This is a genomic window from Streptococcus sp. CF8_St5-11 (assembly GCF_024295625.1).
Classification (GTDB): Bacteria; Bacillota; Bacilli; order Lactobacillales; family Streptococcaceae; genus Streptococcus.
This window is the reverse complement of the sequence record NZ_JANCOJ010000007.1, coordinates 1-50336: the sequence shown is the minus strand read 5'-3', so window position 1 is coordinate 50336 and position 50336 is coordinate 1. Positions and strand designations below refer to the sequence as shown.

The window sequence follows — 50336 nt, the reverse complement described above, 5'->3', positions numbered from 1 at the left end:
TTACCATTTGTAATAGTAGCAGTTGCCTGAACAGTTACTCCTTTTGCAGTACCAACAAAGTCTTTTTCAGGTGTGAAGGTCACCGCTCCTGTAGTAGGATCGATTGTATAGCTACCTTCTCCTGCTACTGTTACAGTTGTTTCATCAGTTGGTTGACCAGTTGCTGGATCCACCAATTTCTTGCTAGTGATTTCAGCAGTCTTGTCGTTACTCAAATCAAAGGTTGGTGTTTGGGTTTGTGGAACGTTTTGGATGTCCTCAGAAACCTTGTCTGTTGGAGTCACTGTGATTGGAGTAACCGTTGGTGTGTACTTAGCTGTTGCTGTCTTAAGGTATTCATCACGGACGGTTCCGTCTTTATCTTTTCCGACAGGAGCTGTTACAGATACGGTAACACCTTGAGCTGTACCTGTGAATCCTGGTTCTGGAACAAAGGTTACTTTACCAGTAGCATCATCAATGCTGTAAGTTCCTTCACCTGCTACTGTTACAGAGGTTGCATTGGTTACTTGACCAGTCGCTGGGTCCACCAATTTAGCAGGGTATTCCAAGCTTGGAGTGACAGAGATCTTTTCGCCATTAGCATTCGTTGTAGTTGTGTTAAAGGTTGGTGTACCAGTTTGAGTCGCACCTTGGACATCTGTTGAAGTCTTATCTACCCCTTCAATTTCCGTTGGTGTAACAGTTGGGATATAAAGACCATCCATAGTATTCAAAACAGTATCTACATTGGCTTCGTCAGCTGGGAATTTTGTTGACCAACCCGTATCGTAGCCATTGCTGTCTGTACGACGGATAGAGATTCCATCAGCTGTTCCAAGGAAGTGATCTTCTGGGATGAATTCCACATCTACATCTTTACCGTTGGCTGTAATCTTATATTTACCTTGACCTGGCACGACATAGTAACCTTCCGCATCCAAAGTAGCTTTATTACCATTAGAATCAACAATGTAAGGTTCAACTGTTTCATCAATTTTTGCTGACTCAGTTAAGCTATAGCCTTGCAAACCACGAGCGGTAAAGGCTACAGTAGCGGTTTGTTTTGCACCTTGAGGGCCAGTTGTTTCTTTAAACTCCCCTTTTGGTGGGTGGGTGATTTGAGTCTTAAAGTCTTCAACCTCACCAGAGAAAGCCATACCCGTTGGGCTTTCAATCTCCTTATCATTCTTTGCGATACGGATCCGAACACCCAATTCATTGACACTAGGATCAATATAGGTTTTACTCTTTGTAAAGCTTAACGTAGCCGTCCCATCTTGAGTAATGGTTGTTAAATCAGAACGTTCATCTTCATCGAAGGTTCCGTTTTGGTTGAAATCTATCCAACCATAGATGTTAGCTTTTGCTGCTCCACCCGTATGAGCTTCCACTGAAATGGTGTAATTACCTGGACGTGTCCGGTCCATCTTGATCAGCTCATTAGTTTTTCCTTTGAGATCATTTGGAAGTAATTGGTCGATGCCTTCATCCGCAGTGGTCGCCTTGTCATCACCCGTCCAATCAAGGGTATTGTTTTCATCCATATCAGGACTCAAGTGACCGAGATAAGGTTGGTTCACTTTCTTACCAGTAATTCCATCTACAGTTGCAATCGAATGAATAGCTTTACCGTATGATTCAGGCGCATCTCCTTCATCAAGTGGGAAGAATCCTAGCATAGCAGACTGTTTACCACCTGAAGCGATGTAAAGACCGATTTCAGAAGCTCCCTTTGTCATAACAAGAGGAACATCAACATCATTTGCAGAAATATTTGGACCGAAGACACCTGTACCGAGACCTCCAGTTGTTAAATCAGCACTTCCAAAATACTTCCAAGCGACCTCTTTTTTGTCTGGTCCAACTTGAGTTGTTCTACGAAGTTGGTCAAGATTAGTTCTAGCGAAATTCATACCGTTTACATTGGTGGAAGGGTTTGAACCAAATAATTTGTCTGTATCTTCTGGAATGTAGGTTACATTATATCTTCTAGTCGATTTTTTCCATTCCCCTATATGTTTCCATCCTTCACCATTGGTGGTAAACAGAACCAATTCACCAGGGTTAGCTGACTCACCATCTGCCATGACAATGGCAGGTTTTACGGTTTTGCCACGGAAGGTCGCAGAAACTTCAAACTGGATCCCAATGTTCCCACCGGTTAATTCTGAACTAATAGTAGTTTTCTTAGTTGTACCAGTATCAATCCCCTCATTTTTAATTTCAGTCCAACGGTTTTGAGGCTCAGCAATAACCTTAGCTTCTTCACCGGCATTAAATTCCGCCAAGGTAAACGGATTTAAATTTCCATTCACATAACCATTTCTAGCATTGGGGTCATAGGTCGCTTTTTCAGCTTCTGTTGCTCCTCGTTCTTCAAGGCGTTTTTTGTATATTTCTGTCGCTTGGAAGGGTTTCAAAGACTTGACTTTGATGGTAACCACATAGCCCGGCATAATTTCCTTGGTGTAGGTCGCGCCGACTTGGAGAGCAAGTTCACCTTTTGATGTTGTAGTAGTCCCTGTCCAGTTGGCTGTATCGCCAAAGTCCAACCAAGAGATTTGGCTGGCTATGTCTTTAGCATCGATATTTGTTGTAAGGCCTGGTTTTTCAACTTTTGGTGTTGAAGTTGCATCTTCAACGTCATCCCCGATTAAGCTTGGATCATTGGCATCACCCAGGGCACGACGATTACGTTTTTTACCAGAAGTTTGGGCTGTCTCTTCCGTTGCTACTGTATTGTTTGCTGTTACACCTTGTCCAGCTGAAAGAGTTGCTTCTTCTTTTTTATCTGTACTTGTTGCAGTTACTTCTGCTGCCTTGTTTGTTGGCGTAGTTGCTTCTAATTTTGGTGTTGCAGCGGTTGATGTTCCCGGTGCAGTTGAGGTAGCAGATGTTGCTGAAGCTGCTGTACTTGTGCTACTTGCTTCACTAGTTGAAGCAGGTGCTGTTGATGTTGCTGCTGCAGTAACAGCCGGGCTTGCTTCATATGTTGTCGCAGCTGTGCTAGTTGTTTCAGCTGTTGATGTTGCTGAAGTTGCTGTAGCTGTTGACGCTTCAGGCGCTTCTGACGCTGTTGCAACTGCTGCTACACTTTCACTTGTCGTATCTGTCTTTTCTTCTGCGGCTGCACTTGCGGCTGTACCAACCATGACAAGTGTTCCCAATAGTACAGAGCAAACACCCACATTCAATTTACGAATTGAGAATCTGCTAATACGATCATTAAATAAGTCTTTCCCCATCTAATGGACCTCCATATTTATCTATAAATTAACATTCTTTTTAAAATTGTTTAGTTTTTACAAACCTTATCTATTTTAACAAAAACCGAACGATTTTCAAAACATATTGACTCAAAAATGAGTAAAAATTTTTAGCTAAAATTGTTTTAATTCTAAAAGGATTTTACCAATTGATCAAGGTATCAAAAAACCTTGATTTATTACTAAATGGCAAGATCGAACTTCAATTGTGGCTTCACTGGATCATAATCGACCAGTTCAAAATCTTCTGGTTTGATGTCAAAGAAATTGGTTCCATCTGGTACATTCAAAACCAAGTGTGGCCGACAATCTGAAGGCTCCCGACGGAGTAACTCTTCAGCCTGTTCAAATTGATTATCATAAATGTGAAGATTATTAATGAAGTAAAAGAACTTTCCGACCTTCCAGCCAAAGTGCTTGGCAATCATCATCTGTAGCGCTACATACTGCATGGCGTTGATATGGTGGGCCACCAACATATCATTAGAACGCTGGGTTAAGGTCGCATCTAGATAGATTTCTCCATCCACGCGACGCACGTCAAACATGGTTTGAAAAGCACATGGCAGAAGACCTTCTGTCTCTTCAAAGGCATCATAATCCCAAAGCGAGATAATATTGCGGCGATTCCAAGGATTGGCTTCTAATTGCTTGAGAATTTTATTGGTAATGTCATGCTTTTTGACCACCGCACCATAGCGCTGACCGATAGTCTGACTATCCCCCACTTCCCAGTCGTTCCAATAATGGACATTGTACTTTTCTTCTAAGACATCTAAACGATTGGACTGGTCTTGGTAAATCCAGAGCATCTCTTTGATAGCTGATTTAATCGCGATGGGACGAAGGGTCGTAATGGGAAACTCGCCTTTTGCAAGATCAAACTCCATAAAGGCACCCGTGATGTATTTGGAGTTGGCCGTTCTACCATCCTTGTATTTAGGTCGGGCCTGTTCAGACCAAACACCTTCTTCCATGATTTTCCGAATATACTCTTTAAAAATGGTATCTGCTTTTGTCATATCTCCTCCTTTAATCTACTATTGCTTTCATTATATCACAGGATAAAGAAAAAAGGAGAGGCAAATCTCCTTTTAATCTTATTGTAATACTAGAGATGCGGCACCGATGACACCCGCATCATTTCCCAAAGTAGCAAGCGCCAATTGAGTAGATTCACGTACTTGTGGGAATGAGTTTTCTTCAAAGACCTTGCGCACACCATCCAAGAGGAAGTCTCCAGCAGCAGATACCCCACCACCGATAACGATCTTAGACGGGTTCAAGGTTGAACCAATATTGGCTGCAGCAAGTCCAAGGTAACGTGAGAAGTTCTTATAAACGATCAAAGCAAGAGCGTCACCCTCTTTTGCTAGATCAAAGACCGTTTTAGCTGTCACTTCTTCACCATTGTCGATCAAGACTTTCAATTGAGAGTCCCCTTCGTACTCATCTGCATAACGACGAGTCAAGTTGACGATCCCTGTTGCTGATGCAACCGTTTCAAGACAGCCTTTTTTACCACAGGTACATTGGATTGGATCATCAAAGTCAACCGTGATGTGACCAAGTTCCCCAGCAGCTCCACGCACACCGTGCAAGAGACGACCTTCAGCGACGATACCACCGCCAACACCTGTACCAAGTGTCATGAAGACAACATCTGGTTGGTTTTCACCAGCCCCTTTCCAACGTTCACCCAAAGCAGCAACGTTGGCATCGTTATCAATGAAGAATGGAATATGAAGGGCACTTTCGATCTTCTCTTTAACTGGTTGGAGGGTCTTCCAGTTCAAGTTGTAGGCCCCGATTACTGCACCTTTTTCACGGTCAACAACACCAGGCGATCCCATTCCGATTCCTTGGAATTCAGAAGCATCAAGCCCAAGCATTTCCAAACGATGAGCGATCGATTCGATCATATCCTCTACAATATGACTTCCTTCATCCAAAATATTTGTTTTAATAGACCATTTTTCTTGAACTTCACCATCTAAAGTGAGGATAGCAAACTTGATGGAAGTTCCTCCAAGGTCAATACCGATAATTTTTTTAGACATCTGTAACTCCTTTCAAACTTGTAAACACTTACAGTTCTATTATATCAGACTTTCAGTTAAATGCAAAGGTTTGCACGTAACTTTTCTTAACTTTTTAACAAGAGGCTAAAGGATTGAAGTCCTAGAAGCAGGAAAATCAAACCAATAATATTCAGGAGAATGGCACTGATTGATAATGGACTGACAATTAAGAACAAGCCGATAAAGAGCTGTACCAAGGCAAAGAAAATATAGCGCTTGGAAAGCTCTTCAATCTTCTTGGAATAGAAGTTAGCTTTTCGGAAATTTAAAACGGAGCGATAGATCAGCCAAATCCCTAAGGTGACTGGGAAGACAATCGGTAAGGTCTTGTAGCCATATAGTAGCAAGTAAACCGCGAACACCAAGGCAACCATACTGTGAAAGAGCTGTTGCTGCTTGATAATACCTGACTGACGCAATCGGTAATAGCGTGAGAAGCGTGAAAAAGAGATTAAAAAGAAACCACAGGAGATCAACCAGCTAAAAGAGCCGATGTGCTCAATGGGATTGATAAACAAGACAATACCAATAATGGTAAACATAGTAGCTGAAATTCCAAGAGATATGCGATTCAATTGATTCATAGGGCCTCCTTATTCATCTAATTCACTTAGGTAATCATAACGATCATACTTTTCAAGTAGACGCTCGTTTTCCTGATCTAGTTCTTTTTGAAGGGCTGACAACTTGCCAAAGTCAGAGCCGTTGTCATTCATCTCCACTTCAATCTCTGCAATTCGATTTTCAATCGCTTCGATATCTGCCTCAATACTTGCCCACTCTTGCTTCTCCATGTAGCTCATGCGCTTCTTCTCTTCTTTTGGCTTGACAGGTTTCTCTTTTTCAATCTTTTGACTAGCCGATACCTGGGCTGCTTCAAAGGCTTTTTCATCTAAATAATCCGTATAATTGCCAAAGAACTCACGAATGCCCCCATTTTCAAAAGCCAGGATTTTACTCGCGACCTTATCTAGGAAATAACGGTCGTGACTAACGGTAATAACGGGACCTCCAAAGTTTTTAAGGAAGTTTTCCAAAACCGTCAAGGTTGCGATATCTAAATCGTTGGTTGGCTCATCGAGGAGAAGCACATTGGGTTTTTCAATCAAGAGTTTCAAGAGAAAGAGGCGCTTCTTCTCACCACCGGAGAGTTTTTCGATCAAGGTTCCATGCATAGAGCGTGGGAAGAGAAATTGCTCCAAGAGATCAGCGATCGAAGTTGTTCCAACAGTCGTCTTGACTTCCTCAGCCACTTCTTGCAAGAAATTAATCACGCGCTTACTCTCATCCAAGCCATCGATCTGTTGAGAGAAATAAGCCACCCTCACGGTTTCACCAATGATAACCTGCCCTGACTGAGGCTGGAGTCGCTCAGCGATCAAATTGAGCAGGGTCGATTTCCCGACGCCATTATCCCCGACAATCCCGATGCGATCCTTGTTTTGCACCAAGAGGTTAAAGTCCTGTAAAATCGGCTTGTTTTCAAAAGCAAAACTCACATCTTTAAACTCAATGACTTTCTTTCCAATCCGGCTGGTCTCAAAGTTCATCGCCAAATCCGTCTGGTTGCTTTGACCAGACAAGTCTTGCTTAAGATCATGGAAACGATTGATCCGAGCCTGTTGCTTGGTCGCACGCGCCTGGGGTTGTCTTCGCATCCAGGTCAACTCCTGCTTATAGAGTTGCTGCTTCTTATGAAGAAGGGCTGCATCACGCTCATCTTGCTCAGCCTTTAAGCGGACATAATCCTGGTAATTGCCTTGATACTCAATCAAACTACCTCGATCCAACTCAAAGATCCGTGTTGAAATATTATCCAAGAAATAACGATCGTGGGTAATGAAGAGCACGGTTTTCTTAGAATTCTTCAAGAAATTGGTCAGCCATTCGATGGTATCAATATCTAGGTGGTTGGTCGGCTCATCTAACAAGAGCAGGTCGTGGTGAGACAGCAAAACTTGTGCCAGCTGTACCCGTCGACGCAAGCCTCCAGATAGATCCCCAACTTTTGCATTCAAGTCTTCAATCCCAAGTTTCGAAAGGACTGTCTTGACCTGACTTTCGATTTCCCAAGCATTGAGTGAATCCATCTCCGCCATCACCTTTTCCAGACGTGCTTGGTTCTCTTCTCGGTAATCCGCCATCAAGAATTCATAATCACGAATCAGCTGCATTTCACGCAAATCACTGGACAATACTGTATCCAGAACTGTCTTATGATCATCAAAGTCTGGCTCCTGCGTCAAGTAACCAATCGTATAATCACTCTTGGCAGAAAAAGGACTCACATCTCCATCAAATCCAGAGCGACCAGACAACACATCTAACAGAGTAGTTTTTCCAGTCCCATTGACCCCGATCAATCCGATCCGATCCAAGTCGTGAATAATAAAGGAAATCTCACGAAAGACGGTCTTATCTCCGACAGATTTGGTTAATTTATCGACAATAAAATCGCTCATTTTTCCTCCTCTTTTACTTGCTGGATATAGGCAATGATGGCTTCTTTTTCATTGGCCAGTTCCCCATCGACGATGGCATATTCAATTTTTGTCAAAATGTCTCCTAAGGCTGGACCTGGTTGAAAGCCGTAGTCTTTGATCAGCATACCACCATTGACCACCACTTCGTGCTTATCATGAATAGTCAAGCTATCATAGACACGCTCAATGGCTAGGTAATCGACGCTTAATTCAGAAGCCTCACGTAATTCTTCCGCTAGTAGCAACAAACGCTTGTCATACTTGTAACATGCACGCTTGTCTAGACTTCCTTTTTCTCTAAGCTTAAGAATCTCCACGATCTGCTCCACCGTCTTGGCAAAGTCTCTTGAGGTCTTCCATTTCTTAAAGAATTTTTGAATGTCTTGGATGTCTAGTGCTAAAACCAGAGCAGCCCAAGCTTGCTCAGAAGTTGAAAAGGTAAATTCAATTTCTATGTCAAACAAACGCTCAAGTGCTTCTTTACGATCCTTCATTTCTGGTAGATAGTGATAGGCTTTGCTTGAAAGCATGGCCTCCAAGCCTTGTCTCCAATATGGAGAAAGTAAGAGCTTATCAAACTCGATGAAAGTGCGCTCAACAGAGATTTTCTCTAGCAAAGGAGCACACTCCTTCATAGCATCAAAGGTTGCTGCTTCTAATTCAAAGCCAAGACTGGCTTGAAAACGAAAGCCTCGCATGATGCGGAGCGCATCTTCATGAAAGCGTTCATGAGGAAGTCCAACCGCCCGAAGAACCTTGTTTTCTAAATCTGCTAACCCTTGAAAGAGATCGACAATTTCTCCCTTTTCATTTAAAGCGAAAGCATTGACGGTGAAATCGCGGCGCTTGAGATCTTCTTCTAGTGAGCGGACAAAAGAGACCGAGCTCGGACGGCGATAATCGACATAGACATCCTCCGTCCGGAAGGTCGTAATTTCATATTCTTGACCATTTTCAAGAACCAAGACGGTCCCGTGTTCGATACCGATATCTACTGTTCGATCAAAAATCGCCTTGGTTTCCTCTGGATAGGAGGAGGAAGCGATATCGACATCGTGAATCGGACGATCCAAGAGAGCATCTCGGACAGATCCTCCCACAAAATAGGCCTCAAAACCAGCTGCTTTAATCTTCTCTAATATTGGTAAAGCCTCCTGAAACTCAGAAGGCATCTTTTTTAATCTCATAGTAAGTGTTCCAAACCATAGACAAGCTCATGACGCTTGACAACTTCTTTAATCCCTAGATTTACTCCTGTCATGAAGGAAACACGATCATAGGAATCATGACGGAGAGTCAAGCCTTCGCCTTGGCTACCAAAAATCACCTCTTGGTGAGCCACTAGGCCAGGCAATCGAACCGAATGGATGCGCATCCCTTCAAAATCTGCCCCTCTTGCTCCAGGCATCAACTCTTCTTCATCTGCTGCACCTTGCTGGATTTTCTCGCGCTTCTCAGAGATCAGCTCAGCTGTCTTAATCGCTGTTCCACTCGGTGCATCTTTCTTCTTATCGTGGTGCAGTTCGATGATTTCCACATTTGGGAAATACTTGGCCGCTTGCGCTGCAAATTGCATCAAGAGCACAGCTCCAATAGCAAAGTTCGGAGCAATCAAGCCACCCAAATCCTTTTCACGAGAAAGCTCTGTCAATTCTTGGATCTGCTCAGGAGTGAATCCAGTCGTTCCCACAACAGGCGCAAAGCCATTTTCAATTGCAAAGCGAGTATTCTCGTAAGCAACCTTTGGCATGGTAAAGTCCACCCAAACATCTGCTTCAAGACCCACGATATCTTCTTTGCGGTTAAAGACAGGGACCCCTGCAACCTCTGTCTCATCAGTAAATGGATCGATCAAGCCAGCTAGTTCTAGCTCAGGATCTTCAGAAACCATCTGGTAGGCTGCTTGTCCCATTTTCCCCTTGAAACCTGCAATAATGACTTTAATTGACATAGAATTCTCCTTAAACGATAGGGATATACCCAACTGCTAAGCTATGGTCGCCTAAGTGCGTCCCAATCACGCCTCCAAAAGTGGCAAAAGGAATTTCTCCTTCCACTCCTTCAGCCACCAACATCTGACGAAGCGCTTCGGCTTTTTCAGGTACATTAGCATGGATGATAAAGACTTGGTAATGCCCTCCGGTGAGTCCTTCATCAACGATTTCCACCAAGCGTTTCATGGCTTTCTTTTCCGTACGGACTTTTTCAAAAACTTCGATGACACCTTGGTCATTAAAGTGAAGGATCGGCTTGATACTCAAGAGATTGCCAATGATGGCAGCGCCATTTGACAGACGTCCCCCCTTGACCAAGTGATTCAAATCATCGACCATAATATAGGCAGTGGTCCCATCAATCTGGTGTTGGACATTGGCCACAACCTCATCAAACAAACGACCTTCACCAGCCCATTTCAAGCAATCTTCTACCATCATTCCTAATGGAGCGCTAGTGATTTTTGAGTCAGGAAATTCGACGGTTAAGCCTTCAAATTCGTCCTTCAAATATTGGATATTTTGGTAGAATCCAGAGATGCCTGATGACAAGAAGAGACCAAGAGCATGCGTATAACCTTTAGCTGTCAAACCAGATAAGAGCTCTTCTAACGCTGCCACACTCGGTTGGCTAGTCTTTGGTAATTCCTTAGACGCAGCCATCTTTTGGTAGAACTCGTCGTGTGTCAGATTCTTCCCTTCCACATAGGATTCTCCATCGATATAGATCGGGATCTCTAAAATAAATAAGTCGTCGTGATGGAGCACGTCTTGCGGTAAATAGGCAGACGAATCCGTGATCACTGCTAATTTCATTGATTAAAACTCCAAATTAATACCCGGTAAATCGAGGGCAATTTCTGTGACTTCATAAGTCAAACGGTTGAGCATATTCAAGCAAGGGCGAGCCAATTCTTCCACTTCATCTTTGCTGAATTCGCTTGGTTCATTGACATAACGACCAAACAAGTGGTTAATTTGAGTGATGGTTCCACTGATCACAAAGCCGTCAAATACAATCATGTAGCTCAAAATCACAATCAAAGACGTTGTGTTTTGTTGTTGATCACGATTGATTAATTGAAAGTTTACATCTACTTTTGTTTCGGGAATGCCATTTTCTTTTTCCCACTCAAAATTACGAGCGTCATAGTGGTATTGGCTGACAAATTCTTTTTCACGTTGAATATCCATTTTTATTCTCCTAAAAATATGCGATAGGCTTATTATATCATAATTCAGCTCAAGATACCAACGCCGAATGAAGTGATTTTTTCGTTGGTACAAGAAGAAAATGCCAGGGAAGCCCGACCATTCTTTAGACAGAGGATAACGAATTCTGATTAATTATTAGCTTGTTTGGCTTATTATCCTTTTGTCATGCTCGAAAAAACAAGATAAAGGCTTTTGAATGACGTTTAGTCATAATAATACCAACCGCCATCCCTATAAATTCTTACTGGTTGCATCTCATAAATTCCAAATTCCTTTGGTGTGCTGTTAGCATTATCTAAAGAAAAACCAACCATGAATTTCGTTTGATCATTCTGATTCACCTTTCCTCTAAGAGTTAACATATAGCCGCCGCCTTGAGGTGTCCCATTGCCTACCTGACCAACTTCCATACTCTCCCAATCAAACTGGACACTATCAACTTTCGGGCTCATCGATTTTACAAAATCAGTCATATCTTTTTCATGTTTCTTTAAGTAAGCCAATTGTTTCTCTCTAGCACTAAGTTGCTTACTTGGTTGAGTGTCATTTGAAAAGATGTTTTGTTTTTGACTAGCGATAATCACACCTCCTGCTAATACAGAGGCAATAGCTAAAAGAATGACCAGTTTCCCTTTTTTCATGCTTCATTCTCCTTTATAAGGAAAAGTTATAATAATTGTATCGAAATATGAATAGATTGCAACAACATCACTAGATGATATTGATGTCAGAAAAGAAAATAACTAGTTTTGCTCCACTAACACCCTACGTTGCTTGTTCAGTTCATTATCCTTCTGGGCATCATAATAAGCTTCAAATTCTTCTTTATTATTTACCTGATGGACCTGACCATCTTTACTTAATTCTGCTGGAATTGTGATATCTTCATAGAGATTCGTATTAGCAGGAACAAAGAGTTGGTACAAGTCAATAAACTGTTGGACATTGCCGTAGACTCTATCATCTTCAAGTTTTGAGTCTAATAGGATATAAAATTGAGAGTCTTTTTCTGACAATAATTGATACACTTTTGGAGAATAACTTTCGATAATACTACCTTTTAAATACTTTTTGTTGAACATGATTTGATTTTGATGTTTCCAATCGTAATACGAAATTGTATTTAATTTACTATTCATAGCTGACAACCGATCTCCTAATTCACCAAGATCTACACTAGCTAGCTCAGTATTCTGGACTTCTTTATGGTCTTCCCACTCTATATTTTTAGTATCCAAGTTTAGCCAAACTTGTTTTCGATACGAAAGATCATGGCCAGTTTCATATGTAGAGATAGGTAAGTAAGATTTACCGTTCATTTCAGTGATAGCTCCAATAGCTGTTGGGACATAATTGGAATTGTATTTTGCAAACAACTTATAAAGATCTACCTTTGATTCTTCTAACTTCTTATTTGCTACTTTATAAATTGATAACGTGTAATAATTTTCTGAGTTATTTTGTGATGATATCTTTTTAGGCTTATAGGAATCAAGCTTCACATTTTCTCTAACAATGTAATTCCCATTTGATGCTCCATGAATTTTATTAAAATAGTTTCTGATAACTTTAGAACCATATTTTAATACCAAATCATCTTCATCTTTTGTCTGGCTCTTCCAATGAACTGCAACACCTCGACCGTCCTTTAAAAATTTATAAGAATCAATTTTCCATTTCCTGTATATAAAAATAATTTTTGGTAATTCTCCCGTTCTTGTTTGGCTTTTTCTTGTTTCTGGTGGTGTTGATAGGTAAAAAGTCCAAAAACAGCGACTGCAATTGCTAGAACTAACGAAGCAGCAATGATTAATTTCTTTTTCATTTATCTTTTTCCCATTTCTATTATAAATCTAATAAATTGCTAAAAATTTTCAAAAGGCTACTCGTCAAAAAGTTTTCCTTCTACACGAAGTGGACTACCGCTACCAATTCCTTCGATTAAATCTTTCTCGCCATTTTTACCGTCTTTTAAATAGACCAAAACACTCCAACTTGAATTTTGGATATGATTAAATTCTCCATAGACCATAACAATTTCGCCACCTCCTTGTGGCGTACCATTTCCTATCTCATCCCATTGCGTTTCATCCCAAGCAATCTGGACAGATTCAACTTTAGGACTTAACGATTTTACAAAATCTTCGATTTCTTTCCCGTGCTTCTTTACATCTTCTAACTGTTGTTCCTTACGACCGGATTTCTTTGTTGTATGGCTATTAGTAGAAAACAAGTTTGGATATTGAGAACTGATGATTGCTAGTCCTGATAAGGCAATTACTGTTATTCCCAAAATGAGAACTTTCTTCATTTTTCTCATTATTCCTCCAAGAAAAATTGCTTTCTACTATCATATCGAAATCTATAGAGATAAGCAACTTCATCACTAGTTGGTGTTTTTGCGCAGTAAAAAAGGTTGGGCATTCCCAACCTTTTAATCATATTTAGTTTTTAGGTTTGCGAAGCAATCCGAACAAGATACCACTTACGACTGCACCGATCAATACGAACACGATGTATAGAAGTGGATTTGATGTAAGGGCGATAACGAAGATTCCTCCGTGAGGAGCCATGAGTTTCAAGCCAGCAAGACCAACAAGGGCACCTGTCAAAGCTGAACCTGCGATGAAGCTTGGGATGGCACGAGCTGGGTCAGCTGCACCGAATGGAATGGCACCTTCTGTGATGAAGGAGAGTCCCATAATAATGTTTGTCAAACCTGAGTTGCGTTCTTCTTCAGTAAATTTGTCTTTGAACAAGACAGTTGCTACAAAGACTGCCAATGGAGGAACCATACCAGCTGCCATAACGGCCGCCATAACAGTTGAACCACCACTAGTAAGGGCTGAAGCTGTCAATGTACTTGTACCGAATACATAAGCTGCTTTGTTGACTGGCCCACCCATATCGACAGCCATCATACCACCAACAAGAAGACCAAGAAGGACTGCTGAGCTACCTGACAAGCTAGTCAAGAAGTTATTCAAAGATGTATTGATCGCTGACATTGGGATGTTGATGAGGAACATCAAGAATCCTGTCAAACCAACACCAAGTAATGGCAAGAGAAGGATCGAGCGGATACCTTCGAGTGAACGTGGAAGGCCTGCAAGGGCTTTTCGTAGGAAGAGAACGACTCCACCCGCAAGGAAACCACCTACCAAAGCTCCAAGGAAACCAGATGATACGGCGGCTGGCAATTCACCTTTAGCAGCACCGAAAGCGATGTTACCAAATGCTGTACCTGAGCTAGCAATGGAACCAGCAACGAAACCTGCTACAAAACCAGGTTTTTCAGCAATGGAGAATCCGATGTACCCTGCAAGTACAGGAAGCATGAAGCCAAAGGCTGCACCACCGATTGTTTTAAATTGAGCTGCTAATTCATGGTATGAACCAAGTTGAGACAATTGATCTTGAGGCACCCCAAGAATTTGGTCGATCAAGAAGGCAAGGGCGATCAAGATCCCACCACCGATAACGAATGGAAGCATTTGAGAAACCCCACTCATCAAGTGTTTGTAGAAGGCTCCACCTAAGCTCAATTTTTCTTGGCTAGCGCTTGCTTCTGCCGCATTTTCTGCGTGGAAGACATCTGCTTTGCCGTCCAAGATGGTTTGGATCAATTCTTCTGTTTGACGGATACCAGCTGCAACAGGTTTAGAGATCAATTTTTTGCCGTCAAAACGAGCTGTTTCAACTGCTTTATCCGCTGCAATGATTACTCCTTCAGCTTTGGCGATTTCTTCAGCTGTCAAGCGGTTGCCGACACCGGATGCACCGTTTGTTTCAACGCGGACCGTAACACCCATTTCTTCACCTTTTTTGATGAGGGCTTCTTCTGCCATGTAAGTGTGGGCGATACCAGTTGTACATGCTGTAACAGCAACGATGAGAGGTTTGTCAGATGAAGCTGCTTCTTTGACTGCTTCTGCTTTTTTCGCTTCTTCTGCTGCAGCTACTTGCTCTTCCGCATCAAAGGCTGCGATCACTTGCTCAGGTGTGCTTGCTTGGCGAAGTTTGTCCGCAAATCCTGGTTTCATCAAGTACTTAGACAATTCAGCAAGGGCTGCCAAGTGAGTGTCATTTGCTCCTTCTGGAGCTGCGATCATGAAGAACAAGTCAGTTGGTTGGCCATCAAGTGATGCATAGTCCACACCCTTGTTTGATTTTGCAAACAAGACCGTTGCTTCTTTGACTGCTTCATTTTTGCTGTGCGGCATGGCAATTCCGTCACCCAAACCAGTTGAAGTTTGTGCTTCACGGTTCATAATCCCAGTCTTGAAGGTTTCAAAATCTGTCACCACACCATTGTCAACGAGCGATTGGATCATCTCATTGATCACGCCTTCTTTATCTGTTGCTTGAAGGTCAAACAACATCACGTTTTTATTTAAAACGTCTTGAATTTTCATAGTTTTTCTACCTCTACTTTTTCATAAGTTTCTTTAATATAGTCCGCTGTCGCCAAATCATCTGAGAAGGTGGTCGCTGTGCCACAAGCCACTCCCCATTTGAAGGCTTCGATGACGTCTCCTGTCGTTGCGAGCTTCCCAGTGAAGCCTGCTACCATGGAATCACCAGCCCCGACTGAATTCTTCACTTGCCCTTTGATTGGTTTTGCGAAGTAAGTACCGCTTGGACTGACAAGGAGAGCACCATCACCTGCCATGGAAATAATGACGTTTTGTGCTCCTTTGGCCAAGATTTCTTTGGCATAGCGTTCGATTTCTGGCAATTCCGTCAAGGTAACGCCAAAAATATCTCCCAACTCATGGTTGTTTGGTTTGACCAATTGCGGATTAAACTCCAAGGAATCAATCAAAGTTTGCCCTTCAAAGTCGCAAACGACTTGTGCACCTGTCGCACGAGTTGCTGCGATCAATTCTTTGTAAACAGCATTTCCAAGTGAAGATGGGGCAGATCCTGCAAAGACTACCACATCATCTGCTGTTAAGCTTGATAGGATGCTGAGTAATTCTTGCAACTGCGCTTCTGTCACTTCTGGACCGTTCCCGTTGATCTCTGTTTCTTGATCAGCTTTGATCTTGACATTGATCCGGGTATCCTGATCCACTGTCACAAAGTTGGTTGAAATGGCTTCGCTAGTCAGTACGTCTTCGATGAAGCGTCCTGTGAAACCACCGATAAATCCAGTCGCTGTGTTCTCAATATCGAGCCGCTTCAAGACACGACTGACATTGATTCCCTTACCACCGGCGAATTTATCTTCCGAAGCCATCCGATTGACCGCCCCGGTCTCTACATGATCGAGACGGACAATGTAGTCAATGGCTGGATTCAGTGTTACTGTATAAATCAAACCTCTATAACCTCCGTTTTTTCTTTTAAAACCTTTAATCGTTGCGGTTCACATTGATTGGTGATAATCATGGCTCGCTTGATCGGAGCCACTTTGACAAAGGATGTCACTCCAATTTTTGAATCATCCGCTAGGATATAGGTTTTTTTTGCATTTTCGATAATCGCACGCTTGACAGATCCTTCTTCCAGGTCTGGAGTGCTGTAAAATTCATCATCGATTCCATTCATTCCAAGAAAGGCCTTGTCAAAATTCAACTGACCGATTTGATTGAGCGCGATCCCTCCGATACTAGCATCTGTAGAAGATTTTACCTTCCCACCGATGATGACCGTCGGAACATTTCGCTCGACCAACTTGGTCGCATGGTGAATCGAATTGGTCACCACAGTTACCGTTGGATTGACAATTTCTTGTACCAAGAGTTCATTAGTCGTCCCAGCATCGATAAAGATCACATCATGATCTTTGATCAACTCCGCTGCTTTTACCGCAATTTTTGACTTAACTTGAATGTTTTTGATAGATTTTTCTTTATTACTTTCTTCCTCTTGAAGAAAATGCAGGCTTTCCGCACCGCCGTGAACCCGGCGGAGTTTGCTTTCAGCTTCTAGCTCATCCAAGTCTCGACGAACGGTTGATTCAGACGTTCCCAGCTCTTGCACAAGGGTTTCTAAGGAAACAAACTTTTCCTTTAATACCTTTTCGAGGATAAATTGTTTTCGTTCAGACTTGAGCATTACTCCTCCTTTTGCAATCGATTACAAAAACCATTATACTCTTTCTTCAAAAAATGTCAACAATTTTTTATCATTTTCTGTCACTTTCTTTCAAAAATTTCAAAAGTGTATAAAAAAAGCAGGAAAGAACTCATTTTGTTAAAAGAGTTCTTGTCCCACCCTCATAAATTTCCTTTAAAGATTTTAAGCAATAAAGTGTCTATGCATCCACTCTATTCTCAGTATGTCTTAATCATTATTTGAAGATTGTTTCTTTTTCTTGAAACCAAACAATCCGGCAAGTAGCCCAACGACTACACCTGTTGTTGCTGCTACATATTTGGAAGAATCTGCACTTGCCACAGCTTGGCTGTTGTCTTTTTTGGGTTTGATTTCTTCTACTTTGGCTTCTTGTTTTGGAGCTGGAGTAGCTTTTGGTGCTTGCACTTGCGGACTATTGGTACTTGTTGGAAGAACTGTTGGTCTATCCGAAAAAGTGGTTGGATTGCTTGAACGGATATCCATTGGCATATCTGCTGCTTCTAAAATAGCTGGATCCATTCGTGACGCAAGATCTTCATATTGAGAATTCAACAGTTCCACGACACTTTGATAAGATTGAAGAGTTGTGAATTCGGCTTCTAATTTTTCTTTTTTATTTTCTAAATTAGCCACCGCAGCTGATAAAACTGATTGGGCTTTGACCAATAATTCTGGAGCATTTTTAAAGTCAGAAAGACGTTTTTCTGCAGCAACCAGGCGCTCTTGCGCTGCCTTCAAGCCCTCATGCGCTTCTTGAACGACTTGGGCTTTCTCTTCTTCTTCCGCTTTTAAACGATCTAATTTCTCACGCGCAGCTGCTAACAAATCTTTGGCTTTTTGAAGAGCTGCTTCTTTTGGTTGGATCGCTGCTTCAATCCGACCTCGAGATACATCAAGAGTCGCTTTTGCTTTTTCAACTGCATGATCCTTGCTAACGAGAAGAATCTTGTAATTTTGGATGGTCTTTTGCACATTAGCCATCTCTACTTCTGCATTTGAATTGGCATGGCGGGCATCTTCTAATTTGCCTTGCAAGATAATGATTTGGGACTCTTGATTGGCCTTGTCCAGCTTGAGGTTAGCGACTTCATCAGATTTTGCTTTCACATCTGATCTTGTCGTTGTAGCACCAGCTCCCTGACGCAATTGGTAAGCAAGTGCATTGGTTGACACTGCTGAGGTAACTGGACTGTGTAAGAAAGCTGCTTCTGACATGGCATTACTTGGGTCATAAGCCACTGATAAAGCCGTTGCTTTGTTGTCCACCATTTGGAGGTAATGACCAACCTTGGCAAATGCCTCAGCCCCAATCTTCATATAGATGTCATTGGCATCGATTTGTGTTTCGTCTGTCGGTAGACCGTATTGAGCTGCTACTTCTTGGTAAGCCGCTTTTTCATTGTACCAAAAGTCTACTGCACCAGCAGGTGAGAAACCATAAGCAATATTTTCATTTGGCAAATACTTAAACATATGCCAGTTAGCCTTTTTGAAGTATTCTAACTGAACTTGACTGGCAGGAAGGGAATAAGGATCCAGCTCCAATTCAAGCAAGCCTGCATTGCGACGATAGCTATTAATGGCATCTGCGATTTCAAGGGCTCGAAGATTAGCCTGCAAGGATCCAGACTCTCCAACTGTTAAGCCGTCTTCTTCACGACCACGCTTGTAGAGGGCTAAAGCACTTGCTGCAGCTTCATTGCCATTGTCAGCCAAGTGTTGCAAATAACCTTCATAAGTCGCTTGTCTTAACTGAACCGGGCTATTGGCCGCTGCTTGTTCTAAGGCTGCCAATTCTGCTTCCTTGGTTGCGATGACCGCTTTCAAGTCTGTGAGTCGCGTTTGGGCGAGTTGAATATCACTCTCAATTTGAGCGACTGTGTCAGACCCATTCTGCTGACTCGCTTGCAAGGTCGCGAGATAACTCTGAGATTCTCGAATACTTTGCTCGACTTGGCTTTGCTCCAATAAGGCCTGGTTTAGCACATTCTCATCATTTGAAATCGGTGCTTTGGCTTGGTTCAATTCATTTTGTGCTACATCGACCAAAGATTCCTGAGCTGTGACCTGATTTTCCTGTTGACGAACAGCCTCTACAACTTGATCATGTGCAGCTTCCGCCTCTCGAACCTTATTTTCTTCGATGGTCACATAGGCTTGAGCCACCTTGACGTCATTTTCTGCATTCTGAACTTGTGCATTTGAAGTCGTTGCGATCAGGTTTTCAGCATCCGTCACATCTGCTTTCTTTTCTTCCAGTTCTTGTCCAGCAGCCTTGACTTCCGTTTGAGCATCGATCACTTTTTGCTCTTGGTAGCGGACATCTTTCACCACTTGCCCTTTTTGAGCTGTGATTTGCTTCAACTCATCAACTGTAATTGGTTTTTCGACTACTTCCGTGCTGTTGGTTTCTGGATTTTCATTTTGCTTCACCTCTTCGGCATTTGCTTTGTGATGAAACATCCCAGATAGGACCGTTGTCGCAGCCACCCCCGTCGTGAAAACCGATTTTCCTAATTTCTTTCCCATTAAACTCACCCCCAAAACTGAATCATTTTCTTGAAGTTTCTCTACCCCTTAGCATACCACATTTTGTTACCAATAACTAGTAGGTTTAAAAAGTTTTTTTCATAAATTTTTGAGGCAAAAGAAAAACAGCTAACGCTGTTAGTCTTCTTGTTTAATTTGTTCCAACATTTTCTCTTCTTCTGCTGTCAACTCATAGTTTTCTAGCAAGTCTGGACGACGTTCTAAGGTCTTTTTCAAACTCTGATAGAGACGCCACTGACGGATATTTTCATGATGGCCACTCATGAGAACATCTGGAACCGTCATCCCTCTGTATTCATAAGGCCGTGTGTATTGAGGATATTCTAGTAGACCTGAGGAGAAACTGTCATCCTGGTGACTGGACTCTTTTCCAATCACCTCCGGAATCAAGCGCACCGTCGCATCAATCATGGTCATGGCCGCTAGCTCGCCACCCGTCAGGACATAATCGCCAAGAGAAATCTCATCTGTCACCAAGGTCTTGATCCGCTCGTCGTAGCCCTCATAGTGACCACAGATAAAAATCAATTCTTCTTCCTGAGCCAACTCTTCTGCGTAAGATTGGTCAAAGGTCCGACCGGCAGGATCCAGCAGGATCACGCGCGGATTCTTTTTCTCAATGGCATCAAAGGCATCAAAAATCGGTTGAGCTCGTAGAAGCATGCCTTGCCCGCCCCCATAGGGTTCATCATCCACATGGCGCGCCTTTTCCGCATTTTCACGGAAATTATGGTAGTTGATCTCGAGAAGTCCCTTTTCACGTGCCTTTCCGACAATCGAGTGCTCCAAAGGCGAAAACATCTCTGGAAAGAGGGTTAAAATATCAATCTTCATCATCTAACCCTTCTAAGATGTCTACATCCACCCGATTTCCTGGGATATCGATATTGAGCACCACTGGTGGGATATAAGGCAAGAGAAGGTCTCGTTTGCCTTTGCGTTTGACCACCCAGACATCATTGGCACCTGGTTGCAGGATCTCCTTGATCTGACCGATCAGTTGGTCATTTTCGTAAACATCAAGGCCGATGATCTCATGGTAATAAAACTCGCCATCCTCCAAATCCGTCAAGTCTTCTTCAGCAACCTTGAGGCTAAAGCCTTTGAATTTCTCGATGGCATTGATATGGTACATATCCTTAAACTTGATGATGTCGAAGTTCTTGTGCTTGCGGTGACTGGCAATGGTCACCGTTTGGACAAAACGATCCTTTTCATCAAAGAGAGCTAACTCTGCTCCTTTTTTAAAACGCTCTTCCGCAAAGTCTGTCACAGACAAGACCCGCATCTCTCCTTGTAAGCCTTGGGTATTGACAATTTTCCCAACATTAAAGTAATTCATGATTTCACTACATTCCTCTTTTAATTAATTTATCTTTACAGTTCTCTAATAAGAGTTACAATTTTTTCCGATTCTGACCAGTGTAGATAGTGGTGGTTTCCACCTAGAATGAGTTTTGTATTAGAATTCCAATATTCTGAATCTCTGTACTCTTTTTCTCTATACGCCTGACAAAATACGAAAACAGGAATATTATCTGGTAAGGACAAACTATCAAAATCTTCAGCGGTAATATTTACAGATATCTGAAATCCAGGAACTTGCTTTTCCAATTCTAAGCCCTTTTCTTCCATCAATTCCCAAATCAGTCTTTCAGTTTCAGGTTCAAATGTTGCTTGAGTTAGCCCCTTAAAATAATTTTCCGGACCACATTCTTCGATCATCCTCATTTGCTCTTCCATTTCTGGATAAGGATTTTTTTAAAATCAGCAAACATTATATTTTTTGTTGTCGGTTCAATTGCTATCAAAGCTTGACACTTAATTGGTTTACTCATTAACTTTAAAGCCAAAACACCACTTAAACTATGAACACAAAGTATATAATTGGAAATTTCCAATCCCTTCAGGATTTCGTATACCGCTTCAACAAGATTATCCAAATTAAGTCCTGTTTGACTATGAATCGGACTCCTACCTGTATTCGGAAAATCAATCGTTAAGTAACCTATTGAGGAAGGAAGTTTTTCAAGTATTGGTAGGAAATTTTCATAACTTGGTATCAAACCAGCACCATTTAAACAAACTAGTATTTTATTTCCCTTTTTATAAGTAACAGATAGACAACCAATCTTTGTAGATACTTCAAATCGGTTCATATCAAAATAACTCCTTCTGAACAACCATTCACTTAACATTCTTAGGTTTTATTTTATCACGTTCAAGGGATTTTCTCAAATGCTCTTTTCTGCTAGAAACTGCTCCAAATCTTGTTCATGCTGATACTTGATGGCTGCCTTCTTGTCTTTTTCAAAAATGGTCTTCGTTAGGTCGATATGGTTAATAGCTGCAATTGCCACTGTGTAGTGAATGATATCTGCCAACTCCTTTGCCAATTCCTCGTTTGAATCTTGGACCCCCTCTTTTCTACCTGAACGTCCATTTAAAACCTCAGCGACTTCTCCAACTTCTTCTACTAGTTTGATAAAAAGTCCTTCTTCTGTTCTAGATTGTTGATAATGATCAAGTAAGTATTCCTCTAGTTGTCTGACTGTTAAATCTCTCATTCCTTCTCCTTGCAAAAAAAAGCGAGACCTTGTCCCGCCTTTTTATTTTTCGTCAATAACGATTCTTACTTTTTTATCTTCAGTTGGGACAGAGTAGACAATCGTTCTTATCGCAGAAATGGTGCGACCTTTTCGACCGATTACACGACCAACATCGCTAGGATCAAGGTCAAGGTGGTACTCCAAGAATTCCGGAGTATCTTCGATCTTGATGGTTAAGGCATCCGGTTGTGAAATCAAGGGTTTCACAATTGCAATAATAAGATTTTCAATCGTATCCATACATCAACCTACTTTATGATTATTTTGAGAATTTAGAATCGTGGAATTTCTTCAAAACACCTTCTTTTGAAAGGATGTTACGAACTGTATCTGAAGGTTGAGCTCCATCAGCCAACCATGCAAGAACGCGGTCTTCTTTCAAAGTTACTTGGTTTTCTTCAACAAGTGGATTGTAAGTTCCAACTGTTTCGATGAAACGACCATCACGTGGTGAACGTGAATCTGCTACGTTGATACGGTAGTAAGGTTTTTTCTTAGAACCCATACGAGTCAAACGAATTTTAACTGCCATTTTTATAAGTCTCTTTTCTATATTTTAATTTTCGGTGAAATAGACAAGCTATTTAGCACATGATCTATTATAACACATTTTATAGACCTGTCAAGAAAAAAACTTGACAGTATTTAAAAATTTTTATTTTATCAGTAAATCGGCGATTTCTTGATAGTTGCTAACGGTATAAGTCGGCACTACTTGGCTGGTATTTGCCTTGTGATCAGGATTATACCATACGGTATCAATCCCCGCAGCATTTCCTCCTGCGATATCTGCTGTCAAAGAATCTCCGATCATAAGGGTCTCTTCCTTGCTGAACCCTGGAATCAGTTGGCCAACTTTGTCAAAAAAAGCAGGTTCTGGTTTCTGAGTATGAAGCTGTTCAGAGATAAAGACCTCTTTGAAATAAGAAGCAATTGTAGAATGAGCTAAGCGTCCTTCTTGAATGGCAGTCACTCCGTTCGTTGCACCATAGAGCTGGTAACCTGCTTTTTCAAGTCGAGCCAGTAAGTCCTCCGCACCGTGGAAAGACTGCCCCTGAAGACTGATGTAATCTTGGTAGCGAAGAGCCATCTCAGCCCCATCAACCGTGATCCCAAAGTGGGCAAACCCAATCGCAAACCGACTATCCACGAGCTCTTGCTTGGTTAATTTCTTTTGTTCCAAATCCTTCCAGAGCCCTTGGTTCATGGGTTTGTAGTAATCCTTAAAGGCCTGTACATCTTGAAAATTCATGTCTTCTAACATCTGCGTCAAGGCTGTTTCTTCAGCAGATTCAAAGTCCAACAAGGTATGGTCCAAATCAAAAAGTAAAAATCTATATGCCATTACAAACGATCCTTCAATTTTTCTACAAATAAATAAGCCGCTGGGCAAGTGAGGGTATTCTTGATGGTTAGATGGTTGATCTGATAAATCTTCTTGCGATCGGTGTGAGGGAATTCCCGACAAGCTTTTGGACGAACATCATAAATGGAACAGAGATTGTCCCCACCAAGAAAGGGGCAAGGCATAGATTTAAAAACCTTGTCCCCATCTTCGTCAACTTGAAGAAATTCTGCCTCAAAAGCAGGAAGTTTCATCTTGAAATATTTGGCGATCCGCGTGATATCGGCTTCCTTAAAATCGGGCCCTAAGGTCTTGCAGCAATTAGCACAAGCCGTACAATCGATTTCTTGGAAAACTTCATCGTGGATTTCTTGCGCTATTTTATCTAAATTCTTAGGTGGCTTCTTCTTGAGATTCGCCAATACCTTGCGGTGCTCCTTTTGCTTTTGGAGAGCTAACTGATGGTATTTTTCAATATCAATTTCCTGTGTCATCCTCTATTTCCTCTTCTAAACAATAGAAGCATTATACCACAAAGACCGTGAAAAAGGGAGTGGGACAGAACTTCGACTAATAAGGAGAGTTCGTTTTCCCACCCCCACACAGTTGATTAGGCTATCTTTGGAGCTTAAAAAGCGAACAAAGATACCAATCAACCACTGCGTCATACTGTTATTCTTATCAAATATCGAAGACTGGATAGTTTAAGCCAACCTTCCTCTTGATTAATCGGTCACGGCACCTGTTCCATCTAGGCTCCAAGTGTTTTCAATGTATGGGATAAAGGTTTTCAAGGTTTCTGCATCCCCTTCAAAAGAAATGGTATAAACTTTTTCACCCTTCTGGAAGATCCAGGTAATCAGGTATTGACCAGATTTCATGACAATTTGAAGCTGGTAGGCGTCCAGACCTGCGACTTTAGTCCGCGCTCCCGTCATCTTCCCAACATCCTGATTATCTTGCCACATTACGGCCAGTTTCTTGGCTAGAAATTCAGCATTAAACTCGATATCCGCAGGAACTTTGGCCTTTTCCCGCGTAAAGCTGTTCAAGGTGACAATATTATAGCCACTGCCATCTGTATATTGGACAGCTTCTGTCCCATCGATATCCGTGAACTTGAACCATTTACTTGGAATATCGATGTATCCATAATCTGCATTACCAATTCGCTTGGTTTCTTGACTGGAAGTGTTTTTCTTTGTAGAAGAAGTATCCTTTGACGAAGAGCTGCTTGTATGCTTTTCGACTTTGCTGCTACTTTCTTTTGTAGAAGAAGCTGCTGTGTCCTTTTGAGTGGTGTGACTACAAGCCATTAATGTGCAGGCAGAAAGAATCGATAGTGATGCGACCAATAATTTACATTTCATGCTCAACCTCCTTGAGAACGTTTTCTTTCCTCTAGTCTACCATGAAAGTGGGTATTTTAAAATAGGATAAGTGTCACATCTGATGGAACCTTTCTAATTCAATCTATTTCTTTCGAACCTAAAACAAAAGTGCCCTTTTGAGGCACTTTAAACGTTATTCTTCATCCATTGACAAAACAGATAAGAAGGCTTCCTGTGGTACTTCTACGGATCCAATGGCCTTCATCCGTTTCTTACCAGCTTTTTGTTTTTCAAGAAGCTTGCGTTTCCGTGAGACGTCCCCACCATAACACTTGGCCAAGACGTTCTTACGAAGGGCCTTGATATCTGTACGGGCCACGATCTTATGACCGATCGCCGCTTGGATAGGCACTTCAAACTGTTGACGAGGGATAATCTTCTTGAGTTTCTCAACAATCAACTTACCACGTTCATAGGCAAAGTCCTTGTGAACGATAAAGCTGAGGGCATCGACGGTATCGCCATTGAGAAGGATATCCATTTTAACCAATTTAGAAGGACGGTATTCAGACAACTCGTAATCAAAGCTTGCATAGCCACGAGTAGAGGATTTCAATTTATCAAAGAAATCAAAGACAATTTCCGCTAGTGGGATTTGATAGATGACATTCACCCGATTTTCATCGATGTAGTCCATGGTCACAAAGTCCCCACGTTTGCGTTGGGCCAATTCCATCACAGCACCGACAAACTCTTGTGGCACCATGATTTGTGCTTTGACATACGGTTCTTCGATCGAAGCGATCTTGGTTGGATCTGGAAACTCAGAAGGGTTTGAGACATCCAGTGCTTCTCCATCTGTCAAATTGACCTTGTAGATTACAGACGGCGCTGTCATGATCAAGTCAATATTGAACTCGCGCTCCAAGCGTTCCTGAATAACGTCCATATGAAGGAGACCCAAGAAACCACAACGGAAACCAAAACCAAGGGCCTGAGACGTTTCGGGTTCAAATTGAAGACTGGCGTCATTCAATTGCAATTTTTCCAAAGCTTCACGAAGATCATTGTATTTGTTGGATTCAATCGGGTAAAGACCGGCAAAGACCATTGGATTCATTTGCTTGTATCCATGTAGGGGCTCACTTGCCGGATTAGTCGCTAGGGTCACCGTATCCCCGACACGGGTATCCGCAACGGTCTTGATAGAGGCCGCAATATAGCCAACGTCTCCAGTCGCAAGGAAATCACGTCCAACTGCTTTAGGAGTAAAGATCCCAACTTCTGTGACATCAAAGGTCTTGCCATTGCTCATGAGCTGGATCTTATCGCCTGGTTTGACCATTCCATTAACCACTCGGACCTGAAGGATTACTCCACGATAGGCATCATAAACGGAGTCAAAGATCAAGGCTTGAAGAGGAGCTTCAACATCACCCGTCGGTGCTGGAACTTTCTCAACGATCTGCTCCAAAATTTCTTCAATCCCGATACCAGCCTTGGCAGAGGCTAGGACTGCCTCGCTAGCATCTAGACCGATGACATCTTCTACTTCTGTGCGCACCCGTTCTGGATCTGCAGCTGGCAAGTCAATCTTATTGATAACTGGCAGGATTTCCAAATCATTGTCCAGCGCTAAGTAGACATTGGCTAGGGTCTGGGCTTCAATCCCTTGAGCGGCATCCACTACGAGAATGGCACCTTCACAGGCAGCAAGCGACCGCGAAACCTCATAGGTAAAGTCCACGTGTCCTGGTGTGTCAATCAAGTGGAAGATATAGGTTTCCCCATCTTTAGCCGTGTAGTTCAATTCGATGGCATTAAGCTTGATGGTAATCCCACGTTCCCGCTCTAGGTCCATGCTATCTAGGAGTTGGGCTTGCATCTCCCGACTAGACACGGTTTCGGTTTTTTCTAAAATTCGATCGGCCAAGGTTGACTTTCCATGGTCAATATGGGCGATGATCGAGAAGTTCCGAATCTTCTCTTGTCGTTTTTTTAATTCTTCAAAATTTGGCATAATCATCTTCCTAGTAAATTTAATCGTACTCTTCATTATAACAAAAAAGATAGGCCTTTGCCTATCTTAATTCATTATTTTCAAAAATCGCTTCTGCGTTTTATTTCCCTCATAGCCAATGCGTTCGTAAAAGAGATGAGCTTCTTTTCGATGAGAGGCAGAATTTAAACGGATAAAAGCAGAATGCTTGCTTTTAGCAAGATCTTCTACTCGCTCCATCAATTGGCGACCGATCCCACGTCCTTGAGCAGATGGAAAAACCGCTAGCCCCAAAATATTTAGACCAGCATCACTATAGAGACTTTCATAAACTTCTGCTTCCACATAACCAAGAATATGGCCTGTTTGGTCCTCTTCATAAACAAAGCAAAAATGACCCGAATCTGGCAGATTGAATTTTTCAATCTGAGCTGCCACTTTCTCCAGGGTCGAATCATACCCCAATGCTTGGTGACATAAATCTCTAATTTGACCTGCATCTTTGACTTGAACAGTACGAATCATACCTCCACCTCCATGAACTCTTTGGTTTTATCTTAGACCTTTTTCCTCAAAAAGTAAAGGAATACCAAATAAAATTAAAAAAGAAAATCCGATTTAGATCAAATTCATCTTTTTTCGCATTTCTCAGGGATTTCTATTTACTTTTTCGATTTAATTCATTATAATAGTAAGGGTAAATACAAGGAGGTGAGTACGTTGGCCAGAGGTCGTGGAAAGGCAAGCCCTCAAGACAAAGAGGCATTACGGATTATATCGGAAAAAATCAGAGAATTACTGAAAGAACAAGGAAAAAAACAGATCGAATTATCTCGTATTACTGGAATCCCTGCAAGTACGCTGACTGGATATGTAAAAGGAACTTCTCTTCCCGTTCCTGATAATTTAGAGAAGATTGCAGCCTTTTTCCAGGTAGCAGTTGCTGATATTGACCCTCGATTGCGCAATGATTTTGTGGTCATTGATTCAGAGATTGAACGATTGTATAAACAGCTCGATGAAGGAAATCAAGAAAATCTTCTTTCTTATGGAAAGAGTCTCTTGACCCATCAGAAAGAAAGACAGAAAATTGAAAAGCAATACCACTCGTATTCTGTCTATGATTCTTTTGCAGCTTACCAACATCAGAAGCAAGCTGATATCGTCTGGTTTGATCAAAAGATTCCTTACGATTTGGCTTTTTGGATTCATACAGATTCCCTCGAGCCTAAGTACGAAAAAGGGGCCGTTGTGTTAATCAAGCAAACCTATTATGATCAAGCAGGGGCAATTTATGCCATTGATTTTGACGGGCAAACGTTGATCAAACGTGTCTTTCGTGAGGCCAACGGTATTCGACTGGTTTCCCTCAATAAGAAATATAGTGATCAGATCATTCCACTAGATGAGGAACCTGGAGTGATTGGAAAAGTGATTGATGGCTTTGTTCCTCTTGATTTGGAGGAAATCAAATGATTCAATTAATCGCGATTGACTTGGACGGAACTCTCTTGCATGAGGATAAGACTCTCTCTAAAGGCAATATTGAAGCTCTTCACCGAGCCCATGAAGCCGGCTATGACATTGTGATCTGTACGGGGCGCCCCTTAGCGGGTGTACGGCCCATTTTTGAAGAGATTGGACTTCCTGATGGCAACTACTATATGATTATCAATAACGGGTGTACAACCTTGTCTACTCAGAATTGGGAAATCATTGGCAAGGAAGAATTAAGCCTTGAGGACATGCACCGGTTGCATGTTTTAACGAAAGATTCAGGCGTCCAGCTGACCTTATTCGACATGGATCACTACCTAGTGGTCGCACCTGAAGCCAGTGAACTAGTCAAGATGGATGCCGGCATAGTAAATAGTAAACCGACACCTATCTCAGAAGAGGATCTACCCAACCTTGTTCCTATTTTTCAAGCTATGTATGTAGGAGATCCTTCTGCTATTGATGTCTTTCAAGCTCAGCACGAGACTGCATTAGAAGCTGATTTTAACACCGTACGGTCACAGGATATCTTGTTTGAAATCCTTCCTAAAGGTGCGAGCAAGGCATCTGCTCTTCAAGCATTAAGCAAAACATTAGGCTACAGCAGAAACCAGGTTATGGCTCTTGGAGATGCCAATAATGACCTTGAGATGCTACGTTTCGCTGGCTATAGCGTCGCTATGGGAAATGGCAATGCTGCTGTCAAGGAAATAGCTGACTTCATCACCTTGACTAATGATGAGGATGGTGTGGCCCATGCTATTCACAAATTAATTGAAACTGAAAAAGGAGAATGATTATGAAATACGCAAATCTGTTGGACCGTTTTATTACCTATGTAAAGGTCAACACACGTTCAGACGAAAACTCTACAACCACTCCAAGTACCCAATCACAAGTTGATTTTGCAACCAACGTCTTGATTCCTGAGATGAAACGCGTGGGTCTTCAAAACGTCTACTATTTGCCAAACGGCTATGCCATTGGGACACTTCCAGCTAATGATCCAAGCTTTACACGCAAGATTGGATTTATCTCTCACATGGACACCGCTGACTTCAATGCTGAAAATGTCAATCCACAAATCGTTGAGAATTACGATGGGGGTGTCATTGCTCTAGGGGGTTCTGGTTTCACACTGGATCCAGCTGATTTTGCTCATTTGAACAACTACAAGGGACAAACCTTGATCACGACGGACGGTACTACTCTTCTGGGAGCAGATGATAAATCTGGTATCGCTGAAATTATGACGGCTATCGAATACCTGACAGCGCATCCTGAAATCAAACACGGGGAGATCCGTGTCGGCTTTGGTCCAGATGAAGAAATCGGCGTCGGAGCAGATCAATTTGATGCAGAAGATTTTGATGTAGACTTTGCTTATACGGTTGATGGCGGTCCTCTTGGGGAGCTTCAATACGAAACCTTCTCAGCAGCTGGAGCTGAAATTACCTTCAAAGGACGCAATGTCCACCCAGGTACAGCCAAAGGTCAAATGATCAATGCCCTTCAATTGGCCATTGATTTCCATAACAAACTACCTGAAGGAGCACGTCCTGAATTAACCGAAGGCTATGAAGGCTTCTACCACTTGATGAACATTGAAGGTACTGTTGAGGAAGCAAGTGCCAGTTACATCATTCGGGACTTTGAAACCGAAAGCTTTGAGAAACGCAAAGACCTCATGACATCTATTGCGGATCAGATGAATGCGGAGCTCGGTAGCGAACGCATTCTCCTCACCCTCAAAGATCAGTACTACAACATGAAGCAAGTGATTGAAAAAGATATGACGCCGATTACCCTTGCTAAAGAAGTCATGGAAGATCTTGGCATCACTCCAATCATTGAACCGATCCGCGGTGGTACTGATGGGTCTAAAATTTCCTTTATGGGAATTCCGACACCAAACATCTTTGCCGGTGGCGAAAATATGCACGGTCGCTTTGAATACGTTAGCCTCCAAACCATGGAACGCGCTGTTGATACCATTATCGGTATTGTGACCAAAAAATAAGAAACAAAAAGGATTCGGATAGATTGTCCGGATCCTTTATTGTATGTTAGAAAGCTTGACAATATCTTTTACCTGATCAATGGACTGAATTAGGTTAAGGCTTGTCTCATTGATAGGAAGATAATAGACTTTATCTGCCAAAGATTCTGTAAAAGGACAATTGGTGACTAAGATCACCTGTTGTCCTTTTTCTTTTAACTCTTGTCCCTTCTTTCGTACCTTTTGGTAAAAACTCGGGTCCCGAATTTCTAGATCATCCACCAAGACACAAGCAGCATCCAAACCGAATGACTCATTGGTCCCATTTTGAGTCAGATAATAGGCCGCCCCTTCTTTGACCTCATATAAGCCAGCTGATGGCTCAACCGGAAGAAATGCTGGACTTGTTGCAACTTCTGCTGCTTTTTCCATCGCTACAAGGTTGGCAAGGACCTGCAAATAAATCGGTGCTAATTTACTTAAATCCAAGAGTTCCTCAAACTCAAAACCACGTTTCAGAGCCTCTAAGATATAGAAGAGCCGATGGGGCATATGACGAGCTATTTTTTGGATTAACTCATCATCGCTCATTTCTTCAGGAAAGACAGTCAGCAGTTTTTTATCTTTAATGGTTTCTAAGGCCTGTTGGTAAGCTTCATCGATCCTCTTTCCAAATCCATAAACTGCCCCATAAGAGTGAATTTGGGTATTGAGACGAGCATTCTGTGCAGCATCTGAAAAGATCGGAATCTTAAAGAAAATATAGTCTAGACTGGGTTCATAGACAGCCTTTAGATCCTGTAATAAGGGGTGAGGCAAATGCTCGAGCGAGCGCCCCAATTGCAGCTGCACGCCTTGCTCAAACAAAGAATAGCCCAAGCCCATAGAGGCCATCGAGATACTATCTGAAGCAAATGGATTAACCTCTAAGATATAAAAAGCATAGCTGGTCGGATCCAAGGCAAACTTAATGGAGATGGCTCCTGTCAGCTTCAGATAGCGACTGATGTGGATCGCTGCTTCTCGAAGATTTTGAAACTCCCGGTCAGTCAGGGTGACAGCTGGCATAAATTGATAAGAGTCACTAGAGTGGATCCCGACAGGATCAATGCTTTCAATAGAGGCCGCCAGGTAGTGATTGTCTTCGCGATCGCGCATGACGACAAAATCCAATTCCTTAAAGCCATAGGTCGAAAATTCTAGCAAACACTGCTGACTTGGAGAGACCGAAAGTCCCGTTTCCACTGCTTCGCACAAGTCATCCAGGTTATGAGCAATCTTTCGCCCCTGCCCTTGCTTGCTCGCTACCGGCCAGATCATAATGGGAAATTGAATGCCTTCAGAAAACTCAATGGCTTCTCGAACAGAACCAACCAGTGCGGAAGCAGGTACCTGATAGCCCAACTCTTGAAAGAGGCGTCGTTGATCCGCCTGCTGATAAAAGGTCCGGTAGCGTTGGAGGCTCGGTCCGATAATCCTAATCGATGCGTCTTTGAAAAATCCAGTTTCTTCCAATCGAAATAAGAGGTTCAAAATCTGTTTATCCGCAAAAGCTAGGAGCAAGCGGGATCGAGTATAAGAAAGAAGAGTCGTTCTAAGAGCATCCAGCTTAAGCTTACAGACTTCAACCTGATCTGCAGCTTCTTGGGTAATAGCATTTTCTTCGCCCAGATAAAGGACAAGAGCATTTCCATCCTTGGCATTGAGTTTTTGTGCTTCATTTACCGCAGCCAAGAGGCTAATATCCTGATAAGAATCTCCACATAAGAGAAGCAATTTCTGGTTTTCTTTCATCATTCCTTCTCCCTCCTACTTTCGTGAATTTTGGCATCAATCAATTCTAAAAATTCATCGTAAAAATAGAGATTTTCCCTTGGCCCTGGACTCGCATCCACTTGGAATTGAACCCCTAAAATCGGTTGGTAACGATGACGAAAGGCTTCGATACTATGGTCATTGACGTTTTCATGCGTGACCAATAAATCATGGGGTAGGCTATCGCGTGCGATACTATACAAGTGATTTTGACTAGTTATCTCGATTTTCCCTGTCGCAATTTCACGGACGGGAATATTTAAACCGAAATGCCCAACTTCCATGGGAGCTAGCTCCGCTCCATAAGCTTGAGCCAATACCTGTCCTCCCAAGCCCATGCCCCAGATCGGAATTTGACCATTGATTTTTTGGATCAAGCGACAGAGTTTTTTTACCTGATGGGGATCGCCAGGCCCACTGGATAAAATAACGCCATCGGGCTGCTGTTCCATCAGTTCATCATAAGAGATATCATAGGGATAGACCGTGACGTTACAGTCCCTTTGACTCAGTTGGCGTAAGACAGAGTGCTTGACCCCTAGATCAATCAAGGCAATACTCTTTCCAAAACCTGGTACAGCATAGGCTGTTTTGGTCGAGACTTGACGCACTTGGTCTTTGGGAAGGACCGTTGCTCGCAACTGGTCCAAGATATGCTCGATCGAATCCCCCTTGTTAATGACAGTCGCCTTCATCCGTCCATACTTACGGACAATTTTTGCCACCTGTCTCGTATCAATCCCTACAATACCAGGGATTTTTTTTCGCTTCAAGAATTCATCCAAGGTCATCTGCTGCCGCCAATTACTTGGCATCTCCACCAAATGCTGAACGACTACTGCTAAACAAGTGGGCGTAATCGACTCAGAATCATCCCGGTTGATCCCTGTTGTGCCAATAACTGGAAAGGTAAAGGAGAGGATCTGGCCACTAAAAGCCTGATCCGTGATCAATTCTTGATAACCTGTCATGGCTGTCGTAAAGACCAATTCACCAGTCACATATAGGTCTGCACCAAAGGCTTCTCCTTCAAATACAGTCCCATCCTCTAGGACCAATAATCGTTTCATCGAACCCCTCCCTTCTTTTATTCTAATCCAATTTTATCATAGTTCCTCAAAAAAAGGAAAGTCAGATTCCATGTAGCTCTCTACTCTGTCCTCTTTCTTTCCTTTCAATGAATTGTCAGTTATCTTATTTTGCACCGCGACCTTTAAGGACGGCTTCAATGATGGCCATGCGGACAAAGACACCATTGGTCATTTGCTCCACGATGCGTGATTTAGGAGCTTCTACCAAGTGGTCAGCAATCTCCACATCACGGTTTACTGGAGCTGGGTGCATCAAGATGGCTGTTTCTTTCATACGATCATAGCGTTCTTGTGTCAAGCCATGAAGACGGTGGTAGTTTTCTTTAGAGAAGAGTGATTCGTAATCATGACGTTCGTGTTGCACACGCAAGAACATCATCACATCTACTTCTTCAATGACTTCATCGATAGTGACGAAGGTTCCATAGTCTTCAAATTCCGCACTTCTCCATTCGTCTGGACCTGCAAAGTAGAGGGTTGCTCCCAAACGTTTCAAGATTTGCATATTTGATTTTGCCACACGTGAGTGATCCAAGTCCCCAGCGATACAAACTTTCAAACCATCAAAGTGACCGAATTCTTGGTAGATGGTCATCAAATCAAGCAAGCTTTGGCTTGGGTGTTGACCTGAACCGTCCCCACCATTGACGATAGAGGCTGTGATTGTTGGGCTTTCAACCAATTCTTTGTAGTAGTCCACTTCAGGGTGACGGATGACACAGACATCTACACCAAGAGCTGACATGGTCAAGATGGTATCGTAAAGTGTTTCCCCTTTGTTCACAGAGCTTGTCTTCACATCAAAGTCAAGGAGATCACATCCCAATTTCAACTCTGCCACTTCAAAGGCTTTGTGGGTACGAGTTGAAGGTTCAAAGAAAAGGTTTGAGATGATGTGTTGGTCTTCGTAGGCTGCTTTAGCTCCGTTTTTGAACTCAATCCCACGTTTGATCAATGCCATTACTTCTTCATTGGTAAGAGTTTCCATTGAGACAAGGTTTTTAAGAGCGATTTGATTTTCAGACATGTTGATTCTCCTTTTATAATGTGAATGCAAATAGTTTACAATTTGTTTAAGCTTCTTTGATGAGGACGCGGTCTTGACCGTCTAGCTCCACCATCTCGACAATGATTTCCTCTGACTTACTTGTCGGGATATTTTTCCCAACAAAGTCTGGACGAATCGGCAACTCCCGATGCCCACGGTCTACTAGAACCGCAAGACTCACTCGAGCAGGACGACCGTGACTGACCAGATTATCAATGGCAGCGCGTATCGTGCGACCTGTATAGAGAACATCATCGATCAAGATAACTTCTCTATGAGCGATATCAACTGGTAAGACCGTTGTATCTTCTGTCGCCTTCATATCATCTCGGAAAGGCTTGGTATCTAGTTCTGCTACAGGGACATCGATTTGTTCCAGCTGAGAGAGGCGTTCTTGGATCCGGCGAGCGATGTAAACACCACGCGTCTTGATCCCCACCAGCACAATCTGGCTCAAATCTTTGTTTCGTTCAATGATTTCGTAGGTGATACGGGTAATGGCCCGTTTCATCGTCAAATCATCAACGACTTCTTTGGTTTTCATTCAGTCCTCCTTAGTTGTAAAAGAAAAACCTCCTTTTTCAAGGAGGTTCAGCAAATGAATGGTCTAAGAGGATAGAGTCTCGCCCTATGGTCCTAGCCATTGTTTTTCACAGTCTCCTTGCCTGCCTCACGGGACAGGATTAAAGGATTTATTTAATTGAGATAACTATATCACAGTTTCAAACGACATGCAAGAAAAAACTCAACATTTTTCAAAAAAATTTAAAAACAAGACTTTTCGTCCGAATAAAGTTCGGCTTTTACTCAGAAATAGCCGATTTTCGCTTGATATTTTTGATCCCATAGAGCACATAGCCAGCTAAAAGGTAGGCGATAAAGATGATCACCACCCATTTGCCCACAAAGGCCCAGCCGTATTTATTGACATTGATAAAGAAATAGGCAAAGGGACTATCTTTTGCTCCTGGAATCGGCCACTTCAAGACCAATCCATTGAGAAGGGCAAAGAGCATGTAAGCCAGGGGAATCGAGGTCCAAAAGAAGGGATCGAGCTTTCGGTATTGCTTGGCTTTATCAATCACTAGGGTATCAAAGAAGAACATCAAAGGAACGATGTAATGACAGAGGAAATTTTCCAAACGATAAAACTTCTCAGGAGTCGCCAGAGGCGCCAACATAAAGTGGTAGATGACACAGGTGATCATAATGGACATGGTAACGGCGCCTTTCATACGAAGGTAGTCCTGAGTCTGCGTTGAACGACCTCGAACCATGCGCCAAACCATGTCTCCCATAAAGAACATGACCAACATGTTAGATAAAATGGTGTAATAGAGCATCATGCCAAAGCCACCATGCTTGGTCAGTTGCAGATAAACGCCGATTACACTTAAGATAAACAATAGAAAACGATAGCTAAATAATAGTTTGAATTTCATAGTATTCTCCTGAAAGAAAAGGGCTAGGCCCTTCAGATTAATCAGGAACTTTCCTTAAGTGAAGACGGACGTCAGCGAACTTCTTCGAAGTTCCATGACTTAGTTTTGAACCCAAAGTTTCAAAACTCCCGAGTACTTGAAACAATATTGTTTCAAGTACTTTCCTCACAGCGGAAAGTTCCTTATAAACTTAAACAACTCTATTAATTTGTATACTTTATATAGAACTATTTCTTCTTTTCTTTAGATCTTCTTCACAAATTCTGATTTGAGTTTCATTGCACCAAAGCCATCAATCTTACAATCGATGTTGTGGTCTCCTTCCACGATACGGATGTTTTTCACGCGCGTTCCTTGTTTCAAATCCTTTGGTGCACCCTTCACTTTTAAATCTTTGATCAGGGTCACCGTATCGCCATCAGCCAATTTGTTTCCGTTGGCATCAATCGCTACGACACCTTCTTCTTCTTCGACCTCAGCTGGGTTCCATTCATAGGCACACTCTGGGCACACTAAGAGCGCTCCATCTTCATAAACATATTCCGAATTACATTTTGGACAGTTTGGTAAGTTATTCATTTTTATCTCCTTATTCAAATTAACTTTCATAGTATACCATGAAAGCGAAAATTTGACAAATCCTGCTCGACTGTAGCATTTTCAAGAAAAAAGGAGGCGACTTGGCCTCCCTACATGGATGATATTTTCAATCTTCCTGCAATTCTTGAATATCTCGAATCACGCGCACGCCTGCTTGATTCTTCTCGCGCAGTTCAGCTTCAGAGTATGGGAAGGTATTGATCAAGATACTCTCTATCCCAATACTTTGGGCAACAGCGACATCTGTCGTAAAGTCATTCCCCACCATGACCGTTTTCTCAGGGTTCAACTGGTGTTCTTTCATCACTTCCAAGAGAAACTCTGGCTGAGGTTTGCGAATACCTGCATCAGATGACAAGTAAATGTCATGGAAAAGCTCTCTCAAACCAACCAAATCAATCTCCGGATTGGTAAAATCTGATTGGGCATTGGATAAGAGAAAGATTCGGCAACCTGCAGCTTTCATATCCTCTAATACTTCTTTCGTATGAGGATAAAGCTCCAAACGCTTGCGAGAAAGGACACGGAAAGTCCGCGCAATCAAACGTCCCCACTCTTTGAGGTGGGAAACACTATTTCCACTTGGATGACTTTCTAAATACAATTGCACAAAGATGACCGTTAGATCAATCTCTGGGTAGGCAACTTGTTTTTCCTTAGCCAAGTCTTCTTCGGCTTGTTGCACCAACTCTCTATAACGTAGGCGAAGACCTTCTCCTGTATAGCTTGCCCCATAGGATTGGTAGATCTGAGCCATGGTATCCCATAAAATGGGACTCGACTCATCGGTTTCGATATCGACCAAGGTTCCATAAAAATCAAAAATATAGTTTTTAAATGCGTACTTGTGCGGATTCATCTCTCACTCCCGTAACAAACATCGTAAAGGTTGCCTTGCAGACATTGGCCCCATCTTGATTGGTAATATCAACATCCACAACTCGAGTCGTCCGTCCACTGTGGACACATTCGCCATGGATGGTCAGGACATCACCCAGACGCCCTGCTTTCAAGTAATTGATTGAGGATTGCAAGGTCACCCCATCGACCCCCTGAGAAATCACGACCAAACCACTGATCTGGTCACACAGGGTAAAGAGATAGCCTCCATGCGCATTTCCATAATAATTGAGAGATGATTCAACGACCTTGGTTGACACCACTACATGGCCATCTCTCATCTTTTCGATTTCGTAATTTTCAAATGCAGCAATTGCATCAAAGTGAAAATCTTTCATATACTTGCCACCTTTTCTAGCATCTTTTCAACTCCTCTATCATACTACAATTAAGGTATAGATACAAGCGAAGGAGCAATTCCTTAGAAACAGAAAAGGAGACTCCAACTAAGTAAGAAGACGATACTAGGAACAATGTATTTTCGTGGGTGCTTCCAACATTCCCTCTTTAAATTCCATTTTCTTAAAGGGAAATAGATTTCAATCAGTAAGTGCAAAAAAGCTTCCACTACTGCTAGAATCATGACTCCTAGTAAAAATAGAATCCCCAAGTCAGGCATGACTACCATTTTTAATAAAAGAGCAACAAATAGATTCACAGATAGGAAATAAGTCAACAATACACGGTAATACATCAAGTAAAAAAACCGACTCTTAGGAAGAGACTTAACATGATCGATCAAATCTTTATCCGCGGAAATGAGGGTGGTTAATGGCGTATTGACAGAAGCCATCGTTAAAAGAATGATGATTTTTAAAGGAGCATCATAATCCTGTATCAGAATGAGAAGGAGGAAGATGAGGGTAAAGACAAAATTGATGGAAAAATAGCGCTCTTGAAACAAGGAAAGCCAAAAATAATTGCCACTTCTTCTCTTTGCGACGAGCAACTGATCATTTTTTGAAATCGCGATCAAGTCCTCATTTTTAAAAATAAAGACAGCAATGAAGGCTGAAAGTAAGATCATATAGGACACTTGTTGGACCCATAAAGAAGATACTGTGAGAACAGTCGTTACAGAAATGAGTACTCCTCCTAGAAAACTAGGCCTGGTATTGAACTGGATAAAGACATAAAACACACTCAATACCACCAGTAAAGAAAGGAGGACGAGCTTAAAGGATTGTAGCAGGTCTAACCTGACTCCCAAAAAGAGGATCAATAACAGCACGCGCTCTAACAAATTGAGAAGAAAGGTTACCGTCAGAAAAGAACCTTTGAAACGATTGAGAGACAAAGGAAGCTGGTAATAGGCCTGGACCCTGTCCATCGAAAAGTAGGAATACAACAATTGAAAGGTTGATAGAGCAGTGACAATAGCCGTACTGATCAATAAGACTTGAAAGCTCGTAGAAAATTTGCCCCCAACAACATGGTAATAAAGAGCAAAAGCTAAGGAAGTCAAGAACAAGAAGAGCCGATTTTTGGATACCAAATCTCTAAAAATAGCTAGTAGCATGCTCTACCCCCTCTGACGATTGACGTCATGAAACCAATCTTCTAGATTCGATTCGATCGCGTCTAGGTGACCATCTTCAATAGTATAAGCTGTATCACAGACTCGAACGATACTCTCTGCGATATGCGAACTCATCAGAATAGCGCCTTCTTCTTTATACTGCAATAGCAAACCATATAGAAATTCTGTCGCATCAAAATCAAGGCCATCAAATGGTTCGTCCAAAATAAGGAGGGAAGGTTTGAGATAAAAAGCTGTGATCAGGAAGACTTTCTTTTTATTTCCCGTTGACAAACTACCGATATCGGTGTTGAGAAATTCTTCAAAATGAAAACCTGAGATCAGGTCCTGCAATAACGTATCATCTCTCTTTCGATGATACAAACGACAGACAAAATTAAAATAGTGAACAAAATCCCAGTTTAAAAAACTATTGTTTTCAGTAAAAACTGTATAGGTACGGCTCTTATAGAAATTCGTATGAAAATATGTCACCTTGTCTTCAATGGTAACAGTCTCAACTGCATACTGCCGATGATCAAAAACACTACTTAAAGCTTTTAGCAAGGTTGTCTTCCCAGCTCCATTTCGACCAATCAACCCCACTACAGAATGATTGGGTACAAGCAAATTCGTGTCTTTTATAACGGGCTTGTCTTTTTTATACCAAACGTTTAGCCCCCTGATGTTTAAACACTCACTCTTCATCGACGCACTCCTTTATAAAGGTAAGAAGCCCCAACTAAAAGCAACAGCAAAGCGTATAACCATTCCTTTTGAAAGGCAAAGACTAAGGCACCGATCAAGAAGCAAATTCCTATTAGAATTCTAAATTGTAATTTCATATCTTGCCTTCTTTCTATTCACAGTATGAAAGATTACAATTGTATTTTATGCTTATACTATAGTACTTTTTCTAAGCAGATTCAAGCACGAATGGAACATTCTCAATGCTTTAGGCACATTTAATCTTTGAAGAGAAAAAAGAACTAGATATTTCTAGCTCTTTGTTTAAAATCTTAATTTTCAATCATGTTAATCTTTATCTACTTTTAAATAATTATAGAAGTTAATTACAGTAGATAAAAAACTCAATAAACAAATGAATTGAATCAATATTTTAACAGGCTGTCTAACATTGTTCATTTGTGTCAATATGATAAAAGAAGAATTTATAAAGATGATTAACTGTAGCAATATATTTGTATAATTAAATTTCATTTTTGTTCACCTTTTATTTCTAAAATATGATCAACTTGGTTATAGATGTCAGGAGAGTGAGTAGCTATAATTATAATTTTATTTTCTTTCTTTAAGCTCAATATTAATTCTATTATTTCTTCACTATTTTTTTGATCTACAGATGCAGTTGGTTCATCTGCTAATATAATTGGTGAATCTTTTAAAATTGTTTTAGCTAGAGCTACACGTTGAGCTTCTCCTCCTGAAAGAGTATATATTTTACGATTTAGATTTACATCAAGATGAACTCTTTTTAAAGCTTCATTCATTTTCTTTTGCATTTCCAACTTGCTTATTTTTTCTCCAATAAAAGCCAACATTAAGTTTTCTTGAATCGACTTATTTTCGATAAGACCAAAATTTTGAAACAAATAACTAAGATAATTTTTGAAATAATCTTTTTCTTTAATATTATTTAGATTAATATCATTTACAATTATATCTCCAGAATCAACTTCTTCTAATTTACCAATAATATTTAGTAATGTGGTTTTTCCAGCACCAGACGCACCTATCAGAGCATAAGAATTCCCTTCATAAAAATTATAATTTAAATTCTCTAGAACAATACGGTCATCGAATCCTTTATTTATATTTCTTAATTCGATCATATTAAGCTCCTTTTAGAAATAAAATATTTACTTTTTTCTCTTTAATTAATTGAAATGCAAATATGATAAGCAACAATAATAAGTATACAAACGGTACTAATATTAGTAAAAATGAAAATCTTAAAACAATTGTACAAATACCAATTAGAGTAAAGCACGTAATAAGCAATCCAAGATAAACTCTATGAATACGTAATTGGTTTTTCCCAGCCAAACGTTCTATAAAATGTGTCCTCCTTTCTTGATAAAAATAAATACTATTCATCAAAATGAACAATAAAAATGAGGTAGTAATACTTAAAACAGTCGTAGCAAGTAAAAAGTATTTTCTTGTTACTATCATATCAATTCTTTTCTCAATAGATAATAATCCACTAGTAAGTGAACCGAAGGAAGCTGTCAAGTTATATTTTCGAATTAACGTAGTTACTTTTTCAGAATGGTTAACTATTAAGAACGAGGTTGGCAATAAAGCATAGTTAGGTTTTTCCACAACAATAATTGGATCATGGACCATTGCTTCATTGGAAAATTGCCTCCCAATTAAAGAGTAAACTGGATAAGTAAACAAATCACCACCTTCGTATATGAAACTAGCAATTTTGGAATTTGGTTGGGTATCTTCGACTAATGTTTCCTTAGATGAAAATCCCCTTTTCTCAAAATATTCCCATTTATTCTTTAATTGTTCAAACATATTTTGATAACGATTTGGAATTAAAATCATTTTATCATATGTTTTCATATCTTTTAGAAATAATTTTGCTGAGTCAGATAACTTAATTTTATTTACTGCAACGTAGTTAGCATTAACATAAATTACATTTGAAGAATAATCTGAAGTTGGTTCGAAATTCTTATTATCTTTGTTCGAAATCAACATATTATCTAACATGTCGTTTCTATAAATAATCGTAGTGTTGTCAGATAACTCATTAAAAAATTTTTCTTTTTGATCTTGTGAAACACTGTCGCCATCTTCTAAAGAAGTTATCTCATAATATTCAGCATTCCTTTGCCAATGACTTTTTCCTACCTCTAACGATTCAACTTCTCTAGTTATTGAAATCATTCCATAAACACAGAACATAACAGAAAATAAAGTAAATAGCTGTATTAGGATCGTCATAACAAAGATGAAACCTAGCGGAGCCTTTCCTTTAATTGATAAAATAATTGGTTGGTGTTGAAGAATATAATAAAAACAATGTGAAAGAAAAAAATTAACGATAAATATTAATAAGGCCCAAACAAACACTGGTACTAAGATTATCAACAGAGCTAGAATCGAAAATTTTCTTAAAATGATTAATGTACTAACAACACCAAGTATAGAACATATCAATAAACATAAGATAAAAATACTATCGTTTTTTGTTTGTTCTATAGCAATCGCATGCTTTCCTTTGCCAGAAACTCTTAATATTCCAACCTCTTTCATGCCAGAAACTTGTTGAGCTAGTATTAAAGAGATATAGGTAATTAAAATCCCAATTACGATCAATACTGATTGTGGAGTATTCAATAGTAATCGAAATAGAGCAGTCTCATAATTAGTTGGCAAAACTCTAACAGTGGCATTAAGTTGCAATAATCCTTCAGCTACTTGCTCCGCATTCATAGAACCACTCACAACAACATAAACTGTATTGTATGAACTATTTTCTATTAATTCATTATCCGTTTGCTGCTTTAGCTCTTTAGGTAAATTTTTGGCTCCAATTGGAACATATGTATTTTGTATTTGTTTGTTAGACTCATCGACAGGAGCAACAATTCTTCTTGCTAGAACAATATCGTTTTTAGCTACAAATTCATTAATTTTATCAGAAAAATCGACAGGAGATTTTTCAACAACTATTACATTTCTAAAACCAGCAAAAATCTCGTTTTCATTTGTATTGATGAATAACAATCCAATTAAACAAATCAAAAGAAAGGAAATAATTAATAAAATTTTTTTAAACTTACTATACATCCTGTACCTCGCTTTTAAAAAGCTCAACCCTAATGTATTCGACAAAATTTTTAAAAGAGGAGGGGTGCTCCTCCTCTTACTTATCTATGAAATTCATGATATTCTAACTTATGAATACCAAATACATATTGTAGAACAAATAAAATCGTTAATTTGAGTAAAAACCGGAAGGATTATAGTAAAATGTTGCTGGATCCCAAAGAGTCCCTATAGATGCTTTAGCCCAAACACCAGGGCCAGCATTTCTAAAATTTTTAATTCCATTATTTGCATTCACAACCTTTGCACCATGATTTTTATGGTCATGCTTATAATGAGAATATGCATAATTCCATCCATAACCATAATCCCAAGTACCATCATGTACTATAACTCTATCTGCATATGAAATTGAAGCGATCGACAAAGTTGCAGATAATATGATAATCGTTAACAGTTTAGAAATCTTATTCATAGCATTTCCCTCAATTTCTTATAATCTTAGCAATAATTAAAATCTTATATTGTACATAATAACCAGCTCCAATCATACAAAATTATCTATATTCTTATTACTCATTAATATAGATGAAAATTCAATTGTTGAAATTCCTATCATAGAAGTCTTTGGAATGTATCACTCCTGGATCTATACCTTCTACTTTATTAGAAACATATACAGTACCAAAAGTAAATAACAATAAACTCAACATAATTGAAATATTTCTAAAAAGCTTCTTCATCACTTGTAACCCCTTTCATTTTACAAGTGAATTGTATCACTTTAAGCATTCATTGTCAATAATTAATATTATTTTTTTGTTATTTTTTAAAGTTATATACTATAGTTATTTCTTCACATGATAATTATATCTAAAAAAACCTCGCCTTTAGGCGAGGCCGTAGATAAATACATAAACAATTGTATTGCAACCACATTATTAAATTAAGTTATTTTTTATATAGTTTTCTATAGTTAGTGCCATTTTCTCATTTCCAGATAAACTATACAACGTCTCAGATAATTTAAAATATTTTTTCACTTCGTCTTTTTTTGCAAACCCTTCACTTACGTTACCTAATAAACAGAATAAGTCCGGTAATAAATAAAAGTGATTAAATTTTTTACAAATATCGATTGTTTTCAAAATTTCAGAAATTGCTTCTTTGATTTGATTATCTATCCATAAATATCGACAGTAATTATAACGCACTTTAACTAATAATTCAAAATTCTCCATTATTGATATATTAGATTTTTCGAGTGGGATTATGATTTTTTGATACATTTCCCCACTTATTTTTTCATTTTCTAAATCTATATAAGAATAGAAATTAAGAAGACTGTTTAGAAACATAAAATAATCTCTATCTGATTCTGACATTTTATTTAATAATGTTTCTAACTTCTTTATAGCCTCCGTTTTTTTATTATCACAATGAAAAAGAATAATTGATTCTATCCATGAAAGGTATGATTGATCATACAACGGAAGTTTATGTTTTTTTTCTTTTTCTAGATTATATAAATACTTTAGAGAGAAATAATCTCTTTGATTTAATAATTTTTTTGATAAATCTATAAAATTTCCAAGCGTAGAACTATCCGCTAAAATATTCTCATCAAAAAAATATTCCATAGGTACGTTAAGTTTCTGAGCTAATTTATAAAGAATATCAGATCCAGGATTATACTTTCCTTTTTCTATTCGACTTATTTGTCCCTGTTTACAGATTCCCTCAGCTAATTCTGATTGAGACAACTTCAATTCTAATCTTCTACTTCGAAATCGACTTGCTAATAATGTCATTTTCCCACCTCCTGATCTATTTCTACGCAGGTGCATTTTATCATTATTTTAGATAATGTCAATAATATATATTTATTTATTGATATTTCTTATAAAAGTTGTTTGGTTCTTAAATAATTTTTACAATTGAATCTTATAGACAATATTATTCTTACTTTGAAACAGCTATTTACAATATTTATCTTTGTCATTATTAAAAATTCTAATAACCCACAATTTATCATTTGAATAAATCCTTAAAATCTTAATTTTTCCCAGTCGTCGTCTGTCCGTTTGCGATAGTAGTACTCGGACAAATCTGGGTCTTCCATCACTTCCAGCAGAGGAAGCATGTCATAGGATAAATCCAATTTTTCTAATTGGTCTTTTTCAACCCAAGAAACTTCTCCTTCTTCAGATGATCTGAGCTGGCCCGAGAATCTTGTTGCCTTGTAGCAAAAGACAATATAGCGTCCTCCATCGTCTAATGACCAATCTTTGACTGCGACGAGTTTTGGATCTGCAATTGTCAATCCTGTCTCTTCGTAGACTTCCCGAATGACGGATTCAGCAATACTTTCTCCTTCTTCGATATGGCCTCCAGGAAAGGCATAGCCAGACCATTTCTTGTAACGTTCCGGCGAGCGGTATTGGAGGACTACTTTTCCATTCTTAGGATCTTCTACCAAACAAAGATTGGTAAGTACAGTAGATGTTGCGCGTGACATAAATTTCCTTTCTATGATGTTAACAATTAATCAATATATACTTTCTTCTCTATTTCTTTCTTCGTGCCAAAGAAATTGATTAATTCATGGTAAGCTGGGAATTGCAATAAAGGCTGTTCGTATAAAAAAATTACATCACCTTCCAAACGATAGTTCATGATTGAAAATTCAACAGTTGAGGCTACCTGAAATATCGCGAAACTAACCATAAAAATACCAAATCCAACTATAACAGTTAGGAAATGGAGAAAGGTATGAGTTTCTTTAAATGACCTTTTTTATAAAAAAAACCATGGATGAAAAAATATAGTGATAAATAGTAAAGAAAACCATTTGTTCAACAAAAAATGAGTAAACGATAAACCTAAACTTTGCAAATATATCTGTCCAATCCAAATCACAAAAAATAGGAGATATAATACAAAAAACACATTTAGTCACTTTTACATGATTGAAGCTCATTTATACTATTGCTTTGTTTTTTTCATAATACTTCTATCTCTTACGGGAAAAAACAGCAAAAGTTTAAAAATACTTTCTACATTCTCTTGGTTCCTAATGACAATCTTAACCGTAATCTGTATATGCAAATGAGATAGTTGAAATAATGAATAAGAAAAAACAGCTTTCTGATTAGTACCCTTCATCACTATATTTCGCTTTTATTTTCATAATAAAAGGATTGACTAGTTCATAGTAATCACGACTTCTTATAGGGATCACCCCATGGGGAATTTCAACATAATTCCCTTGGATTTCCGCACTATGATAGATTGGAGGGATCATAGTATTTTCAGTATCGGAAAAGGACAGGTGTAGAAAAACCCAAAAAAATAAAGTAAAAATGAAACTAAAAATGAATGAGAAAGCATGAACTGATTCAGCTCCACTCTTTTTATAAAAGTTGGTCCAAATATGGCAAAATAATACGAAAAACAGAGAGTCAAACCATAAACTGCAGATCATCGGAATAAAGGATAGACCAAAAACAACTAATAGTAATTCAATGACTAAAAAAACTAGAGAGAATAAATAAAACTTTTTAAAACCATTTAACCGCTTAAGCATAGAGAAGCCTCCTTATTTAGAAATGCTGTAACTAACTATATTATAAAGTTAATTCAGAGGTTCGTCAATGTGCATTGAGTGGATACCCTCATTTGAGAATTTTCACTTCCATTTCTGGTGGGTTACTAATTTCTAAGGACAAAAAAACTCCGCTTTCAAGGTTGAAAGTGGAGTTCTTCCCTTAAATAATGATCAACAGAATATGTACTGCCAACCGTAGCCAATGATCAATTAGAGGTGTATCCGGGTCACTATTTTTACTATCTAAGAATAGGCTGAGCGATAATAAAAGTAAAAGAATGGCAATAATTATTTTAAGAGACAGCATCATACCGCCAATAGCAAGAGCAGCTAGAAAGCCAAAAAATGGCAACGGGCTAAATAAAAATGACAAAAAACTGAAATAGAGCATAAACAAAGAGAGGATCAATAAGCCGTAAACAATCAACTTAGTGAAAATTGAGACTCTTTTTCCTTCTCTTTTCATTTTTGATAGTGAATAAATGACATAGATCATATAGATAAAAAGTAGCATATTGAATCATTCCTAAGTTTTATGAATTATATTAATAGTTTAACTAAAACCTATTCAAAATACAACTAAAGAAACGAACTTATTAGAACAAACTAACTTTTGATCAGAGTTTTTTCACTTCTGCTGCTACCTTTCGGAGATGCTGTTCCCGCATACTAGCGGTATTCACATCCCGGCCGACTTCTCCCAAGATGCAGACGCGCTTGGTTTTAATCCCACAGTGGTTCAAGACGGCATTTTTCAAAACAGAAATGCCATAACTATCAGGAATGTTGAGAGGGCCTGAAAAAATCTTGTACCACCAAGTAGGCGCCATGGAGGTTGCATAAATACTAGCCGTTTTGCCTTTAAGCAACTTCTTAAATTGCTTGCCTCTGAGGTAATTCCAGATAAAGCTTCCTTGATCATTGGCCGAGTAGGCAATCCCCGGTGTAAAGACCCTATCGATCCAGCCCTTCATAAGACTCGGCATACTACTCCACCAGATGGGATAGACAAAGATCAGGTGATCCGCCCACTGGATCCATTCTTGAGAACGAAGGATAAAGGAATCTTCCTCCATCCGTTTTCGGTAGCCGTAGCGAAGGACCGGGTCAAAGTCCTCTTCATTGAGACTGATCACTTTAAGCTCGTGGTGATTTGGATCAATCGTTTCGACGATGGTTTGAAAAATAGCCTGACAGTAACTTTCCTTATCCGGATGCCCATTGATGACTAAAATCTTCATTCGTCTTCTCCTTCATTTCTTTGGTTCATTCTATCTCTTTTATTTTTTACTTGATTAATTGATAATGGTTCAAAGATTGATAGATAGGTCCTTTAGGAATTTTTATTTGAAGAATACATCATCCTCAATTCCTTAACAGGTTTTCCAAGTTTAAGTATTTTTTCTTGGCCATCAAAAGTAAAACCCATTTTTTGATAGAAAGCAATGGCTCGCTTATTCTCTTTCAATACCCATAAATAAATCTCAGAGAAATGATCGAGAGCAGCAAATGCAGCATGCATTAACTGTTTACTCACACCTTTTCCATAGTAATCTTTTAAAACATATAAGGCGATGATTTCACCAGCTTGAATGGCTTCATCACAAAAATTTCCATAGCTGATAAATCCAACGACCTTCTTTCCATCCATCGCAATCAAGGTATTTTCTGGATATTTTTGACTAAAGAATCGACATTTTTCTAATGTCATCGTCTCCTGAAAATCCGCGGGTAAAAGATCGTCATAAGCCTCTCTCCACGTTTGCCAATGAACGAGAGATTTTCCTTCTATCTCTTCAGGAGTTTCCATTGTTTTAATGATAAACTTCAATCGCTTTATCCTTTCTAATCCAAAGCCTTGACTTCTAACATCATATCGCGGATTTGCGCTGCCAGCTCGAAATCAAGCACTTCGACGGCTTCTTGCATTTGGCCTTGCAGTTTCTTGACCAGTTCTTTGCGCTCTTGGCGGTTGAGACTGGTGATGTCCACTTCCTTGTCCTCTTCTTTGGCCACCGCCTTGGTAACAGAGATGAGATCACGGATTTCCTTTTTAATGGTTTGTGGCACAATGCCATGCTCTTCATTATAGGCCATCTGAATCTGACGACGGCGGGCCGTTTCATCGATGGCTTTCTGCATAGACTGGGTCACGGTGTCCGCATACATGATCACGTGACCCTCACTATTACGGGCTGCACGGCCAATGGTCTGAATGAGCCCTCGCTCATTACGGAGGAAACCTTCCTTGTCCGCATCGAGAATGGCAACCAAGCTTACCTCAGGAACGTCAATCCCTTCGCGAAGCAGGTTGATTCCGACCAAGACATCAAAAACACCCAGACGCAAATCACGGATGATTTCTGTCCGCTCTAAGGTCTTAATATCCGAGTGCATGTATTTGACCTTAACACCCATTTCCTTAAAGTAGTCGGTCAAGTCTTCTGCCATCTTCTTGGTCAAGGTGGTGACAAAGGTCCGCTCTCCACGTTCTACACGCGCATTGATCTCACCCAAGAGATCGTCCATTTGTCCCATGGTAGGGCGTACTTCCACTTCTGGATCCAGAAGACCAGTTGGACGAATAATCTGCTCGATCACGGTATCCGTCTGTTCCATCTCATAGTCACCTGGTGTCGCTGACACATAGACAATCTGGTGGACATGGCTTTCAAACTCTTCACGACGCAGTGGCCGGTTGTCCAAGGCAGATGGCAAACGGAAGCCATAGTTGACCAGCATCTCCTTGCGCGAGCGGTCTCCATTGTACATGCCCTTGATTTGGCCCATGGTCATGTGACTTTCATCGATCATGATGAGGAAATCTTCAGGGAAGAAGTCAAGAAGGGTGTAAGGTGGCTCTCCTTCACTCCGTCCGTCCATATGACGGGAGTAGTTTTCGACCCCATTAGTGTAGCCCATTTCCCGCAACATTTCAATATCATACTCAGTCCGTTGTTTCAAGCGTTGAGCTTCTATGAGCTTGCCTTCCTTTTCAAAGACCTTCAACTGCTCCTCTAGTTCCGCCTGAATCTTGGAAATCGCCACTTCCATATGGTCGTCATTGGTCACGAAGTGAGTGGCTGGGAAGATCGCTAAGTGGTCCACATCTCCTAGAACCTGGCCAGTCAAAGCTTCAATCTCACGAATCCGCTCAATCTCATCCCCGAAAAACTCGACTCGAAAGGCATGCTCATCACGCGAAGCTGGGAAAATCTCGACCACATCTCCACGGACACGGAATTTCCCCCGTTGAAAGTCGATGTCATTGCGCTCAAACTGAATGTCCACCAGGTCATTGAGCAAACGATCACGAGAAATCTCGAGACCTGGACGCAGGCTCACTACGCTATCCGAGTATTCCTTAGGCGAACCCAACCCATAGATACATGAAACAGACGCGACTACAATGACGTCATTTCGTTCTAAAAGAGCGGAGGTTGCTGAGTGACGAAGCTTGTCAATCTCATCATTGACCGAACTATCTTTTTCGATATAGGTATCGCTCGATGGCACATAAGCTTCTGGCTGGTAGTAATCGTAGTAAGAGACGAAATACTCGACCGCATTTTCAGGGAAAAATTCCTTAAACTCCCCATAGAGCTGGCCCGCTAGCGTTTTATTGTGAGCAATGACCAGGGTCGGCTTATTGACTTGGGCGATGACCTGGCTCATGGTATAGGTCTTCCCCGTACCAGTTGCCCCCATCAAGATTTGGGCCTTTTCGCCACCTTCGATGTTATCCACCAACTGTTCAATGGCCTGCGGTTGATCCCCAGACGGTTGGTATTTGGATACTAGTTTAAATTTGTTGTCTGTTACTCGATTAATCATCTCTTTGTCCTCACATATATAGACCTTATTTTACCATAAATCATTAGAATTCTCTGAGATGAGGAATGAAGAGAGAAGACAACATGTTACAGAACGATCCATTAAATTGGTACATGAGCGAATTACAATCTAATTAATTGGACACGCATTAGAGCGAAAACTAAACAAGACTCTCGCAATTACTTCGAAAGTCTTGTCTTTTATTCTAAAACCATGCAATACGAAACAAGAGTCT

General features: G+C 40.4%; 50 protein-coding genes and 1 pseudogene. 3 read left to right on the top strand and 48 right to left on the bottom strand.

Features of this window, described 5'->3' with window-relative positions; genetic code table 11:
* The 28 genes and pseudogenes from NMM13_RS09890 to NMM13_RS09755 all read right to left on the bottom strand — a co-directional run.
* The coding region (locus NMM13_RS09890) for a CshA/CshB family fibrillar adhesin-related protein (RefSeq protein WP_254734722.1) at positions 1-3227 on the bottom strand (3227 nt) is incomplete at its 3' end.
* A gap of 203 nt (positions 3228-3430) precedes the next feature.
* A complete protein-coding gene (locus NMM13_RS09885) occupies positions 3431-4270 on the bottom strand; it encodes a thymidylate synthase (RefSeq protein WP_195189985.1) in 840 nt (279 codons plus the stop codon).
* A gap of 78 nt (positions 4271-4348) precedes the next feature.
* Positions 4349-5308 (bottom strand): ROK family glucokinase, encoded by a 960-nt coding sequence (locus tag NMM13_RS09880; RefSeq protein ID WP_254728211.1) that lies wholly within the window; start codon positions 5306-5308, stop codon positions 4349-4351.
* 86 nt (positions 5309-5394) lie between these two features.
* Positions 5395-5913, bottom strand: coding sequence for a hypothetical protein (locus tag NMM13_RS09875; RefSeq protein WP_254728212.1), 519 nt, complete (start codon positions 5911-5913; stop codon positions 5395-5397).
* Between the two features lie 9 nt (positions 5914-5922).
* Positions 5923-7791 (bottom strand): ABC-F family ATP-binding cassette domain-containing protein, encoded by a 1869-nt coding sequence (locus NMM13_RS09870; protein WP_254728213.1) that lies wholly within the window; start codon positions 7789-7791, stop codon positions 5923-5925.
* The gene (locus NMM13_RS09865; protein WP_254728214.1) at positions 7788-8999 is read right to left on the bottom strand and encodes a CCA tRNA nucleotidyltransferase; all 1212 of its coding nucleotides are present in this window, start codon (positions 8997-8999) and stop codon (positions 7788-7790) included. The genes NMM13_RS09870 and NMM13_RS09865 overlap by 4 nt, the downstream gene beginning before the upstream one ends.
* Positions 8996-9763 (bottom strand): 4-hydroxy-tetrahydrodipicolinate reductase, encoded by a 768-nt coding sequence (gene dapB / locus NMM13_RS09860; RefSeq protein WP_254728216.1) that lies wholly within the window; start codon positions 9761-9763, stop codon positions 8996-8998. Before dapB ends, NMM13_RS09865 begins: the two co-directional genes overlap by 4 nt.
* A 10-nt stretch (positions 9764-9773) precedes the next feature.
* The gene (locus tag NMM13_RS09855; protein ID WP_254728218.1) at positions 9774-10622 is read right to left on the bottom strand and encodes a DegV family protein; all 849 of its coding nucleotides are present in this window, start codon (positions 10620-10622) and stop codon (positions 9774-9776) included.
* A gap of 3 nt (positions 10623-10625) precedes the next feature.
* The gene (locus NMM13_RS09850) at positions 10626-11000 is read right to left on the bottom strand and encodes a DUF1149 family protein (RefSeq protein WP_254728220.1); all 375 of its coding nucleotides are present in this window, start codon (positions 10998-11000) and stop codon (positions 10626-10628) included.
* Between the two features lie 224 nt (positions 11001-11224).
* Positions 11225-11662: a hypothetical protein gene (locus tag NMM13_RS09845; RefSeq protein ID WP_254728222.1), complete on the bottom strand. Its 438-nt coding sequence runs from the start codon at positions 11660-11662 to the stop codon at positions 11225-11227.
* A gap of 102 nt (positions 11663-11764) precedes the next feature.
* Positions 11765-12613, bottom strand: a complete 849-nt coding sequence (locus NMM13_RS09840; RefSeq protein WP_254728224.1) for a hypothetical protein — start codon at positions 12611-12613, stop codon at positions 11765-11767.
* A 56-nt stretch (positions 12614-12669) separates the two neighbouring features.
* Positions 12670-12846, bottom strand: coding sequence for a hypothetical protein (locus NMM13_RS09835; protein ID WP_254728226.1), 177 nt, complete (start codon positions 12844-12846; stop codon positions 12670-12672).
* Between the two features lie 57 nt (positions 12847-12903).
* Positions 12904-13341, bottom strand: a complete 438-nt coding sequence (locus NMM13_RS09830; RefSeq protein ID WP_254728228.1) for a hypothetical protein — start codon at positions 13339-13341, stop codon at positions 12904-12906.
* 124 nt (positions 13342-13465) lie between these two features.
* On the bottom strand, positions 13466-15436 hold the full coding sequence (locus NMM13_RS09825) for a fructose-specific PTS transporter subunit EIIC (RefSeq protein WP_254728230.1): 1971 nt from the start codon (positions 15434-15436) through the stop codon (positions 13466-13468).
* A complete protein-coding gene (gene pfkB, locus NMM13_RS09820; RefSeq protein ID WP_223324671.1) occupies positions 15433-16344 on the bottom strand; it encodes a 1-phosphofructokinase in 912 nt (303 codons plus the stop codon). Before pfkB ends, NMM13_RS09825 begins: the two co-directional genes overlap by 4 nt.
* Positions 16341-17084: a DeoR/GlpR family DNA-binding transcription regulator gene (locus NMM13_RS09815; protein WP_003001800.1), complete on the bottom strand. Its 744-nt coding sequence runs from the start codon at positions 17082-17084 to the stop codon at positions 16341-16343. Before NMM13_RS09815 ends, pfkB begins: the two co-directional genes overlap by 4 nt.
* A gap of 228 nt (positions 17085-17312) precedes the next feature.
* On the bottom strand, positions 17313-19634 hold the full coding sequence (locus tag NMM13_RS09810; RefSeq protein WP_254728232.1) for a CAP domain-containing protein: 2322 nt from the start codon (positions 19632-19634) through the stop codon (positions 17313-17315).
* 138 nt (positions 19635-19772) lie between these two features.
* Positions 19773-20489: a tRNA (guanosine(37)-N1)-methyltransferase TrmD gene (gene trmD, locus NMM13_RS09805; protein WP_049472535.1), complete on the bottom strand. Its 717-nt coding sequence runs from the start codon at positions 20487-20489 to the stop codon at positions 19773-19775.
* Complete coding sequence (rimM, locus tag NMM13_RS09800; RefSeq protein ID WP_014713408.1) at positions 20479-20997, bottom strand: ribosome maturation factor RimM; 519 nt, start codon at positions 20995-20997, stop codon at positions 20479-20481. The genes trmD and rimM overlap by 11 nt, the downstream gene beginning before the upstream one ends.
* Positions 20998-21032: 35 nt before the next feature.
* A pseudogene (locus NMM13_RS09795) lies at positions 21033-21814 on the bottom strand (alpha/beta fold hydrolase).
* Between the two features lie 75 nt (positions 21815-21889).
* Positions 21890-22222, bottom strand: coding sequence for a MazG nucleotide pyrophosphohydrolase domain-containing protein (locus NMM13_RS09790; RefSeq protein WP_003001737.1), 333 nt, complete (start codon positions 22220-22222; stop codon positions 21890-21892).
* A 42-nt stretch (positions 22223-22264) separates the two neighbouring features.
* Complete coding sequence (gene kphA, locus NMM13_RS09785) at positions 22265-22504, bottom strand: RNA-binding protein KphA (protein WP_003001620.1); 240 nt, start codon at positions 22502-22504, stop codon at positions 22265-22267.
* 19 nt (positions 22505-22523) lie between these two features.
* Positions 22524-22796, bottom strand: coding sequence for a 30S ribosomal protein S16 (gene rpsP / locus NMM13_RS09780; protein WP_006596292.1), 273 nt, complete (start codon positions 22794-22796; stop codon positions 22524-22526).
* A 123-nt stretch (positions 22797-22919) separates the two neighbouring features.
* Positions 22920-23609 (bottom strand): YjjG family noncanonical pyrimidine nucleotidase, encoded by a 690-nt coding sequence (locus tag NMM13_RS09775; protein ID WP_155124859.1) that lies wholly within the window; start codon positions 23607-23609, stop codon positions 22920-22922.
* Positions 23609-24103: a YkgJ family cysteine cluster protein gene (locus NMM13_RS09770; RefSeq protein ID WP_003001664.1), complete on the bottom strand. Its 495-nt coding sequence runs from the start codon at positions 24101-24103 to the stop codon at positions 23609-23611. Before NMM13_RS09770 ends, NMM13_RS09775 begins: the two co-directional genes overlap by 1 nt.
* A gap of 231 nt (positions 24104-24334) precedes the next feature.
* Positions 24335-24979 (bottom strand): hypothetical protein, encoded by a 645-nt coding sequence (locus tag NMM13_RS09765; RefSeq protein ID WP_254728234.1) that lies wholly within the window; start codon positions 24977-24979, stop codon positions 24335-24337.
* 154 nt (positions 24980-25133) lie between these two features.
* Complete coding sequence (lepA, locus tag NMM13_RS09760) at positions 25134-26960, bottom strand: translation elongation factor 4 (RefSeq protein ID WP_009731117.1); 1827 nt, start codon at positions 26958-26960, stop codon at positions 25134-25136.
* A gap of 66 nt (positions 26961-27026) precedes the next feature.
* Positions 27027-27464 carry a GNAT family N-acetyltransferase gene (locus tag NMM13_RS09755; protein WP_254728235.1) on the bottom strand — a complete coding sequence of 146 codons (438 nt, stop codon included), beginning with the start codon at positions 27462-27464 and terminating at the stop codon, positions 27027-27029.
* 195 nt (positions 27465-27659) lie between these two features.
* Here NMM13_RS09755 and NMM13_RS09750 point away from each other — a divergent pair, with 195 nt between their 5' ends.
* Genes NMM13_RS09750 through pepT form a run of 3 tightly spaced genes read left to right on the top strand, consistent with a single transcriptional unit; the run spans position 27660 to position 30456 of the window.
* Positions 27660-28415 carry an XRE family transcriptional regulator gene (locus NMM13_RS09750; RefSeq protein WP_254728238.1) on the top strand — a complete coding sequence of 252 codons (756 nt, stop codon included), beginning with the start codon at positions 27660-27662 and terminating at the stop codon, positions 28413-28415.
* Positions 28412-29233 carry a Cof-type HAD-IIB family hydrolase gene (locus NMM13_RS09745; protein ID WP_254728240.1) on the top strand — a complete coding sequence of 274 codons (822 nt, stop codon included), beginning with the start codon at positions 28412-28414 and terminating at the stop codon, positions 29231-29233. The genes NMM13_RS09750 and NMM13_RS09745 overlap by 4 nt, the downstream gene beginning before the upstream one ends.
* Positions 29234-29235: 2 nt before the next feature.
* Positions 29236-30456, top strand: coding sequence for a peptidase T (pepT, locus tag NMM13_RS09740; protein WP_223324664.1), 1221 nt, complete (start codon positions 29236-29238; stop codon positions 30454-30456).
* Between the two features lie 36 nt (positions 30457-30492).
* Here pepT and NMM13_RS09735 read toward each other — a convergent pair whose 3' ends face one another.
* The 20 genes from NMM13_RS09735 to uvrB form a co-directional block, all read right to left on the bottom strand.
* Positions 30493-32232, bottom strand: coding sequence for a carbamoyl-phosphate synthase large subunit (locus NMM13_RS09735; RefSeq protein ID WP_254728242.1), 1740 nt, complete (start codon positions 32230-32232; stop codon positions 30493-30495).
* Positions 32229-33320: a carbamoyl phosphate synthase small subunit gene (locus NMM13_RS09730; RefSeq protein WP_195529186.1), complete on the bottom strand. Its 1092-nt coding sequence runs from the start codon at positions 33318-33320 to the stop codon at positions 32229-32231. The genes NMM13_RS09735 and NMM13_RS09730 overlap by 4 nt, the downstream gene beginning before the upstream one ends.
* A 124-nt stretch (positions 33321-33444) precedes the next feature.
* A complete protein-coding gene (locus NMM13_RS09725; RefSeq protein ID WP_049493068.1) occupies positions 33445-34368 on the bottom strand; it encodes an aspartate carbamoyltransferase catalytic subunit in 924 nt (307 codons plus the stop codon).
* A 46-nt stretch (positions 34369-34414) separates the two neighbouring features.
* Complete coding sequence (gene pyrR / locus NMM13_RS09720) at positions 34415-34933, bottom strand: bifunctional pyr operon transcriptional regulator/uracil phosphoribosyltransferase PyrR (RefSeq protein WP_003001719.1); 519 nt, start codon at positions 34931-34933, stop codon at positions 34415-34417.
* 259 nt (positions 34934-35192) lie between these two features.
* Positions 35193-35831 carry a Pr6Pr family membrane protein gene (locus NMM13_RS09715; RefSeq protein WP_049493071.1) on the bottom strand — a complete coding sequence of 213 codons (639 nt, stop codon included), beginning with the start codon at positions 35829-35831 and terminating at the stop codon, positions 35193-35195.
* Between the two features lie 243 nt (positions 35832-36074).
* On the bottom strand, positions 36075-36410 hold the full coding sequence (locus NMM13_RS09710) for a zinc ribbon domain-containing protein YjdM (RefSeq protein ID WP_003016288.1): 336 nt from the start codon (positions 36408-36410) through the stop codon (positions 36075-36077).
* 127 nt (positions 36411-36537) lie between these two features.
* Positions 36538-37290, bottom strand: coding sequence for an HAD family hydrolase (locus NMM13_RS09705; RefSeq protein ID WP_254728244.1), 753 nt, complete (start codon positions 37288-37290; stop codon positions 36538-36540).
* Positions 37265-37669 carry a PaaI family thioesterase gene (locus NMM13_RS09700; protein WP_254728246.1) on the bottom strand — a complete coding sequence of 135 codons (405 nt, stop codon included), beginning with the start codon at positions 37667-37669 and terminating at the stop codon, positions 37265-37267. The genes NMM13_RS09705 and NMM13_RS09700 overlap by 26 nt, the downstream gene beginning before the upstream one ends.
* Before the next feature lie 83 nt (positions 37670-37752).
* Complete coding sequence (locus NMM13_RS09695) at positions 37753-38850, bottom strand: hypothetical protein (protein ID WP_254728248.1); 1098 nt, start codon at positions 38848-38850, stop codon at positions 37753-37755.
* A gap of 3 nt (positions 38851-38853) precedes the next feature.
* The gene (locus NMM13_RS09690; RefSeq protein ID WP_254728250.1) at positions 38854-39558 is read right to left on the bottom strand and encodes an ABC transporter ATP-binding protein; all 705 of its coding nucleotides are present in this window, start codon (positions 39556-39558) and stop codon (positions 38854-38856) included.
* A gap of 509 nt (positions 39559-40067) precedes the next feature.
* On the bottom strand, positions 40068-40703 hold the full coding sequence (locus tag NMM13_RS09685) for a putative bacteriocin export ABC transporter (protein WP_254728252.1): 636 nt from the start codon (positions 40701-40703) through the stop codon (positions 40068-40070).
* Position 40704: 1 nt separating this feature from the next.
* A complete protein-coding gene (locus NMM13_RS09680; RefSeq protein ID WP_254728254.1) occupies positions 40705-42681 on the bottom strand; it encodes a DUF1430 domain-containing protein in 1977 nt (658 codons plus the stop codon).
* Positions 42682-42829: 148 nt separating this feature from the next.
* Positions 42830-43135: a lactococcin 972 family bacteriocin gene (locus NMM13_RS09675; protein WP_061455220.1), complete on the bottom strand. Its 306-nt coding sequence runs from the start codon at positions 43133-43135 to the stop codon at positions 42830-42832.
* A 466-nt stretch (positions 43136-43601) separates the two neighbouring features.
* Positions 43602-44471 carry a helix-turn-helix domain-containing protein gene (locus NMM13_RS09670; RefSeq protein WP_049473010.1) on the bottom strand — a complete coding sequence of 290 codons (870 nt, stop codon included), beginning with the start codon at positions 44469-44471 and terminating at the stop codon, positions 43602-43604.
* A gap of 236 nt (positions 44472-44707) precedes the next feature.
* A complete protein-coding gene (locus NMM13_RS09665) occupies positions 44708-45178 on the bottom strand; it encodes an 8-oxo-dGTP diphosphatase (RefSeq protein ID WP_254728256.1) in 471 nt (156 codons plus the stop codon).
* A 633-nt stretch (positions 45179-45811) separates the two neighbouring features.
* The gene (locus NMM13_RS09660; RefSeq protein WP_254728258.1) at positions 45812-46246 is read right to left on the bottom strand and encodes a hypothetical protein; all 435 of its coding nucleotides are present in this window, start codon (positions 46244-46246) and stop codon (positions 45812-45814) included.
* 181 nt (positions 46247-46427) lie between these two features.
* Positions 46428-46781: a diacylglyceryl transferase gene (locus NMM13_RS09655; RefSeq protein WP_254728260.1), complete on the bottom strand. Its 354-nt coding sequence runs from the start codon at positions 46779-46781 to the stop codon at positions 46428-46430.
* Between the two features lie 103 nt (positions 46782-46884).
* Entirely contained in the window at positions 46885-47508 is a 624-nt protein-coding gene (locus NMM13_RS09650) for an NAD(P)H-dependent oxidoreductase (protein WP_254728262.1), read from the bottom strand.
* 92 nt (positions 47509-47600) lie between these two features.
* A complete protein-coding gene (locus NMM13_RS09645) occupies positions 47601-48098 on the bottom strand; it encodes a GNAT family N-acetyltransferase (protein ID WP_254728263.1) in 498 nt (165 codons plus the stop codon).
* A gap of 14 nt (positions 48099-48112) precedes the next feature.
* Positions 48113-50101 (bottom strand): excinuclease ABC subunit UvrB, encoded by a 1989-nt coding sequence (gene uvrB, locus NMM13_RS09640; protein WP_254728265.1) that lies wholly within the window; start codon positions 50099-50101, stop codon positions 48113-48115.
* Positions 50102-50336 lie beyond the last annotated feature (235 nt).

What these genes read in the sequence shown, in the direction of transcription:
- NMM13_RS09700 (WP_254728246.1), bottom strand. Translation starts at nt 37,669, where the DNA reads ATGAAAGATTTTCACTTTGATGCAATTGCTGCATTTGAAAATTACGAA.
- NMM13_RS09710 (WP_003016288.1), bottom strand. Translation starts at nt 36,410, where the DNA reads ATGAATAACTTACCAAACTGTCCAAAATGTAATTCGGAATATGTTTAT.
- pyrR (WP_003001719.1), bottom strand. Translation starts at nt 34,933, where the DNA reads ATGAAAACCAAAGAAGTCGTTGATGATTTGACGATGAAACGGGCCATT.
- NMM13_RS09790 (WP_003001737.1), bottom strand. Translation starts at nt 22,222, where the DNA reads ATGAGAGATTTAACAGTCAGACAACTAGAGGAATACTTACTTGATCAT.
- NMM13_RS09730 (WP_195529186.1), bottom strand. Translation starts at nt 33,320, where the DNA reads ATGAAACGATTATTGGTCCTAGAGGATGGGACTGTATTTGAAGGAGAA.
- NMM13_RS09690 (WP_254728250.1), bottom strand. Translation starts at nt 39,558, where the DNA reads ATGAAGAGTGAGTGTTTAAACATCAGGGGGCTAAACGTTTGGTATAAA.
- NMM13_RS09870 (WP_254728213.1), bottom strand. Translation starts at nt 7,791, where the DNA reads ATGAGCGATTTTATTGTCGATAAATTAACCAAATCTGTCGGAGATAAG.
- NMM13_RS09765 (WP_254728234.1), bottom strand. Translation starts at nt 24,979, where the DNA reads ATGAAATGTAAATTATTGGTCGCATCACTATCGATTCTTTCTGCCTGC.
- NMM13_RS09705 (WP_254728244.1), bottom strand. Translation starts at nt 37,290, where the DNA reads ATGAATCCGCACAAGTACGCATTTAAAAACTATATTTTTGATTTTTAT.
- NMM13_RS09675 (WP_061455220.1), bottom strand. Translation starts at nt 43,135, where the DNA reads ATGAATAAGATTTCTAAACTGTTAACGATTATCATATTATCTGCAACT.
- rpsP (WP_006596292.1), bottom strand. Translation starts at nt 22,796, where the DNA reads ATGGCAGTTAAAATTCGTTTGACTCGTATGGGTTCTAAGAAAAAACCT.
- NMM13_RS09685 (WP_254728252.1), bottom strand. Translation starts at nt 40,703, where the DNA reads ATGATCGAATTAAGAAATATAAATAAAGGATTCGATGACCGTATTGTT.
- trmD (WP_049472535.1), bottom strand. Translation starts at nt 20,489, where the DNA reads ATGAAGATTGATATTTTAACCCTCTTTCCAGAGATGTTTTCGCCTTTG.
- NMM13_RS09850 (WP_254728220.1), bottom strand. Translation starts at nt 11,000, where the DNA reads ATGGATATTCAACGTGAAAAAGAATTTGTCAGCCAATACCACTATGAC.
- lepA (WP_009731117.1), bottom strand. Translation starts at nt 26,960, where the DNA reads ATGCCAAATTTTGAAGAATTAAAAAAACGACAAGAGAAGATTCGGAAC.
- NMM13_RS09745 (WP_254728240.1), top strand. Translation starts at nt 28,412, where the DNA reads ATGATTCAATTAATCGCGATTGACTTGGACGGAACTCTCTTGCATGAG.
- NMM13_RS09865 (WP_254728214.1), bottom strand. Translation starts at nt 8,999, where the DNA reads ATGAGATTAAAAAAGATGCCTTCTGAGTTTCAGGAGGCTTTACCAATA.
- NMM13_RS09650 (WP_254728262.1), bottom strand. Translation starts at nt 47,508, where the DNA reads ATGAAGATTTTAGTCATCAATGGGCATCCGGATAAGGAAAGTTACTGT.
- NMM13_RS09660 (WP_254728258.1), bottom strand. Translation starts at nt 46,246, where the DNA reads ATGCTTAAGCGGTTAAATGGTTTTAAAAAGTTTTATTTATTCTCTCTA.
- NMM13_RS09885 (WP_195189985.1), bottom strand. Translation starts at nt 4,270, where the DNA reads ATGACAAAAGCAGATACCATTTTTAAAGAGTATATTCGGAAAATCATG.
- NMM13_RS09770 (WP_003001664.1), bottom strand. Translation starts at nt 24,103, where the DNA reads ATGACACAGGAAATTGATATTGAAAAATACCATCAGTTAGCTCTCCAA.
- NMM13_RS09880 (WP_254728211.1), bottom strand. Translation starts at nt 5,308, where the DNA reads ATGTCTAAAAAAATTATCGGTATTGACCTTGGAGGAACTTCCATCAAG.
- NMM13_RS09825 (WP_254728230.1), bottom strand. Translation starts at nt 15,436, where the DNA reads ATGAAAATTCAAGACGTTTTAAATAAAAACGTGATGTTGTTTGACCTT.
- NMM13_RS09855 (WP_254728218.1), bottom strand. Translation starts at nt 10,622, where the DNA reads ATGAAATTAGCAGTGATCACGGATTCGTCTGCCTATTTACCGCAAGAC.
- NMM13_RS09875 (WP_254728212.1), bottom strand. Translation starts at nt 5,913, where the DNA reads ATGAATCAATTGAATCGCATATCTCTTGGAATTTCAGCTACTATGTTT.
- NMM13_RS09725 (WP_049493068.1), bottom strand. Translation starts at nt 34,368, where the DNA reads ATGTCTGAAAATCAAATCGCTCTTAAAAACCTTGTCTCAATGGAAACT.
- NMM13_RS09655 (WP_254728260.1), bottom strand. Translation starts at nt 46,781, where the DNA reads ATGCTACTTTTTATCTATATGATCTATGTCATTTATTCACTATCAAAA.
- NMM13_RS09715 (WP_049493071.1), bottom strand. Translation starts at nt 35,831, where the DNA reads ATGAAATTCAAACTATTATTTAGCTATCGTTTTCTATTGTTTATCTTA.
- dapB (WP_254728216.1), bottom strand. Translation starts at nt 9,763, where the DNA reads ATGTCAATTAAAGTCATTATTGCAGGTTTCAAGGGGAAAATGGGACAA.
- NMM13_RS09810 (WP_254728232.1), bottom strand. Translation starts at nt 19,634, where the DNA reads ATGGGAAAGAAATTAGGAAAATCGGTTTTCACGACGGGGGTGGCTGCG.
- pepT (WP_223324664.1), top strand. Translation starts at nt 29,236, where the DNA reads ATGAAATACGCAAATCTGTTGGACCGTTTTATTACCTATGTAAAGGTC.
- kphA (WP_003001620.1), bottom strand. Translation starts at nt 22,504, where the DNA reads ATGGATACGATTGAAAATCTTATTATTGCAATTGTGAAACCCTTGATT.
- NMM13_RS09695 (WP_254728248.1), bottom strand. Translation starts at nt 38,850, where the DNA reads ATGCTACTAGCTATTTTTAGAGATTTGGTATCCAAAAATCGGCTCTTC.
- rimM (WP_014713408.1), bottom strand. Translation starts at nt 20,997, where the DNA reads ATGAATTACTTTAATGTTGGGAAAATTGTCAATACCCAAGGCTTACAA.
- NMM13_RS09735 (WP_254728242.1), bottom strand. Translation starts at nt 32,232, where the DNA reads ATGATGAAAGAAAACCAGAAATTGCTTCTCTTATGTGGAGATTCTTAT.
- NMM13_RS09680 (WP_254728254.1), bottom strand. Translation starts at nt 42,681, where the DNA reads ATGTATAGTAAGTTTAAAAAAATTTTATTAATTATTTCCTTTCTTTTG.
- NMM13_RS09670 (WP_049473010.1), bottom strand. Translation starts at nt 44,471, where the DNA reads ATGACATTATTAGCAAGTCGATTTCGAAGTAGAAGATTAGAATTGAAG.
- NMM13_RS09775 (WP_155124859.1), bottom strand. Translation starts at nt 23,609, where the DNA reads ATGGCATATAGATTTTTACTTTTTGATTTGGACCATACCTTGTTGGAC.
- NMM13_RS09835 (WP_254728226.1), bottom strand. Translation starts at nt 12,846, where the DNA reads ATGAAAAAGAAATTAATCATTGCTGCTTCGTTAGTTCTAGCAATTGCA.
- NMM13_RS09755 (WP_254728235.1), bottom strand. Translation starts at nt 27,464, where the DNA reads ATGATTCGTACTGTTCAAGTCAAAGATGCAGGTCAAATTAGAGATTTA.
- NMM13_RS09845 (WP_254728222.1), bottom strand. Translation starts at nt 11,662, where the DNA reads ATGAAAAAAGGGAAACTGGTCATTCTTTTAGCTATTGCCTCTGTATTA.
- NMM13_RS09665 (WP_254728256.1), bottom strand. Translation starts at nt 45,178, where the DNA reads ATGTCACGCGCAACATCTACTGTACTTACCAATCTTTGTTTGGTAGAA.
- NMM13_RS09815 (WP_003001800.1), bottom strand. Translation starts at nt 17,084, where the DNA reads ATGCTCAAGTCTGAACGAAAACAATTTATCCTCGAAAAGGTATTAAAG.
- uvrB (WP_254728265.1), bottom strand. Translation starts at nt 50,101, where the DNA reads ATGATTAATCGAGTAACAGACAACAAATTTAAACTAGTATCCAAATAC.
- NMM13_RS09830 (WP_254728228.1), bottom strand. Translation starts at nt 13,341, where the DNA reads ATGAGAAAAATGAAGAAAGTTCTCATTTTGGGAATAACAGTAATTGCC.